Source organism: Candidatus Dormiibacter sp. (genome assembly GCF_050999135.1).
Lineage (GTDB): Bacteria > Chloroflexota > Dormibacteria > Dormibacterales > Dormibacteraceae > Dormiibacter > Dormiibacter spiritus.
This window is the reverse complement of sequence record NZ_JBPCPN010000029.1, coordinates 1-56,506: the sequence shown is the minus strand read 5'-3', so window position 1 is coordinate 56,506 and position 56,506 is coordinate 1. Positions and strand designations below refer to the sequence as shown.

The 56,506-nt window shown below is 67.4% G+C and carries 51 protein-coding genes (1 of these 51 cut by a window edge); 18 read left to right on the top strand and 33 right to left on the bottom strand.

Annotated elements, in window-relative coordinates; all coding sequences use genetic code 11:
- From ACR2MZ_RS07795 to ACR2MZ_RS07785, 3 genes are all read left to right on the top strand, one after another.
- Nucleotides 1-674: the 3' portion of a branched-chain amino acid ABC transporter permease gene (locus ACR2MZ_RS07795; RefSeq protein ID WP_434004500.1), read on the top strand. 322 nt of this gene lie to the left of the window's left edge; only the last 674 of its 996 coding nucleotides appear in the window; its start codon lies off the left edge, out of view; the stop codon is at nt 672-674.
- Complete coding sequence (locus tag ACR2MZ_RS07790) at nt 667-2,262, top strand: ATP-binding cassette domain-containing protein (protein ID WP_434004499.1); 1,596 nt, start codon at nt 667-669, stop codon at nt 2,260-2,262. Before ACR2MZ_RS07795 ends, ACR2MZ_RS07790 begins: the two co-directional genes overlap by 8 nt.
- A gap of 76 nt (nt 2,263-2,338) precedes the next feature.
- The gene (locus tag ACR2MZ_RS07785) at nt 2,339-3,604 is read left to right on the top strand and encodes an ABC transporter substrate-binding protein (RefSeq protein ID WP_434004498.1); all 1,266 of its coding nucleotides are present in this window, start codon (nt 2,339-2,341) and stop codon (nt 3,602-3,604) included.
- Nucleotides 3,605-3,663: 59 nt separating this feature from the next.
- Here ACR2MZ_RS07785 and ACR2MZ_RS07780 read toward each other — a convergent pair whose 3' ends face one another.
- Genes ACR2MZ_RS07780 through ACR2MZ_RS07765 form a run of 4 tightly spaced genes read right to left on the bottom strand, consistent with a single transcriptional unit; the run spans nt 3,664 to nt 7,970 of the window.
- The gene (locus tag ACR2MZ_RS07780; protein WP_434004497.1) at nt 3,664-4,716 is read right to left on the bottom strand and encodes an Ldh family oxidoreductase; all 1,053 of its coding nucleotides are present in this window, start codon (nt 4,714-4,716) and stop codon (nt 3,664-3,666) included.
- Between the two features lie 10 nt (nt 4,717-4,726).
- Nucleotides 4,727-5,893, bottom strand: coding sequence for an MFS transporter (locus ACR2MZ_RS07775; RefSeq protein WP_434004496.1), 1,167 nt, complete (start codon nt 5,891-5,893; stop codon nt 4,727-4,729).
- 47 nt (nt 5,894-5,940) lie between these two features.
- On the bottom strand, nt 5,941-6,738 hold the full coding sequence (locus ACR2MZ_RS07770) for an IclR family transcriptional regulator (RefSeq protein WP_434004495.1): 798 nt from the start codon (nt 6,736-6,738) through the stop codon (nt 5,941-5,943).
- Nucleotides 6,735-7,970: a CaiB/BaiF CoA transferase family protein gene (locus ACR2MZ_RS07765; RefSeq protein ID WP_434004494.1), complete on the bottom strand. Its 1,236-nt coding sequence runs from the start codon at nt 7,968-7,970 to the stop codon at nt 6,735-6,737. The genes ACR2MZ_RS07770 and ACR2MZ_RS07765 overlap by 4 nt, the downstream gene beginning before the upstream one ends.
- A gap of 144 nt (nt 7,971-8,114) precedes the next feature.
- Between ACR2MZ_RS07765 and ACR2MZ_RS07760 the strand changes: the two genes are divergently transcribed.
- The 4 genes from ACR2MZ_RS07760 to ACR2MZ_RS07745 are packed head-to-tail and all read left to right on the top strand — an operon-like array spanning nt 8,115 to nt 12,527.
- The gene (locus ACR2MZ_RS07760) at nt 8,115-9,317 is read left to right on the top strand and encodes a CaiB/BaiF CoA transferase family protein (protein WP_434004493.1); all 1,203 of its coding nucleotides are present in this window, start codon (nt 8,115-8,117) and stop codon (nt 9,315-9,317) included.
- Entirely contained in the window at nt 9,314-10,624 is a 1,311-nt protein-coding gene (locus tag ACR2MZ_RS07755; protein WP_434004492.1) for an MmgE/PrpD family protein, read from the top strand. Before ACR2MZ_RS07760 ends, ACR2MZ_RS07755 begins: the two co-directional genes overlap by 4 nt.
- Entirely contained in the window at nt 10,621-11,514 is an 894-nt protein-coding gene (locus tag ACR2MZ_RS07750; protein WP_434004491.1) for an isocitrate lyase/PEP mutase family protein, read from the top strand. Before ACR2MZ_RS07755 ends, ACR2MZ_RS07750 begins: the two co-directional genes overlap by 4 nt.
- Complete coding sequence (locus ACR2MZ_RS07745) at nt 11,511-12,527, top strand: beta/alpha barrel domain-containing protein (protein WP_434004490.1); 1,017 nt, start codon at nt 11,511-11,513, stop codon at nt 12,525-12,527. Before ACR2MZ_RS07750 ends, ACR2MZ_RS07745 begins: the two co-directional genes overlap by 4 nt.
- Here the strand turns inward: ACR2MZ_RS07745 and ACR2MZ_RS07740 are convergent.
- From ACR2MZ_RS07740 to ACR2MZ_RS07715, 6 genes are all read right to left on the bottom strand, one after another.
- A complete protein-coding gene (locus tag ACR2MZ_RS07740; RefSeq protein WP_434004489.1) occupies nt 12,484-12,996 on the bottom strand; it encodes a pyridoxamine 5'-phosphate oxidase family protein in 513 nt (170 codons plus the stop codon). The two genes, ACR2MZ_RS07745 and ACR2MZ_RS07740, sit on opposite strands and share 44 nt — an antisense overlap.
- Before the next feature lie 44 nt (nt 12,997-13,040).
- Nucleotides 13,041-13,583 carry a GNAT family N-acetyltransferase gene (locus ACR2MZ_RS07735; protein WP_434004488.1) on the bottom strand — a complete coding sequence of 181 codons (543 nt, stop codon included), beginning with the start codon at nt 13,581-13,583 and terminating at the stop codon, nt 13,041-13,043.
- Between the two features lie 27 nt (nt 13,584-13,610).
- Complete coding sequence (locus ACR2MZ_RS07730) at nt 13,611-14,216, bottom strand: hypothetical protein (protein WP_434004487.1); 606 nt, start codon at nt 14,214-14,216, stop codon at nt 13,611-13,613.
- 221 nt (nt 14,217-14,437) lie between these two features.
- Nucleotides 14,438-14,737, bottom strand: coding sequence for a DUF1905 domain-containing protein (locus tag ACR2MZ_RS07725; protein WP_434004486.1), 300 nt, complete (start codon nt 14,735-14,737; stop codon nt 14,438-14,440).
- A 174-nt stretch (nt 14,738-14,911) separates the two neighbouring features.
- A complete protein-coding gene (locus tag ACR2MZ_RS07720) occupies nt 14,912-16,300 on the bottom strand; it encodes a phytoene desaturase family protein (protein ID WP_434004485.1) in 1,389 nt (462 codons plus the stop codon).
- 225 nt (nt 16,301-16,525) lie between these two features.
- The gene (locus ACR2MZ_RS07715; protein ID WP_434004484.1) at nt 16,526-16,918 is read right to left on the bottom strand and encodes a Fur family transcriptional regulator; all 393 of its coding nucleotides are present in this window, start codon (nt 16,916-16,918) and stop codon (nt 16,526-16,528) included.
- 67 nt (nt 16,919-16,985) lie between these two features.
- Here ACR2MZ_RS07715 and ACR2MZ_RS07710 point away from each other — a divergent pair, with 67 nt between their 5' ends.
- The 4 genes from ACR2MZ_RS07710 to ACR2MZ_RS07695 all read left to right on the top strand — a co-directional run bounded on the left by ACR2MZ_RS07710 (nt 16,986) and on the right by ACR2MZ_RS07695 (nt 20,360).
- Nucleotides 16,986-17,903: a metal ABC transporter substrate-binding protein gene (locus ACR2MZ_RS07710; RefSeq protein ID WP_434004483.1), complete on the top strand. Its 918-nt coding sequence runs from the start codon at nt 16,986-16,988 to the stop codon at nt 17,901-17,903.
- Nucleotides 17,900-18,661 carry a metal ABC transporter ATP-binding protein gene (locus ACR2MZ_RS07705; RefSeq protein ID WP_434004482.1) on the top strand — a complete coding sequence of 254 codons (762 nt, stop codon included), beginning with the start codon at nt 17,900-17,902 and terminating at the stop codon, nt 18,659-18,661. Before ACR2MZ_RS07710 ends, ACR2MZ_RS07705 begins: the two co-directional genes overlap by 4 nt.
- Nucleotides 18,658-19,545: a metal ABC transporter permease gene (locus tag ACR2MZ_RS07700; protein WP_434004481.1), complete on the top strand. Its 888-nt coding sequence runs from the start codon at nt 18,658-18,660 to the stop codon at nt 19,543-19,545. The genes ACR2MZ_RS07705 and ACR2MZ_RS07700 overlap by 4 nt, the downstream gene beginning before the upstream one ends.
- A gap of 266 nt (nt 19,546-19,811) precedes the next feature.
- A complete protein-coding gene (locus ACR2MZ_RS07695) occupies nt 19,812-20,360 on the top strand; it encodes a dihydrofolate reductase family protein (RefSeq protein WP_434004480.1) in 549 nt (182 codons plus the stop codon).
- 82 nt (nt 20,361-20,442) lie between these two features.
- Here ACR2MZ_RS07695 and ACR2MZ_RS07690 read toward each other — a convergent pair whose 3' ends face one another.
- Nucleotides 20,443-21,105, bottom strand: coding sequence for a MerR family transcriptional regulator (locus ACR2MZ_RS07690; RefSeq protein ID WP_434004479.1), 663 nt, complete (start codon nt 21,103-21,105; stop codon nt 20,443-20,445).
- A 131-nt stretch (nt 21,106-21,236) separates the two neighbouring features.
- On the opposite strand from ACR2MZ_RS07690, the gene folE reads away from it, so the two are divergent.
- Nucleotides 21,237-21,821, top strand: coding sequence for a GTP cyclohydrolase I FolE (gene folE / locus ACR2MZ_RS07685; RefSeq protein WP_434004478.1), 585 nt, complete (start codon nt 21,237-21,239; stop codon nt 21,819-21,821).
- A 15-nt stretch (nt 21,822-21,836) separates the two neighbouring features.
- Here the strand turns inward: folE and ACR2MZ_RS07680 are convergent, their stop codons facing one another.
- Nucleotides 21,837-22,316: an acyl-CoA thioesterase gene (locus tag ACR2MZ_RS07680; RefSeq protein ID WP_434004477.1), complete on the bottom strand. Its 480-nt coding sequence runs from the start codon at nt 22,314-22,316 to the stop codon at nt 21,837-21,839.
- A gap of 12 nt (nt 22,317-22,328) precedes the next feature.
- On the bottom strand, nt 22,329-23,768 hold the full coding sequence (locus ACR2MZ_RS07675; protein ID WP_434004476.1) for an NRAMP family divalent metal transporter: 1,440 nt from the start codon (nt 23,766-23,768) through the stop codon (nt 22,329-22,331).
- Nucleotides 23,769-24,068: 300 nt separating this feature from the next.
- Between ACR2MZ_RS07675 and ACR2MZ_RS07670 the strand changes: the two genes are divergently transcribed.
- Nucleotides 24,069-26,681 carry an MGH1-like glycoside hydrolase domain-containing protein gene (locus tag ACR2MZ_RS07670; RefSeq protein WP_434004475.1) on the top strand — a complete coding sequence of 871 codons (2,613 nt, stop codon included), beginning with the start codon at nt 24,069-24,071 and terminating at the stop codon, nt 26,679-26,681.
- 14 nt (nt 26,682-26,695) lie between these two features.
- Here ACR2MZ_RS07670 and ACR2MZ_RS07665 read toward each other — a convergent pair whose 3' ends face one another.
- From ACR2MZ_RS07665 to ACR2MZ_RS07655, 3 genes are read right to left on the bottom strand one after another with little or no spacing between them, the layout of a single operon-like run.
- The gene (locus ACR2MZ_RS07665) at nt 26,696-27,469 is read right to left on the bottom strand and encodes an SGNH/GDSL hydrolase family protein (RefSeq protein WP_434004474.1); all 774 of its coding nucleotides are present in this window, start codon (nt 27,467-27,469) and stop codon (nt 26,696-26,698) included.
- Nucleotides 27,466-28,770, bottom strand: a complete 1,305-nt coding sequence (locus tag ACR2MZ_RS07660) for an ABC transporter permease (RefSeq protein ID WP_434004473.1) — start codon at nt 28,768-28,770, stop codon at nt 27,466-27,468. Before ACR2MZ_RS07660 ends, ACR2MZ_RS07665 begins: the two co-directional genes overlap by 4 nt.
- Nucleotides 28,767-29,477 (bottom strand): ABC transporter ATP-binding protein, encoded by a 711-nt coding sequence (locus tag ACR2MZ_RS07655; protein WP_434004472.1) that lies wholly within the window; start codon nt 29,475-29,477, stop codon nt 28,767-28,769. The genes ACR2MZ_RS07660 and ACR2MZ_RS07655 overlap by 4 nt, the downstream gene beginning before the upstream one ends.
- 106 nt (nt 29,478-29,583) lie before the next feature.
- Between ACR2MZ_RS07655 and ACR2MZ_RS07650 the strand changes: the two genes are divergently transcribed.
- Nucleotides 29,584-30,636, top strand: a complete 1,053-nt coding sequence (locus tag ACR2MZ_RS07650) for a hypothetical protein (RefSeq protein ID WP_434004471.1) — start codon at nt 29,584-29,586, stop codon at nt 30,634-30,636.
- 175 nt (nt 30,637-30,811) lie between these two features.
- On the opposite strand, the gene ACR2MZ_RS07645 is transcribed toward ACR2MZ_RS07650, so the two are convergent.
- Nucleotides 30,812-31,132, bottom strand: a complete 321-nt coding sequence (locus tag ACR2MZ_RS07645) for a DUF2853 family protein (RefSeq protein WP_434004470.1) — start codon at nt 31,130-31,132, stop codon at nt 30,812-30,814.
- Nucleotides 31,133-31,504: 372 nt separating this feature from the next.
- On the opposite strand from ACR2MZ_RS07645, the gene ACR2MZ_RS07640 reads away from it, so the two are divergent.
- A complete protein-coding gene (locus ACR2MZ_RS07640) occupies nt 31,505-33,733 on the top strand; it encodes a xanthine dehydrogenase family protein molybdopterin-binding subunit (RefSeq protein WP_434004469.1) in 2,229 nt (742 codons plus the stop codon).
- Complete coding sequence (locus tag ACR2MZ_RS07635; protein WP_434004468.1) at nt 33,730-35,301, top strand: MDR family MFS transporter; 1,572 nt, start codon at nt 33,730-33,732, stop codon at nt 35,299-35,301. The genes ACR2MZ_RS07640 and ACR2MZ_RS07635 overlap by 4 nt, the downstream gene beginning before the upstream one ends.
- Before the next feature lie 62 nt (nt 35,302-35,363).
- On the opposite strand, the gene ACR2MZ_RS07630 is transcribed toward ACR2MZ_RS07635, so the two are convergent.
- From ACR2MZ_RS07630 to ACR2MZ_RS07620, 3 genes are all read right to left on the bottom strand, one after another.
- Nucleotides 35,364-36,827 carry a phospholipase C gene (locus tag ACR2MZ_RS07630; protein WP_434004467.1) on the bottom strand — a complete coding sequence of 488 codons (1,464 nt, stop codon included), beginning with the start codon at nt 36,825-36,827 and terminating at the stop codon, nt 35,364-35,366.
- A gap of 150 nt (nt 36,828-36,977) precedes the next feature.
- The gene (locus tag ACR2MZ_RS07625; protein WP_434004466.1) at nt 36,978-37,883 is read right to left on the bottom strand and encodes an SDR family oxidoreductase; all 906 of its coding nucleotides are present in this window, start codon (nt 37,881-37,883) and stop codon (nt 36,978-36,980) included.
- On the bottom strand, nt 37,880-38,317 hold the full coding sequence (locus tag ACR2MZ_RS07620) for a nuclear transport factor 2 family protein (RefSeq protein WP_434004465.1): 438 nt from the start codon (nt 38,315-38,317) through the stop codon (nt 37,880-37,882). Before ACR2MZ_RS07620 ends, ACR2MZ_RS07625 begins: the two co-directional genes overlap by 4 nt.
- A gap of 54 nt (nt 38,318-38,371) precedes the next feature.
- On the opposite strand from ACR2MZ_RS07620, the gene ACR2MZ_RS07615 reads away from it, so the two are divergent.
- Entirely contained in the window at nt 38,372-39,034 is a 663-nt protein-coding gene (locus ACR2MZ_RS07615) for a TetR/AcrR family transcriptional regulator (protein ID WP_434004464.1), read from the top strand.
- A gap of 48 nt (nt 39,035-39,082) precedes the next feature.
- On the opposite strand, the gene ACR2MZ_RS07610 is transcribed toward ACR2MZ_RS07615, so the two are convergent.
- Entirely contained in the window at nt 39,083-39,802 is a 720-nt protein-coding gene (locus ACR2MZ_RS07610; RefSeq protein ID WP_434004463.1) for a DUF998 domain-containing protein, read from the bottom strand.
- A 163-nt stretch (nt 39,803-39,965) separates the two neighbouring features.
- A complete protein-coding gene (locus ACR2MZ_RS07605) occupies nt 39,966-42,020 on the bottom strand; it encodes a spermine/spermidine synthase domain-containing protein (RefSeq protein WP_434004462.1) in 2,055 nt (684 codons plus the stop codon).
- A gap of 338 nt (nt 42,021-42,358) precedes the next feature.
- On the opposite strand from ACR2MZ_RS07605, the gene ACR2MZ_RS07600 reads away from it, so the two are divergent.
- A complete protein-coding gene (locus ACR2MZ_RS07600) occupies nt 42,359-43,327 on the top strand; it encodes an NAD-dependent epimerase/dehydratase family protein (protein WP_434004461.1) in 969 nt (322 codons plus the stop codon).
- Between the two features lie 19 nt (nt 43,328-43,346).
- On the opposite strand, the gene ACR2MZ_RS07595 is transcribed toward ACR2MZ_RS07600, so the two are convergent.
- The 11 genes from ACR2MZ_RS07595 to ACR2MZ_RS07545 all read right to left on the bottom strand — a co-directional run bounded on the left by ACR2MZ_RS07595 (nt 43,347) and on the right by ACR2MZ_RS07545 (nt 56,278).
- The gene (locus tag ACR2MZ_RS07595; RefSeq protein WP_434004460.1) at nt 43,347-44,036 is read right to left on the bottom strand and encodes a response regulator transcription factor; all 690 of its coding nucleotides are present in this window, start codon (nt 44,034-44,036) and stop codon (nt 43,347-43,349) included.
- Nucleotides 44,033-45,418: a sensor histidine kinase gene (locus tag ACR2MZ_RS07590; protein ID WP_434004459.1), complete on the bottom strand. Its 1,386-nt coding sequence runs from the start codon at nt 45,416-45,418 to the stop codon at nt 44,033-44,035. The genes ACR2MZ_RS07595 and ACR2MZ_RS07590 overlap by 4 nt, the downstream gene beginning before the upstream one ends.
- A 107-nt stretch (nt 45,419-45,525) precedes the next feature.
- A complete protein-coding gene (locus ACR2MZ_RS07585; RefSeq protein ID WP_434004458.1) occupies nt 45,526-47,016 on the bottom strand; it encodes a UDP-glucose dehydrogenase family protein in 1,491 nt (496 codons plus the stop codon).
- Between the two features lie 49 nt (nt 47,017-47,065).
- Nucleotides 47,066-48,925, bottom strand: coding sequence for an ABC transporter ATP-binding protein (locus ACR2MZ_RS07580; RefSeq protein ID WP_434004457.1), 1,860 nt, complete (start codon nt 48,923-48,925; stop codon nt 47,066-47,068).
- 2 nt (nt 48,926-48,927) lie between these two features.
- Complete coding sequence (locus ACR2MZ_RS07575) at nt 48,928-50,151, bottom strand: glycosyltransferase family 4 protein (RefSeq protein WP_434004456.1); 1,224 nt, start codon at nt 50,149-50,151, stop codon at nt 48,928-48,930.
- A 1-nt stretch (nt 50,152) separates the two neighbouring features.
- The gene (locus ACR2MZ_RS07570; RefSeq protein ID WP_434004455.1) at nt 50,153-51,415 is read right to left on the bottom strand and encodes a glycosyltransferase; all 1,263 of its coding nucleotides are present in this window, start codon (nt 51,413-51,415) and stop codon (nt 50,153-50,155) included.
- Entirely contained in the window at nt 51,412-52,650 is a 1,239-nt protein-coding gene (locus ACR2MZ_RS07565) for a glycosyltransferase family protein (protein WP_434004454.1), read from the bottom strand. The genes ACR2MZ_RS07570 and ACR2MZ_RS07565 overlap by 4 nt, the downstream gene beginning before the upstream one ends.
- Nucleotides 52,651-53,209: 559 nt before the next feature.
- Complete coding sequence (locus tag ACR2MZ_RS07560) at nt 53,210-53,854, bottom strand: histidine phosphatase family protein (protein ID WP_434004453.1); 645 nt, start codon at nt 53,852-53,854, stop codon at nt 53,210-53,212.
- Nucleotides 53,855-54,521: 667 nt separating this feature from the next.
- Entirely contained in the window at nt 54,522-55,094 is a 573-nt protein-coding gene (locus ACR2MZ_RS07555) for an integrase catalytic region (protein ID WP_434004452.1), read from the bottom strand.
- Nucleotides 55,095-55,130: 36 nt separating this feature from the next.
- The gene (locus ACR2MZ_RS07550; protein WP_434004451.1) at nt 55,131-55,685 is read right to left on the bottom strand and encodes a class I SAM-dependent methyltransferase; all 555 of its coding nucleotides are present in this window, start codon (nt 55,683-55,685) and stop codon (nt 55,131-55,133) included.
- 314 nt (nt 55,686-55,999) lie between these two features.
- A complete protein-coding gene (locus ACR2MZ_RS07545; RefSeq protein ID WP_434004450.1) occupies nt 56,000-56,278 on the bottom strand; it encodes an NAD(P)H-binding protein in 279 nt (92 codons plus the stop codon).
- Between the last annotated feature and the right edge of the window lie 228 nt (nt 56,279-56,506).

Here is a 56,506-nt window from a genome sequence, read left to right as displayed (position 1 = left end):
TCACGGTCTCGGTGGGTGCCATCGTCTACGACTTCGTCAACGTCAACACAGGCCTTTTCAACGGCGCCGATGGCATCGCTGGCATTCCCTATCCGTTCAACGACTCGCTGAACCTTGACCCCAACACTTACACCTTCTTCTACATCGCATTGACCGGGCTCGTGACGCTGGTTCTGGGGCTCCTGGCCTTCCGGATCTACAACTCGCCGCTCGGCCGCACGCTCCGCGCCATCCGGGAGGACGCGGACGTGGCCTCGGCCTTCGGCAAGGACAGCTACCGCTTCAGGATGATCGCGATGGTGGTCGGCTGCGTGTACGCCGGCATCGCGGGCGGCCTCTTGGTGGGCTTCATCAGCGCCTTGAACCCCGGCGGCTGGGTGGCGGGTGAGACCTTCCTCCTCTACGCCGCGCTGCTGCTCGGCGGCAGGGGGAACAACTGGGGAGCGCTCCTGGGCGCCTTCTTGGTCCCCGTCCTCTTTCAGGAGGCCACGCGCTACCTGCCCCAGATCCCTGGCCACGCCGAGCTGATCCCGGCGCTCCGCAACATGATAGTCGGCGGTCTGCTGATCGCCGTCCTCTGGTTCCGGCCCGAGGGCATCCTGCCGGAGCGGAAGGCGAAGTTCCCAGGCGTCGAATACCTCAAAAAGCGAAAGGCGGCCCTCGAAGTTGGCTGACGGCACGGCTCCGGGACCAATCCTCGAGGTTCAGAACCTCGTCTACTCGTTCGGCGGCTTGAGAGCCGTCAACGGAAGCACCTTCAGCATCAACACCGGCGGCATCAACGCGCTCATCGGCCCCAATGGGGCCGGCAAGACCACGCTCATCAATGTGGTGGCCGGAGCGCTCAAGGCAGAGTCCGGGACTGTCCGCTTCAACGGCACGGACATCACCGGCTGGCAGAGCCACCGCGTGGCGCTGCAGGGCTTGATCCGCACCTTTCAGATCTCTCGCGAGCTGGGCGGCATGACCGTCTTGGAGAACATGCTGATACCCCCGCCCCAGCAGTCCGGCGAGAACATCTTCAACGCGATGTTCCGGCCCGCCCTGGGCCACCGGCAGGACAAGATTCTGGTCGAGAAAGCGCTCGCGCGACTTGACGACTTCGGTCTCTACGACTCCCGCGACCAGTACGCGCGCAATCTGAGCGGAGGCCAGAAGCGACTTCTGGAGCTGGCTCGTGGCGTCATGGCCGAGCCCAAGCTGATGGTTTTGGACGAGCCCTTCGCCGGCGTCAACCCGGCGCTCATCGAGCTGCTCGAAGGCCACCTGTTGAAGCTGCGCGACTCGGGCATCACCTTCGTGATGGTCGAGCACAACCTGAACGTGGTCGAGCGCGTCTGCGAACACGTCGTCGTCATGGCCGAGGGCCGCACGCTGGCCACCGGCAAGCTCTCCGAGCTGCGCAAGAACGAGGAGGTCATCACCGCTTATTTGGGCGGCGCGCTGACAGCGCATCCGAAGGCCGCCGCAGTCGACGCCCACGTGGTGGGGCACGCCGAGCGCGCCGAGCCAATCCTCCGGGCCAGTGGGCTCACCGCCGGCTACAGCAAGGTGCCTGTCATCCAGGAGGTCGACGTCCAGGCCGAGCCGGGCAAGGTGGTCGCAATCGTTGGACCCAACGGGGCTGGCAAGTCAACGATGTTGAAGTCCCTCTTCGGGCTGCTTCGGAACTCCTCGGGCGAGGTCACCCTGGCCGGCACCGAGATCGGCGGCTGGCCCGCCTTTCGCATCGCCCGCAACGGGATGGCCTACGTGCCACAGGTCATCAACGTCTTTCCCAATCTCAGCGTTTTCGAGAACCTGGAGATGGGCGGCTACACGCTGAAGTCAGGCCGTCAGGAGCGGGTCGCCGAGGTACTCGACATCTTTCCCGACTTGAAGACCGCGAGAGCCAAGAAGGGCGGCAACCTGAGCGGAGGCCAGCGCAACATGCTGGGCATGGCGCGCGCGCTGATGCTCAATCCCAAGGTGGTGCTGGTCGACGAGCCGACGGCCGGCCTTTCGCCTGCTTACACAAGCATCGTGTGGGAGCAGATCCTCCGCGTCGCCGGTCTCGGGACCGCTGTGGTCGTGGTCGAACAGAACGTCGACCTGGCTGTGAACCACGCCGATTGGGTCTACGTTCTGGTGGCCGGTCGGAACCGATTGGAGGGTCCCGCGAGCGAGGTCGGCCGGGAGGACCTGCCCAGTATCTTTTTGGGCGGGGAGTCGCCCGCCAATCTCGCAGCGGAACCGACAGTTCGGTCAGGGAGTTCCACCTGAGCGCCTCAACCGCGTTTTGCTTTCCACACAGTTGGGAATCCGTCCACTTCAAACCGTAAGTAGGAGAAACAAGTAGATGTTCGGTAGGAATCGATTGAGGGTCCTGACAGCGGTCCTCATGACCTTTGGGGTGGTTGCCTGCGGCGGCGGCACCTCGGGCTCAAGCAGCAGCAGCAGCGGCCAGCCGGTGACCATGGCTGAGCTCTTTCCCATGTCCGGCCGCGAAGCCTTCGTCGGGCAGTGGTTTCTGCACGGCGCGAAGGCTGGCGTCTACGACGTCAACAAGAACGGCGGAGTCATGGGCGGCCAGATCAAGGAGGTGCTCGCGGACACCGGCGGTGACCCGGTCGACGCCGTGCCTGCCTGGCGCAAGTTGGCTACGCAGAATCCCACCTTCGAGGTGGGACCTTCCTCGCTCGAGATCCAGGGAGTGATCAAGAACTACGACCCGGCGCATCTGGTTGACTTCATGCAGGGCGGCACTTCGCAGGTCGACCACATGCAGTACAAGTACGTGTTCCGGACCACCCCCTCGGACACGACCATCACGGCCGCGATGGCCTACTTCGCAGTCCAGAAGGGCTGGAAGAAGGCAGTCACGCTGTTCGAGACCACCTCGGACGCGACTGACGAGCTGAACCACGTGACCACCTACTTCAAAAACAACGGTGGCACCATCCAGGACAGCGAGCAGCTCGCGCTCCATCAGAGCTCCTACCGCTCAGAGATCACCAAGGCGTTCGCCAACGGCACTCCTGACGTCGTCTTCGTGAAGAGCGACGCTCAGACCGGCGCCACGCTGTTCGCGAACATGAAGGAGCTGGGCCATCTGAACGTCCCGCTCGTCTCGGACGATACTGGCAACACAGTCGAGTATGCAAAGGCGGTAGGCCTGGCCGACGCCAGCAAGTACCTCTACGGCGTGGCCGGCGCCCCTGGCACCGGTGAGGCCTGGAAGCACTACCTCCAGGACTACCAGGCGGTCTGGAACTCCGACAAGCCTGTCGAGCTGTCGCAGAACACCTACGACGCAACCATCATCGCCTCCCTCGCCATGACCGAGGCGAAAACGACAGACGGCAAGGTGTGGGTCGACCACATCAAGAAGGTCAGCAATCCGCCCGGCACCAAGTGCTACACGTACGCGTCCTGCGTGCAGTTGCTGAAGGATGGCAAGAAGATCGACTTCGAGGGCGCCTCGGGTCCCCAGGACTTCAACCAGTACAACAACACCTTCGGCGACTGGGACATCGTCCAGTTCAACGCTGACGCGTCCGCGACCACCACGGTCCTCCACGTCGGCGCCGACGCGGTGGCGAAGGTCTCGGCAGCCGGCGGTTAGAGCCAGAGGTCTGATACCTCGGGAGGGCTTCCGGTGGCCGCGCCGCCGGGAGCCTTCTTCTAATTGCGCTGGGCCAACAGCCTGCCGGCAAAGCCGAGCCTGGCGGCCAGCCCGTCCAGCCGCTCTGCCAGCTCGTCCGAGACGGGTACACCGGCCGCCGTCCGTTGCTCGCGCGTCCTCTGTTCGACCTCGCCGGGGAGGAGGACCTGGGCCTCCTGAGCGGTGGGCGCCGCTCGGAGCTGAGCGACCAGCTCCTCGACGCTCTCCAGGAAGCGCTCGCGGGCCACGAACAGGTCGGGCCTGACAGCTATCAGGAGGTGGCCGACCCCGCCTTCCAAGTGACTGTGGGCATGGGCGTCAAGCCCGAAGCGGGAGCCTGTGAGGACGCCTGTCAGAATCTCCAGCATCACCGAGAGGACGTAGCCCTTATGGCCGCCCATCGGCGCCAGCAAGCTTGCCGCCAATGCCTCGGTCGAATCCACCGTGGGCCTGCCCTGCCGATCGTGGGCCCAGCCAGGTGGGATCGGGCGGCCCTCGGCGGCGGCCAGCCTGATGCGGCCGAAGGCAGTGCCGCTCAGCGCCATGTCGAGGACCAACGGCGGTGCCGGCGGGCGGCGCGGCACGGCGATCGCCAGCGGGTTGTTCCCCACCAGGGGAGCGGTGACCCCGGCCGGCGCCATCACCGGCCCGGTATTGGTGGTCACGATCCCTATCTGCCCGGCGGCCGGCGCGCGTTCGGCGTAGATCGCCGTCATCCCGAAGTGGTGGCTGTTGCGGACACCGACGAGTCCGGCGCCCGAGGTGGTGGCCAGCTCGACTGCCAGATCCATCGCGATCTGGGCCGGCCGGAAGCCATAGCCACCGCCGGCGTCGACCAGCGCCGCCGAAGGCTGAACACGCTCGACCCGCACGACCGGGCGGGGATTGACCTCCCTGCGCTCCACAGCGTCCGCATATTGGAGTAGGCGGAGCAGCCCGTGGCTGTCGACGCCACGCAGGTTCGCCTCGACCAGGCAGCCGGCCACGAGCCTCGCTTCATCGTCGATGAGACCCATGGCGGTGAGGACGCCCTCCGCAAACTGGCCGAGACGCGTTGCGGCGAAGGTTGGCATCTCCTTGGCCTTAGGCGAGTTCGGCCTCGGCCGTCGGGATCGACTCCCGAGAGGCTGACACGATCACCATGGCTGTGGCAAGGAAGGCGGCGAGCAGGACCCAGGCCAGCCTGAACGACCCTGTGAGGTCGGCCACGAGGCCGAAGACGAAGGGCCCGGCGAGGATGCCAGGCTGCTGGATCATCAGCCCGATGCCCACGTTCCGGCCCTCCGTGCCCGGCTGAGCGAGCTCGGAGAGGTAGGAGATCTGGACCCCGTTCCAGCCGACCGCTCCGGCAGCCGCGACCAGGATGGCAGGGAGCAGCACCGCGAACGGCGCGCCGGCGGGCAGAGCGGCCAGGAGCAGGCTGCCGACCGCCCCGGTGGCCGCGGCGAGGAGGAGGGCCGTCCGGCGGCTGCCGCCCAGCAGCCTGTCGCTGACCACCCCCCAGAGCACGCGTGCCCCGGCGCCGCCGAGCTGAGCTATGGCCAGGAAGCCGGCTGCTGTCGTGAGGCTGAGTCGGCGGTCGTGGACCAGGTAGGAGACGAGGTAGGTCAGGAGACTCATCTGCGCCGCCACCAGGAAGACTCCGCCGGCGGATGCGATGGCGCTGTCTCGATTGAAGACGCTGACCAGGCCGCGCTTTGACCCCTCCACGCGCTCGACCGCTCCCGCCGAGCGATACACCGCCAGGGCGATGAGCGCTACAACTATCGAGATCAGGCCAGCCACCACCATCGCGGGCCGCCAGCCGCGGCCGATGGCGATGCTGGGCAGGATCAGCGCGGCGAAGAAGGACCCGAAGGGGATGCCCGTCTGGCGGATGCTCATGACCATGCCCCGGACCCTGAGCGGAAAGGCGCGCCGCACAGCCACGCTGCCGGCCGGTGTCGGCGTCGCCACGCCCACACCCATCACCACCAGCACCAGCAGCAGCACCCAGAAGTTGGGGGAAACCGCTGCCGCGATGGCCGCCGCGCCGGCGAGGAGGCCTCCCAGCACCAGCACAAAGCGGTCGCCCAGCGCGTCCACCACCAGCCCCGCCAGTGCGATGGTGAGAAAGCCGCCGACGAATGAGAAGTTGACCACTACCCCCGCCTCCGCGTACGTGAGGCGAAACTCGTCCTTGACGAAGGGGAGCAGCACAGCCAACGCCGCCGCCACTATCGAGATCGCCGTTTGGACAGCGAGTGCCACGGCCAGGACCGTCCAACGGGGTGATGCTCTCCGCTTGGTCCTCATAGTCAGGGCTCGGCTCCGTCGACGGCCGGAGCTGGAGAGATGCCGTCGGCGGAGCCGGTCAGAGCGGCAGCCATCTGCTGCACCGCCTCCTTCAGGACGGCTGCGAACTCGGCGACCCGGTCATCGCTGAAGCGAGATGTCGGCCCTGAGACCGCCAGCGCAGCTGTCACGCCACCCCGCCCGTCCGAGATCGGGGCGGCCACTGAAGAGGCGCCGCGCTCGCGCTCGTCGCGGCTGACCGCATAGCCCTGGGCTCGAATCTGCCTCAGCTCGACCGCGAGGCCGGCGCTGAAGTCCTCCTCGCGGCCCGCCGCGCTCAGCACAGACTCGAAGAAGTCTCGGTCCCGATGGGCGAGAAGAAGCTTGCCGGACGCGCCCGCCCAGAGCGGCAATCTGACGCCTATCGGGATCACGAACCGGATGTGCTGAGGCCCTTGCTTCTGGGCGACGCAGACTCTTGTCAGCCCCTCCAGGACGTAGAGGTTGACTGTCTCGCGGGTTCGGGCGCGGACGGCTTCCATGGTCGCATCGGCTGCCACCGGAAGCCGCCAGGCGACCGACACCGCGCGGGAAAGCCTGATCAGAACTGGTCCCAGACAGAACCTGCCGTCACCGCGGCGAAAGAGGAAGCCGTTGCGGGCGAGGGTCTGAATGAGGCGAAGCGCTGTGGTCTTGGGCAGATCAGCCCGAAGAAGCAGCTCGGTCAGACTGCAGATCGCGTGTTCCTCGTCGAACGCAGCCAGGATCTGGAGAGCTCGGCTGACGCTGCGCACCGATTCGCCGGCCGCGGGCTGGATCATGGAGCGGGCGCGCCTGCTCGGTCCAGTCCGATCACCCCAGAAGCGCTGAGGCGGTCGAGCTCCTCCTCGGACAGGCTGAGCTCTGAGCCGAGCACGGCCGCCGTGTGCTCGCCGACCCGGGGCCCGTGCCAGCGCAGTCGGCTCGGAGCCTCCAAGTAGCGTGGGACGAAGCCGGGCATCAGAATCTGCCCCACCGACTTCGGACCGTCCGTCTCGACGATCATCTCGCGGGCGCGGAACTGAGGGTCCTGGACGATGTCGGCGATGCTGTAGACAGGGGAGGCCGGGACCTCCGCCCGATTCAGCAGCTCCCAGATCTTCTCCACCGAGTGCTGGATCGTCCAGCCGGTGATGATCGCGTCGAGTGCTTCCGAGTTGGCCCGCCGCGCCTGGTTGTTGTCGAACCTCGGATCGCTTGTGAGGTAAGGCATGCCGATGGCGGCGGCGAAGCGGACGAAGATCGACTCGCCGTTGGCGCCGATTGTGATGAACCTGCCATCGGCCGTCGGGTAGCTGTTGGAGGGGGCCGCGCCGGGCAGCGCGTTTCCCATCCGCTCGCGGACCACCCCGCTGTAGCCGTACTCGGGGAGGGTGCCCTCGAGAAGGCTGAAAACCGCCTCGTAGAGCGCGACGTCGACGACCTCGCCCCGGCCCGTCGCGTCGCGCCGGCGCAGCGCGGCAAGCGTTCCGATGGTCGCATAGAGGGCGGCGATCGCGTCACCAATGCTGACGCCCATCTTGAGCGGGGGTCGGTCGGGGAAGCCGGTGACGTAGCGCAGGCCGCCCATCGACTCGCCCGTGCTGCCGTAGCCGGGGCGGTCTCGGTAGGGCCCGTCCTGGCCGAAGCCGGAGATCCGCACCAGCACCAGTCGCGGGTTTGCCTGCCGGAGGACGTCGGGGCCGAGACCCCACGATTCGAGGCGGCCGGCGCGGAAGTTCTCAACCACGACGTCGACCCTCTCGGTCAGCCGCCGCACCAGCTCTTGCCCGATGGGCGAGCGCAGGTCAATGGCTATCGACTCCTTGTTGCGGGACTGGACGAACGACCAAAGTGACCCCTCGTCGCTGAGAACGCTCCAGTTGCGAAGAGGGTCGCCGGTGCCCGGAGGCTCGATCTTCAATACGCGTGCGCCCATGTCGGCCAGCTGCCGGGTGCAGAAGGGACCTGCGATGAGCGAGCCGAGCTCCAGGACGCGAAGGCCCGCGAGCTGCCCGGAGGACCCTTCGCTCATCGGATCACCGTACCACCACGCGGTCCTGGTCTTCCATTTTCGGATCCCGTAGGATACAAGCCCACTTCCCTTCGCGCCACGTGGAGACTCATTCTTCGACCATCTGGTCCACTGCGTGGACTACAAATCGCGAGGTCAGAAACCATGCCGGAAACCGCTCGACTGCCCCTCGAAGGCGTCAGGGTGGTCGACGCCGCGACCCTCATGGCCGCACCCTGGTCGGCTTCCTATCTCGGCGAGTTCGGGGCCGACGTGATCAAGGTCGAGCAGCCGGTAATCGGCGACCACCAGCGTGCTTGGGGCAGCCGGCGGCAGGGCATTCCGCTCATGTGGAAGTCGCTTTCGCGCAACAAGCGCTCCCTCACCTTGGATCTCCGCCAGCCCCAGGGCGCCGCCGTGTTCCGCCGGCTGATCGCCACCGCTGATGTGCTGATCGAGAACTTCCGACCTGGGACGCTGGAGCGCTGGGGCATAGGCCCTGACCAGCTGCTGGCGCTCAATCCGCGGCTGGTGATCCTTCGGGTCACCGGGTACGGACAAACAGGCCCCTACAGCGCCCAGCCTGGGTTCGGCACCTTAGCCGAGGGCTTCTCAGGCTTTTCCCACGTGGTGGGGGAAGCTGATGGGCCGCCGACGCTGGCGAACCTGCCGCTCGGTGACGGGATCGCAGGGATCACTGGCGCCTACGCCATCATGGTCGCCCTCTTCGGACGCAGCAACAACAACGGCCGCGGCCAGGTCATCGACCTCTCGCTTTACGAGCCTCTCTTCCGGCTCCTGGAGCCGGCGCTGCTCGACTTCGACCAGCTCGGGGTGGCGTCGAACCGGATCGGCAACCGCAGCAGCCACGTGGCTCCCCGCAACACGTACTGCTGCGGGGACGGCCAGTGGGTGTCGCTCTCGGCGAGCACTCAGAGGATCTGGGAACGCCTCTGTGAGGCGATGGGCAGGCCTGATTTGGCGAGGGATCAGCGCTTTGCAAGCAACGAGCTGCGGATCGAGAACGTCGAGGCGCTGGACGCCGAGATCGCCGCCTGGATGGCCGCGCATGCGCGCCCCGAGGTGATCCGCGTGATGAACGCGGCCCAAGTAGCTGTCGGACCGATCTATGACATCCCGACCATCTTCGAGGACCCCCACTTCGAGGCTCGGGAGGACCTGGCCGAAGTGCAAGATAGCGATCTGGGGACCATGCGGTTGGCCAACGTAGTACCGCGCTTCAGCGCCACGCCGGGTCGGATCAGGAGCACGGGCCCCGCGCTGGGAGCTCACACCGACGAGGTTCTCGGCGAGCTGGGCCTCAGCGCCCAGGAGATCACAAGCCTGCGCGAGGCAGGGATCGTATGACGATGGTCCAGGAGCTGGCGCGGTTCGCCGGCCGGGCGCGCTGGGAGGACGTTTCACGCGCCTCGCAGGAAGCACTGAAGAAGCGTGTGCTGGACGCGCTGGGCTGCGCGTACGGCGCGCTCGAGGCGCCCCCGATCCGGGCGATCCGGGAGCACACCCTCGACTTCGGCGGCAGTCCGCTCTCGACGCTGATCGGCGGCGGCCGCACCAGCCCTGACCGGGCAGCGTTCCAGAACGGGGCGGCGGTCCGCTATCTCGACTTCAACGACACCTTCTTGGGCCGCGGCGAGGCCTGCCACCCGAGCGACAACCTGGCCCCTGTGCTGGCGGCTGCCGAGTACATCGGCGCCTCCGGCAAGGAGATGCTCGCGGGACTGGCCGTCGCCTATCAGGTCCAGCTCCGTCTGAGCCAGGTCGCTCCGGTCAGGGCCCACGGCTTCGACCATTCAACTCAGGGCGCTTACGCCGCCTCGGCCGGGGTCGCCCGGGCCCTTGGACTCGACGCGGATAAAACCGCTAACGCGATAGCCATCTGCGGCACTGCCTTCAACGCCCTGCGCGTAACCCGCACCGGCTCGCTCTCCAACTGGAAGGCCCTCGCCTACCCCAACGTCGCCCTCGGCGCCATCCACGCCGGCTTCCTGGCCCGCCGCGGCGTCACCGGGCCGATGGAGGTCTTGGAGGGCAGCAAGGGTTTCATGGAAGCGATCGCCGGCCGGTTCGAGCTGGACTGGTCCCGGGAGGACCTGGAGGCTGTCCAGCTGACGATCATCAAGCGGTACAACGCCGAGGGTCACGCCCAGTCCACCATCGACGCAGTGTTGGAGCTCCGGCGAGACGGCCTGAGAGCCGAGGAGGTCGAGCGGATCGATCTGCAGGTCTTCGACGTCAGCTACGAGATCATCGGCCCGGGCGCCGGCGACAAGAAGACGGTGAGGACCAAGGAGGAGGCTGACCATTCGCTGCCCTACCTGGTGGCCTCGGCGCTGCTTGACGGCGAGATGACGCCCGCCCAGTATGCCGAGGACCGAGTCAACCGAGAGGACGTCCAAGCGCTGCTACAAAAGGTGGACGTGCACGAGGCGCCGGAGCTCTCGAAGGCCTTTCCCGAACACCAGGGGGTGAGGATCGAGATTCGCAGGCACGATGGGCGCACCAGTTCGCTGGCGCTTCCCGATTACCAGGGTCCTTGTTCCTGGCAGGAGCTGGAGGCTAAGTTCACAGCCCTCGGTGGGCCGCCGCAGCTGGTCGATTTGATCCAGCGCCTCGACGAGCTGCCAGTGTCTGCGCTGGCCGAAGAGCTGTGAGCGGCGCCGCCCGACTGCGAGCTCGCCTCGAGGAGGGCCGCATCCTCGTGGTCCCTGGCGTCTACGACGGCCTCTCGGCGCGGATCGCGACGGCTGCCGGGTTCGAGGCGATCTACTGCAGCGGAGGCGCCGTCGCCCGCAGCACAGGCGTGCCCGACTTGGGCCTGCTGAGCATGAGCGAGGTCCTCGGGCGCCTCCGGGAGGTGGTCGACGCGACGGAGCTGCCGGTCATCGCCGACGCCGACACCGGCTACGGCAACGCCCTGAACGTGATCAGGACTGTGCGGGAGTTCGAGCGAATGGGCGCCGCGGCCATCCACCTGGAGGACCAGGTGGCCCCGAAGAAGTGCGGCCACTACTCGGGCCAGCAGTTGATCCGCGCCGAGGAGATGGTCCAGAAGCTGCGGGCGGCTGTCGACACCCGGCGGGAGATGCTGATCATCGCCCGCACCGACGCGCGCGGCCAAGCCGGCTTCGCCGAGGCGATCCGGCGCGGTCGGCTGTACGCCGACGCGGGCGCCGATGTGATCTTCATCGAGGCACCCACCAGCCGGGAGGAGATCGAGACCATCGCCGGCTCCTTCAGCGAGCCTCTCCTGATCAACATGTTCGCGGGCGGCCGCACCCCATTGATCCCGGCTGCCGAGTTGGAGCAGATGGGCTATCGGCTCGTGATAGTTCCCTCGGACCTGCAGCGGGCGGCCATCCGCGCCATGCAGCTCACGGCTGAGGCGCTCTTCCGCGACGGCTCATCGAAAGCCGTGCGAGACCGGCTGGCGCCCTTCGCAGCGCGCGACGCCATCGTCGACCTCGCCGGCTGGACCGAACTCGACAGCCGGTACGCGGAGGCGGATCCGCCTCGCGCCAACCACCGGGAGGCTGGTCAATGACAACTTCAGACCGAGAGGCACCCAAGGTTCGAATCGCTGAGGTGTTCCCCCGCGACGGCTTGCAGACCTTGCTCTACGAGCCCGGACTTCGTCAGCCGAGCACCGATGAGAAAGTTGCCTTCATCGAGGCTGTCGCCGCGACAGGCGTGCCCGAGATCGAGATCGCCGGGTTCGTCCACCCGCGTGTCATTCCCCAGCTGGCCGACGCCGAGGCGATCGCAGAGCGGCTGGTCGGACGTGACCTGGGCGGTGTCAGGCTGCGCGCGCTGGTGCCGAACTTCCGAGGTGCGCAGCGGGCCATTGCCGCCGGGGTGCCGAAGATCTCCTGCCTGGTGGCCGCCAGCCCCACCTATCAGCGGCTCAACTCCAACATGTCGATCGACGAGAACCTGGAGGACATCGAGCGGTCCGTCGAGCTGGCCGCCCGCTCTGGCACCGAGGTGGCGCTGGGCATGGCGATCTCCTTCGTCTGCCCTTATGACGGCCTGGTTCCCCTGGACTCAGTGCTCCGCATAGCAGAGCGCGGTTACCAGCTTGGCATCCGTGACATCCATCTCTCCGACAGCATCGGCCTGGCCTGGCCGGCGCTGGTCCGGGAGCGGGTGTCAGCGGTGCTCCACAGCTGGCCCGAGTTCCAACTCGGCCTGCACCTGCACACGCTGGCGGGCACCGCGCTCGGCAACGCCTTCGCCGGCTACGAGGCAGGGGCCAGGGGCTTCGACGGTTCGGCCGGCGGGATCGGCGGAGGTATAGCCATGCCTATTCACACCACCGAGATGGGGAACGTGGCCACCGAGGACCTGGTCTACCTCTTCGAGTCCTCGGGGGTGACCACAGGCATCGACCTCACCGCTTGCGCGGCCAACGGGCGGAGGGCTATGGAGCTGGTTGGCACGGGCGGCGGCCACGTCACAGGTTTTGGAACCATGGAGCGGTTCCTCGAGATCAATCGGGAACACCTGGCCGAGATCACCTCGGCGCCGCCTGGCCAGTCTGGGCGGCCCTCGGGCTGAGCTTGCGGTGGTCCCAAGTCAGCGCTCGTGTGATGGTGAAGCGGAGGCCCACCCGCTTTGGCGCCTGGGCCAGAACGCGGGCCCGGGCGTCTCCCCCAAGGTCAACGGTGCCGGAACTCTGGCGGCCAGAGTGCGTCACTACCTGCCAGCCCATCTGAGCCACGACATCGAGGTCGCGGACGATCTCGACGTCCGCCTCCAGCATCGCTCCCCGCAGCTCCCCGTACTCTTGGCCCGCCTCCACCTGGAGGGTGGCTCGAGGATCGCGCTCCAGGTTCCGGGTCTTCTGCGATTTGGCGTAGGTCCAAGTCGCCGGGCGGCCGTCCCGCTCCAAGTAGTAGTGGACGGGCATCAGATGCGGCCGGCCCTGCGGGCCGATGGTGGCGATAGTCATCGTGCTCTCAGAGGCGAGAAACGCCTCCAGTTCGGCAGCGTTCATCCTGATCAGTTCCCTCTCCCGAGCCGGCATCTACTGAATCATCGCTGACCAGGGACGCTCAGTGCGCCACAGGGTCAGATCTCGAAGGAGATCTCGTAGAGGCCGCCTCTGAAGATCGCGCGATGGATCCAGCCGAGCTTGCGCAGCAGTGCCAGCATGCTCTGATTCTCGGGCAGGACGATGAGCGTGAAGGTCCTGAGGCCGTGCTCCCGCGCCACCTGCGCCAAAAGGCTCAACAGCTGCGAGCCCAAACCTTGCCGCTGCACCTCATCAACGACGGCTACAGCCACCTCGGCGGCATCTGTGCCCGGGGCGCGATCGTAGCGGGCCACCCCCACTATCCTCTCTTCGCCGCGCTCCCGGCAGTACGCGACCAGGGCGAAGCGATCCTCATAGTCGACCCGGGCCAGCTTGCGGGCCATGGCCTCCGGTAGGCGCTTCAGGGGTGAGAAGAAGCGGAAGTACACACTCCGCTCCGACATGTGAGCCACAGCGTCCTGCAGCAGCGGCTCGTCCTCCGGCCGGATGGGCCGGACGTGAACGCGAGTCCCGTCCCGCAGCCCCACCTCGCGCTCGTACGGACTGCTGCTGGCTACTGAAAAGGCAGATCGCGGCATCGAACTTCTGTCCGAGATCGAAGTCGGCTAGCTCTTCGGGGCGAGGCGGAGCGGCTGGCGGCCGAGGCCGACCCCGTCGACATGCTCAACGCCAACGCGGGCGTGCCGGTGAGCAGCTTGCTGAACGACCCCGAGCTGGAGCAGATCGACCCTGGTATGGAGGTCAACCTGCGCGCGCCGATCGCTCAGCTGCCTGCTCCTGCCAGAAATGCTCGCACGGCCCTCGGGCCACATAGTGCTCATGCCTTCTCTGGCCGGCTTGAAGCGCAGGGCGGTCCAGTGGTCGTCGATGGAAACCTGCGCCAACGGTAGGTATCCGGTCACACCGGTGATCTCGTCGAGCACGTCACCGCGGTGCCACCACGGGGTGGCGGGGAGATCAGTGGCACCTCGCGTCTTGCCACTCTTTGGATAGGTGATCCAGAGCAGGCCGCTAGTCTTTACCGACCCGATCGTGCCCGGTCCCAGGCGGCGCAGCTCGTCCTTGTCCTTAACGAACAGCTGGATGAAGTCGAGGTCAGGCCCATGGCTGGGCGCCGAGATACCGAGCCGGTCGAGGTACCCGGGCGGAGCGTTCACGATCGACACGCGGCCGCCCTCCGGCAGTCTCAGCTTCTGAGCCAGGCTGCTCATGCGCATAGGTTATCGCCGTGGCTGCCGGGCGCACGAACCAACTACCTGAAGAACCTCGTGCGCCAGGGGTGCTGGTGGGTGGTGCCAGCGCGCCCGCCGCCAAACCGACGTAGGAGCCCGGAACGACAGGGGCGAGCCCGACGAGCAGGTCGGCTACCGCCGCGGCCCGCTGGTTCCTGAGGCGGATTGTCGCCAGGCTGGTGCCGGATCTGCGTAGTTGACTACTTCAGTCGTTGGTCGAGATGGACTGTGACGGTGTTGCCGACGTGCTTGCCGAGGTGGCGGCGGATGGTGGCGTTGACCGGAAGTTTGTGGGTGCCGTCGCCGAGCGCCATGAATGAGCTGGTGAAGGGCTGGTCATCGATGATCCCGCTGACCTTGACCAGTCCGCGGGTGGCGAAGAAGTCGGCGGAGCCGTCCATGACGACGTAGGTCCATCCGCCTTTGGCGGGGCTCTGTGTGAGTGTCGCGGTAAACGTGTGATCGAGCGGCCCGGTGGTCGATGCTGACGTGCTGTTCATCGATCATCCTCCTATCGGTTTCGGTGGCGGTTGTGGTCGTGGTCTGTCGGGTCGCGGTCAGTGGAGCAGGCCTACGATGACGGCGATCAGCAGGAGCTTGAGCAACCAGTCGCCGGCGTGCATCGCTGCCGTGGCAGGGTGTACTTTCTCCCGGGTTCTACCCGAGCGGTCTGCTCAACGGAGCGTGCGGCGCAGAGCAGCCCGGGCGGCGTTGTAACCGCACATGCCATGCACACCTCCGCCGGGCGGCGTTGCCTGGCCGCAGAGGTAGAGGCGCGGATCTGGCGTCGTGTAGGGGCTCCAGCGCGGCAGCGGCCGAGTAAAGAGCTGGCGCAGGTCCTGCCGGCCCCCATTCAGATCTCCGCCCACCAGGTTCGGGTTGTGCTGCTCCAGCGCAGCCGGGCTCATCGCTGAGCGCGCCAGTACCAGGTCGCGGAAGCCGGGCGCGAACCGCTCCACCTGCCGCTCGATGGCTTCGGTCATGTCCACTGCCGAACCGTTCGGCACATGACAGTACGCGTAGGCGCTGTGCCGACCGGCGGGAGCCCGGCTGGGATCGAACAGGCTTGCCTGGACGAAGATCACGAAAGGCCGCAGGGCATGCCGGCCCTGGTTCACGTCCCGCTCCGCCGCCGCTATCTCGGCCAACGTTCCACCCAGGTGGACTGTGGCGGCTCGGCGGCACGCAAGGTCCCGCCAGGGCACGGGTCCGCTCAGGGCCCAGTCCAGCTTGAACGCGCCAGGACCATACCTGTAACGCTCGAGCCCACGCCTGTAGCGGACGCCCAGTCGGCTACCGATCAGACGCAGCACCTGGCGCGGCGTCAGATCAAGCAGAACAGCGCGGCCGGGCAGCTGCTCGACGTCAGCCACGCGTTCGCCGCAGCGGATCTCGCCGCCCAGCTGGAGCAGGCGCTGGACCAGAGAGGCGGCGACTGACTGCGAGCCACCCCTGGCCAGCGGCCAGCCGCCAGCATGTGCGGTCGCCTGCAGGACCAGGCCGAAGGCAGCGCTCACGGGCTCCGTCAGGGCCACGCCACCATGGGCCGAGCAGCCGGCCAGGAGCGCGCGAGCCCGGTCGCCTTGGAACGCGTGGCGCGCCAGAACCACAGCGGGAAGGAGAGGCGTGACGCCGAAGCGGGTTCCCGTCAGCGCCAGCTGCGGCAGCCGAGGGCCTGCGAGCAGGTCGGCGAACGCCGCCTCGGCGCCGCGGACCAAGCCACCCAGCCGGCGACCGTAGGCGGCGCGATCGGGCGGGTCAAGGCCGGCGGCCGTCTCCTCCACCGAGCGCTCCAGGATCACAGCTGCGTCGCCCTCCAGCGGATGGGCCAGCGGAGCAGGCGGCGTCAGCAGGCGCAGGCTCTGCCGTCGCAGGAAAGGCGAAACCGGGGCGAACGCCATGACCGATGCGCACACGTCGTGGCGGAAGCCCGGCTCGGTCAGCTGCTCGCTGCGCAGGCCACCGCCCGGCTGCTCGGCGGCCTCCAGGACCAGGACCGAGCGGCCGGCTTCCAGCAGCGTGATGCCGGCCGCCAGCCCGTTCGGACCTGAGCCGACGACCACGGCGTCGGGCGCGCTAGTGGACCGTAACAGCCGAATATGGAGCATCCGACGCCCCAGACGGGCGGGCTCGCTTCGCTCGCCGATGCCGGCGTCTCGGGGCCCGGCGCGCGTCGTCACCCATCTTGAGATGGGCTCCTCCTTGCGCCACCCGATCCTTGGCACCACCCGCCTGGAACGCCGGTCTCCGAGCCTGCGGCCTGCTCCACATCCGACAGTTACAGTCCACTAGCCGTCGTTCTTGCGCTGGCAGATCGGGCAAACGCCGGAGAAGAGCAGGCTGTGCCCGTCCACCTGGAAGCCCGTCGCCCCCGCGATCTCTGACTCCGCCGCCAGCAGTACGCAGCCCGGCACCTGAGCGACCTGGCCACAATCGCGGCAGCGGATGTGCTCGTGGTGCTCCTGGTTGGGTTCGTAACGGGCCTTGCCGTCGCCCACCTCCACCCGGTTCACCTCGCCCGAGCGCTCAAGCATGGTGACAGCCCGAAAGACTGTTGAGTAGTCGGCGCCAGGGACATGGGTGCGAACGGAATCCAGCAGCTCGTCGAGCGCCCAGGCGTGCCGCTGGCCCGCATCGATGACGCCGCGAACTGCATCGCTGACAGGACTGGGCCGGGGCATGCAGCCATTAAAGCATGAAGCAAGCCGGTTGCGCAAATCATTTGCGCAAATGCTATGCTGCTTCACCATGAGAGTGACCCAAGCCGTGGCTCTGGCCGGCTTGTTGGTTTTGCTGAGCCTGGCTTGTGGCGCTGGGCAGGCCGGTCAATCCAAACCGGGCGCGCTGCGGGTGACGAGCACGCTGACCCAGGTCAGCGCTCTCATCAGGGCTGTCGGTGGCGAACGGGTCCAGCTGACGCCACTGTTGGGGCCGAACACCGATCCCCACCAGTACGAGCTGAAGCCTGAGCAGGTGACCCAGCTGGCGCGCTCGGCCGCCGTCTTCGAGAGCGGGGCCGGAGCCGACAAGTGGCTCGACCGGGGCCTGGCGGCAGCTGGCGAAACCGTGCACGCTGTCGACCTGGCGAAGCACGTGCATCTTCGCTCAGGCAATGCCGGCGAAGGCGGCCAGGACCCGCACTGGTGGTACGACGTGGACAACGCCAAGCTGGCGGCAGCGGCCATCTCAGATGAGCTGACGCGACTGGACCCGGCCGGCCGCGCGACCTATCAGCGCAACGCAGCTGCGCTCAGCGATCGCCTTGACGCGGCCGACCGCCAGATTCACACCAAGCTCGATCCCGTCCCCGCCCCGCGCCGCCTGTTCGTCGCCAACCACGACGCGTTCAACTACTTTCTGCCCCGCTACGGGATCACCCTGGTCGGCGACATAGTCCCGGCCACCGATTCGATAGCTGCTGTAAGACCGGCTGACGTTGCCCGTCTGGTCGCTGCCATAAGGCAGGACCACGTCTGCGCCATCTTCACCGAAACCACCATCGACCCCAATCTGGCAGCTCAGATCGCTCGGGAATCCGGAGCCAGAGTCTTCGCCGGCAAGCTGTACGGTGACGCGTTGGGAGAGCCGGGCAGCCCGGGCGGGACGCTGGAGGGCGCACTCAGCCACAACGGCGCCGTGATGGCTGAGGGGTTCAGCAGCTGTTGACCGAGCCGCCCGCCGTCTATCTGGAGAGGGTGAGCGCCCGCTACGGCAGCCTGCTGGCGCTTCAGGATGCAACCGCCAGCGCACCCGCCGGCAGCTTCGTCTGCCTGGTCGGGCTGAATGGAGCCGGCAAGAGCACTCTCTTGAAGGCAGTCGTGGGCATCGTGACCGTCAGCGGCCGCGTCGCCGTGGCCGGGCTCGAGGGCTCGGGCCGCCGGCGACTGCTGGCCTATGTGCCCCAGCGGGAGGACATCAACTGGACCTTCCCCGCCAGCGTGCTCGACGTGGTGCTGATGGGGCGCCAGGCTTCGCTGCGCCGCATTGGCTGGACGGCAGCCACTGACCGTGAGGCGGCGCTCGGTGGGCTTGAGCAGGTGGGCCTGGCCGAGCTGCGGGAGCGTTCGATCGGTGAGCTCAGCGGGGGCCAGCAGCAGCGGGTGATGCTGGCCCGGGCGCTCTTCTCGCAGGCGCCGGTGCTGCTGCTGGACGAGCCGCTCTCCGGGGTCGATCCAGCCAGCCAGGACGGCGTCCTCCGCTTGCTCCACGCGTTCTGCAGCCGGGGCGGGACCGTTCTGATGGCGACTCACGACGTGGTCGGCTCGGCGCGCATGGCGGACAGGGTCTGGGGTGTGAACGGCACGGTGGTGGCAGACCTACCGGCCGACCGCCTGCTGCGGCGCGACACGCTCGAGCTCATCTACGGTGAACACCTGCTGGTGCTGCCTGACGGCGGCCTGGCGCTGGGGGACCAGGCGCGGTGACGCTGGAGTGGCTCAGTGATCCGTTCCTGCTGGAGGTGCAGCGTCGGGCGCTGGTCCAGGTTCTGCTCAGCGGCGGGCTGGGTGGCGCACTCGGCTGTTATGTGATCTTCCGCCGCCTGGGGTTCATGACTGACGCCCTCTCCCACGCCGTCCTGCCCGGTGTGGTGATCGCCTTTCTGCTCTCGGGCGCCACCGCGATCCTGTACGGCGCCCTCGCAGCGGGCGCGGTCGCGGCGGTCTCGATCGGGCTCATCACCCGCGATCAGCGGATTCAGGAGGACGCGGCCATTGGCGTGGTCCTGACAGGGGCTTTTGCTCTCGGCATCGTGCTCATCTCAACAGTGCACAGCTACGCGACGGCGCTGGAGGACTTCCTCTTCGGCAACGTTCTGCTCGTCAGCCCGGAGGACCTGTGGTTGACGCTCGGGCTCTCCACCGTGGTGGCTTCGGTGCTGCTGATCTTCCACCGCCGCTTCGTGCTCCGCGCGTTCGATCCCGGCTTGGCGGAGGCGATGGGCCTCAGGGGGCTGCTTTTAGACCTGCTGCTCCTGCTGCTCCTGGCGGCGACGGTGGTGGTCTCGCTGCGCGCGATCGGCAACATCCTCGTGGTGGCCTTCCTGATCACCCCCGCCGCCACCGCGCGCCTGCTCACCGTGCGCGTGCCGCGAATGCTGCTGCTGAGCGCCTGCCTTGGCGCGTTCAGTGGTGTGGCAGGCCTCGTCATCGCCTACTACCTGAACGTCTCCAGCGGCAGCCTTATCGTCTGCCTGAGCACTCTGCTGTTTCTGGTAGTGCTGATCTGCGAACCCCGCCGCGGTGCGCTGGCGCGCCGGCTCCGCCCGACCAGGCCGGCCGGCGACCAGCCTCGCTTCCACCACGGCTGACGTTCTTGAGGAGTACGCCACTAACTGGCTCACCGACGCGCTGTCGAGGAGACCTGGTCGGCGATGCGCCTCCGTCCCGCCGACATGGTGGGTAGGTGACAGTCGCCCACTCAGCGCCGAGGCGAAGGTTTGGCTCATCTGATTGCTCGAACCTGTCGTTCTGCCGATAACTTGATCGACGTATTCAGTAGTGCCTGACGATCCGACGCCAGAGCCGGGCTCAAGCCGGCCGTCGCTGTCAATATCGAGATTCAGCGGAGGAAAACATGAGGCTGGTGGCAACTGAGTACCTATCGCTCGATGGCGTTTTCGAGGAGCCGGGCCGCTGGTCGGGGCCATTCTTCGACGACGAAGCTGCACAGTTCAAATGGCAGGAATTGCAGGCGAGCGACGCCCTGCTCCTGGGGCGCAAGACCTACGACGGTTTCGCGGCCGCCTGGCCTGCCATGAAGGACGAGGCCGGTTTCGCGGACAGGATGAACAGCATGCCCAAGTACGTGGTCTCGGCGACCGCTGAGAAGCTTGAATGGCAAGGCTCGCAGCTGCTCAGGGGACATCTCGCGGAGGAGGTGCGCAAGTTGAAGGCGGAGCCAGGGCAGGACATCCTTCTGTCCGGCAGTGCGCAGCTGTTCAATGCTCTTGGACAAGAGAATCTGATCGACCTCTACCGCTTGATGCTGCACCCAATTGTGCTGGGTGAGGGCCAGCGGCTGTTCGCGGCCGATGTTGACCGGAGAGCCTTAGAGCTGACGCACACCCGGACCTTCAGATCCGGCATCGTCATCCTTGAGTACCGGCCGGCCAGCCGATCCTAGGTCAGGCTGCTCTGACAGACGCCGGTGGCCGACGTGTCCACCGAGGCCCCAGCAATCCGCTACTCACCTTCGGCGGCGGCAGCTACGCCTCCTGCCAGCCCGCCATGAAGGACAGCAGCAGTTTGTCGAAGGCCGCTTCGGCGTCGATCAGCAGGCCTGTTGCTTCAGCCGTGTCCAGGCGGCGGCGCCGGGCGATGACTGCGAGCTCCTCCAGGAATGGTGCCCGGTAGCGGAGGAACATCTCGATCCCTTCACCCAACGAGGCGCCCAGCCCGGCCGCGATGACTCCGTACTCGACCGCATGGGCTGCCGCCTCGTGCAGACTGGCCAAGGCCACCGGCGGGGAGTCCGCGTCCAGGTGGTTCAGCAGCAGCTCCACCATCCGCCGGCCGCGTTCGCGGAAGCGCTCTCGCTCGGACTCGGGCAGCAGCGCCAGAATCGGCAGCGGGCTTCCTTCGGCGTCCAGCCGGCGCCTGTAAGCATCGGCCATGCGATCGAGGGAACTGCCGAGATCCGCAAGCTGCGGGCGCCGAAGCCGCGGCGCGGGCAGCAGCTCCGTCAGCACTGACCGCTGGAAACGGCGGTGTCCGCCGGGAGTGACAAAGCTCTTGACTTGGCCTCTGTCGGCCCACCGCCGCAGCGTCTGCTGACTGATACCCAGCTGCCGGGCCGCCTCGCCCAAGCTGACCCAGCTGTCCGCCGATTGTGCGTCGAGGTCGTCGTCAGGCGCGGGCGGCTCGCTCACGTCTCGTCAGCATAGAAGGCCATGGCCAGTTCTCCGCTAGGTTCTCGGGCCTTTTCCGCGCTGCGTTACACCGCCCCAGATCCGGCCCCTGCAATCTGGAGCGGGGGTTGACCAGTTGGCAGAATGGTGCCGTGAGCGCGCATCATTCCCAGCCTCACAGCTCGGCCGAGGCGCTACAACAACTAGTCCGAGCCCTCATCGAGCAGCTCGGCGAGGACGTCGGACGCGAGGGGCTGCGGGGAACGCCTGAGCGGGCGGCCGACTCGCTCACCTACCTGACCGGTGGCTATGGCGCTGACCTGGAGGACCTGCTCGGAGACGCGCTGTTCGAGCAGCAGTACGACGAGATGGTCCTGGTCAAGAATGTGCAGTTCTACAGCCTCTGTGAGCATCATCTGCTGCCTTTCTTTGGAGCCGCGCATGTCGCCTACCTGCCGCGCGGCAAAGTGCTGGGCCTGAGCAAGGTTCCTCGCGTGGTCGACGTCTTCGCTCGCCGCCTGCAGCTGCAGGAGCGGATGACGCGGGAGATCGCCGAAGCGCTGCTGCAGCTCACCGAGGCCAAGGGCGTCGGGGTGGTGATTGAGGCTCGCCACCTCTGCATGGAGATGCGCGGGGTGGAGAAGGTCGGCGGTCAGACGGTGACCTCCTGCATGCTTGGCGTCTTCCGCTCTGACGCTCGCACCCGGGGCGAGTTTCTGAACCTCATCAGCCGCTAAGTGGAAGCAGGGGCACTACCGGCCGGGCGTTCGGCGCAGAGCCTGCAGAAAGCCTGGATCGCGCGCCAGCGTGGCCTCGGTGGCTGAGCGTCCCAGTTCCTGCAGCTCACGTGGCAGCCGTGCCGGCCGACCGTCGCTTTCGCGCACCCACACCCACTCGGTCAGCACCTCAGCCAGGGCCTCACCATCGGCCACCCGACGGATCTCCGTCTGGCGCACACCGCGGCTGCCGCGCAGATAGATCACCCGAACAGTCAGCTCGACCACATCGCCGAACTGGGCAGGTCGGTGGTGAGTGATCAGGCTGCGATGAACCAGCCACCAGCCGCCCTGCGCCCGGCTCCAGGCACGGCCGTAGCCGGCGAGTTCGGCATGCTCCATCGCCATCTGCTCGGCCCAGTTGAGGTAGACGGCGTTGTTGACGTGGCCGTTGCTGTCGAGCTCATAGTTTCGCACCGGCCAGCGCGTGGTGTAGCAGGCGAAGTCAGCGCTCACGGCGGCTCCAGGTTAGCCGCCGGGCAGCTTCGCTCCCGGGATCAGCGTGACGATGAGGGCGATGGCTGCCGCGCCCATGGCGGCGGTGGCGGCCCAGCACAGCGCCTGGCTCAGCCGACCGCTGACGTGCTGCTTCATGTATTTGCGGTCTGCTCCCAGCAGTGTGATCAGCACCAGCAGCGGCGGCGCTACCAAACCGTTGAGCACGGCTGTGTAGAAGAGGGCCTTGATCGGATCGATGTGCAGGAAGTTCATGAACGCTCCGGTCACAACTGCGGCGACCATGATGCCGTAGAAGGTGGGCCGGTAGCGCGGCTTCACCGCCAGCGAACCCCGCCAGCCCATGAACTCCTTCAGGGCATACGCGGCGGAGCCGCTGAGGATGGGAATGGCGAGCAGCCCGGTGCCGATCATGCCCAGGGCAAAGGCGACAAAGGCAAAGGAGCCGAGAAAGGGCTCGAGCGCGGAGGCCGCCTGATCGGCGGACTGGATGTCAGTCTTGCCGTGCGCGTGAAGCACGGCGCCTGAGGTCAGGATGATGAAGTACATGACGATCTGCGAAAAGGCCATGCCGATGAAGATGTCGGTCCGGGCGGCCCGCAGTTCGCTGGCCTTGAGCCGGCTGCGCCGCACCTCAGTGGTCGGTTCCGCCGCACTCATCTCATCCACTTCCGCCGAGGCCTGCCAGAAGAACAGATAGGGCGAAATGGTGGTGCCAAGAACCGCCACGACGCCCATCACGAAGTTCTGCGAGAACTCCAGATGTGGGATCACCGTCGCCTTGACAACCTGCAGAAGGTCGGGGTGCGCAACGAAGCCGGTGACTATGTAGGCGAAAAGCGAAAGCGTCAGCCACTTGAACACGCGGAATATCCATTGAAAGCTGACGAACAGCTGGAGTACTGCGACCAAGGCTGCCACCGGCACCACGAACAGAATCGCAGGAACTCGCTGCCTCGTCAGCTGGGAGGCACCGCTCGCCACAGCACCCAGGTCGGCGCCCACGTTGATGGTGTTCGCTATCAGCAGCGCCGCGATGCAGACGCCCACCAGCGCGGTGGGAAACTTCTTGCGCAACGAAGTGGCAAGCCCCACGCCTGTCTGCAGAGCGATCCGGCCGCAGACCTCCTGCACAGCCGCCATCATCGGAAAGGTGAAGGGCGCCAGCCAGAGCATCCCGAAGCCGAACTGGCTGCCAACCTGCGAGTAGGTGCCGATGCCGCTGGGATCGTCGTCACTGGCGCCGGTGATGAGGCCGGGGCCCAACAGCTGGAGGACGCCCAGCGGACCGCGCTTCCTTGCTTCCTCGAAGGTGCTGCGCCCTGCCGGGGGCGCGCCTGTGCTCGGCGCCTCCGGATCGATTCCGCCCTTGAGCACCTCCAGCGGCGCAGGCTCGACGTCGGCTCCTATTGGGAGCCATTCGAGCACTGGGTCTTGGATCGGTTCCGCCATTTCCTACATGTTATATGCAAGAAACGTGAGTGTCAAACAGTAGGTTTTCTACATCGGAGCGGATCAGCTGTAGCACAGGAAGGCCGGAATGCAAGCGTCACGCCGCAACCCCTGATGGTAGCGGCGACTGGCGGACCGCTGATGGGACGGGCGGCTCAGCCAGAATGCATGAGTGGCAACCGGACCCGGTGGCGCGCTGCAGCTGCGCGGCGATGCAGACGCACCGAGAATGCGGATCGCGAGCGGTGTTCAGGGCCACGGTCGCTCGCTGGCGGCTCTCTGCCGGTCCGCCACCGCGCGGTGAGCGTCCAATCGGGCCGTGAGCTGGGGGCCGAAGCTCGGCGTCTCGCCGAAGTGCCCAGCGGCCGGGCGCCCTGGCGCCACTGGGGGCCCTATCTCAGCGAGAGGGGTTGGGGCACCGTGCGCGAGGACTACAGCCCTGATGGCGATGCCTGGAACTTCTTTCCCCACGACCATGCCCGTTCCCGCAGCTACCGCTGGAATGAAGACGGCCTGGCGGGTATCTGCGACGACCGCCAGACACTCTGCTTGGCTTTCGCCTTCTGGAACGGACGCGATCCGATCCTGAAGGAGCGCCTCTTCGGCCTCACCGGACCCGAAGGCAACCACGGCGAGGACGTCAAGGAGTACTGGTGGTTCCTGGATTCGACCCCCACCCATTCCTGGCTGCGCTGGCGCTACATGTACCCGCAGGCCGAGTTCCCCTACTCCCAGCTTGTCAGCGAGAACGCCCGGCGCAGCAAGCAGGAGCCGGAGTTGGAACTGCTCGACACCGGCGCCTTCGAGGCTGACAACTACTGGGAGATCACCGTCGACTACGCCAAGGCGGCGCCGGAGGAGATCTACGTGCGGCTCACCGCACGCAACCACGGGCCCGCGGCGGCGGAACTGCAGGTGCTGCCCTCGCTTTGGTTTCGCAACACCTGGTCCTGGTCACCGGGGGCGATCAGGCCCCAGCTGCGGGCTGATGGGAGTTGTGTGCTGGCCCAACATCCGGAGCTGGGCCTGCGCCGGCTGATTGGCGAGGGCGACCACGATCTGCTGTTCTGTGAGAACGAGACGAACTTGAAGCGTCTGTGGGGAGCAGCGCCAACCACGCCCTACCCGAAGGACGGCATCAACGATTTCGTCGTTCGCGGCTCGGCGACAGTGAACCCTGGGCTGACCGGGACCAAGGCGGCCTTGCGCTACCGGCTAAATGTCGCCGCCGGCGGCACCGCCACGCTGCGCCTACGGCTTTCGGAGGGCGAGGCTGACTTCGCGGACTTTGAAGCGGTGATGACGCAGCGGGAGGCGGAGGCTGACGAGTTCTACGCTGCGCTCACGCCCCTGCACGCCTCCGCCGACGAGGCCCGCGTCATGCGTCAGGGCTTTGCCGGCCTGCTCTGGTCCAAGCAGTTCTATCACTATGACGTTCGAACCTGGCTCCAGGGGGATCCCAGCCAGCAGCCGCCTCCGGCCAGCCGGCAGAACGGCCGCAATTCGGATTGGCGGCATCTCTTCAACCAGGACGTCATCTCAATGCCTGACCCGTGGGAGTACCCCTGGTACGCCGCCTGGGACCTGGGGTTCCACTGCGTCACTCTGGCCCATGTCGATGCCGAGTTCGCCAAGAGCCAGCTCATCCTGCTCTGCCGCGAGTGGTTCATGCATCCCAACGGCCAGCTCCCTGCCTACGAGTGGTCGTTCAGCGACGTGAACCCGCCTGTCCATGCCTGGGCCGCGTTGCGCGTCTTCGAGATCAGTGGCGGCGACGACTACGACTTTCTGGAACGCATCTTTCACAAGCTGCTCCTGAACTTCACCTGGTGGGTCAACCGAAAGGACAGCGAAGGCAACAACATCTTCGAGGGAGGTTTCCTGGGACTGGACAACATAGGCCCCTTCGACCGCAGTTCGCTGCCGGTGTCAGGCCATCTCGAACAATCGGACGGCACTGCCTGGATGGCCATGTACTGCCTGCACCTCTGGGAGATAGCGCTTCGGCTGGCCGAGCGGGATCGGACGTACGAGGACATGGCCATCAAGTTCTTCGAGCACTTCGTGCTGATCGCCGTCACTCTGAACGACAAGGGTCTCTGGGACGAGGTCGACGGCTTCTACTACGACGTGCTGCGCCGTCCGGACGGCTCGTCGGTGCCGCTGCGCGCGCATTCCATGGTTGGTTTGATCCCGCTTTACGCAGTGACCACACTCGGGCCTGACACGCTGAACCGGCTGCCCAGCTTCGCCCGCGCAATGGATTGGTTCCTTTCTCACCGTCCGGAGGCGGCCGGCGTGGTGGAGCACATGGACGACCCCAACCACGCCGGCTACCGCCTGCTGGCGATAGTCGGGCCCCAGAGCCTGCGCCGCATCCTCGCGCGTGTGCTGGACCCGGCCGAGTTCCTCTCCGACCATGGCGTCCGGGCGCTCTCTCGCTGGCATCGCGAGCATCCCCTCCAGATGGCCGTCGACGGCTTCCAGGCGCAGCTCGACTACGAGCCTGCCGAGTCGACCAGCGGGCTGTTCGGTGGCAACTCCAACTGGCGCGGGCCGGTCTGGTTCCCCGTCAACTACCTACTGATCGAAGCGCTCAAGCGGTATCACCGGTTCCTGGGCTCGGAGTTCAAGGTGGAGTGCCCGACCGGCTCAGGTCGCTGGCTGGCCCTTGACCAGGTGGCTGACGAGCTTGCGGCGCGTCTCGTCGGGCTCTTCCTCAGCGGTCCGGATGGGCGCCGGCCGGTGTTCGGGGGTTATGAGCGGCTGCAGCGAGATCCCGCCTGGCAGAATCTGCTCCTCTTCCACGAGTACTTCGACGGCGACTCCGGCGCGGGCCTGGGGGCGTCCCACCAGACTGGCTGGACCGGCCTCGTCGCCAACCTGATCGCAGATCGACGGCAGCTGGACTGAGACCGGCCGCTCTGTCAGGCGCTGCGGGGACACGGCGAGCGACCAGCAAAGGCGCCGGCTATGGCGGCGTAGCCCCGAGTGTTCGGGTGAAAGCCGTCGGCGCTGAGCCAGTCGGGGTGCTGGGTGGCCATGTCGCCCTGACAGTGGAGATCGATCAGCGCCGCACCGTGCCGAGCTGCGACCCGGGCTATCGCCGCGTTGTAGCCGGCCACGGCGGCCCTGATGGCTTCCGGGTCGGGCGGCGGACCGTTATGGAGCAGGCACCGAGGCCCCTGCTGCGAGCCTAGGCAGTCCCGGTAGGCTGGCAGCCCGTCAAGGACCGGTGTGTTGGCCAGGAGTACTCGGGTGCGGCCGCCCTGGCGGAGGGCGCCGACCAGCTGGTCGAGCTGCTGTTCGTAGGTGTTCGCCGGCACGCCGTGCAGGAGGTCGTTGGTGTTGAGCCACACGGTCGCCAGATCTGGATGCACCGCGAGCGCGTCGGAGAGCTCGGTGCTCAACGCCTGCTCAGTGGTTGCCCCGGCTGAGCCGAAGTTGTAGAAGATGGCCGATTCCGGCAGGTAGTTGCTGTAGAAGACCTGCGGCCAGGCGTCTCGCTCCGGCTGATCAGCGCCCACGCCGACGGTCTCACTGGCGCCCAGCGCGGCGTAGACGTGCGCGTTGAACGAGACCTTCGGTGATGGTGAGTTGGGCGTGGCCGAGCTGCTCTGCAGCCCGCAGGCACAGAGCAGCAGCCCGGCAGCGAAAGCCGGCCAGCGCCCGGCAACTGATCTGAGTGAGACGCTCGTCACAGCTCAGCCATGGCCTCACTCGCAGGCATCTTGGCGGCTCGTAGAGCAGGCACAGCTGCTGCGAGAAGGGCCAGCAGCCAGCTGCCGCCCACCCCGAGCAGGACCACCGCATAAGGCAGGTCCTGGAGTCTCAGCGCCTCGATCGGGATGCCCTGCTGGGTCAGGTATTCACTGACCTTGAGAGCCAGCGCTTGGGCCAGCAAGAGCCCTGCCAAGGTGCCCGCCACACCGCCCAAGAATCCCAGCAAGGTCGCCTCCAGCAGAAACCACCGCACAACGTCGCGGTCTCTGGCTCCGATTGCCTTCAGGACGCCGATCTCGCGGCGCCGCTCCCTCACTGCTGTCAGCAAGGCGTTGGCGATGTTGAGGCCCGCCAGAAGAACTGCTATGGCGCCGATCCCGACCAGCACGATGTCCACGACGTGCAGGTAGCGAAGGACGGCCGCCAGCACATGCTCGGGGGCGCTGGTCGCGAAGCCGATTTGGTCGATTCCCACCCTGACGCCGTGCATGGTGTCGATGCTGTCGGCGATCACAATCAGGGCCGAATAGGGGGAGCGGATGCTGCCCTCGCCGCGCAGACCGGGCGGTGCGGCAGCGCCCGACAGCTCCCACTCGCGCGCTGCAGTTGTCTGCTGCAGCGGGACCAGGAGATCTGCGCCGGCTACGTCCTGAGACACGACGCCGACCACCTTGGCCCGGAACCAGCGAGGCCGGAAAGGAACTTCCGAGCCAGGCGCTTCAACCCGCGGCTCAGCGACCTGGATCGCCTCTCCCACGGCCGCCCCTGGCGGCCTGCCGGGGTGGGTGTGGTCAAGGTATGACTGCGTCACCGCAACCTCAGTCAGCGAGGCGGCCGCCGGGAGCCTGCCGGCCAGCACTGAGACAGGCGAATCGGCGCCCAAACCGAGGTCGGTGCCGGCCATGGTGGCGCCGAACGAATCGCCCGAGGGCGGCACCACCAGCACCGGCGCCGCCTGGATGGGCACGACAGCTCGCACGTTCGGGAGCCGGCGGATCTGGCGGATGGCATCCTGGTTGAGATCCTTGTGGCCGGCCAGCTGGAAGTCGTCGGTCTGCAGCTGCCAGGAGGCCGGCGCATCGTCAGCTACCTTGATCGCGCCCACCGGCAGTCCTTTGCCGAAGTGCTCGACAGCGCGGCTCTCGGCCACCGAAGCGATGCTGCCGAGGGCCACCAGGAGGGCGCTGCCGACGGCGACACCAAGGACTGTCAGGCCGCTTCGCGCTGGACGCCTGAGCAGACTGCTCAGCGCCAGCCTGAATGTCGCCCCCCAGCTCATGCTGCCTCTAACCTCCCCTCTTTGAGGCGCAGAGTGGTGGCGGCCCGAGAGGCGAGCGAGCTGTCGTGCGTCACCACCAACAGGGTGGCGCCGTACTCATGGCGGAGTTGCTCGATGAGATCCATCACCCGCTGAGCGTTCCGCTCATCGAGGTTGCCGGTCGGCTCATCGGCCAGAATGAGTGCCGGGCGGTTGACCATGGCCCGAGCCACAGCCACGCGCTGCCGCTCTCCGCCGCTCAGCCGGCCGGGCAGGTGGCCGGCCCTTTCCAGAAGTCCCACCTGCGCTAGGAGGGCTCGGGCTCGAGCCACCGCTTCGGGCCGCGAGACTCCGTTGATGAGCGCCGCCAGGGCGGCGTTCTCCAAGGCCGTCAAGCTCTCGACAAGACAGTGATGCTGGAACACGAAGCCTATCGTCCGGCTGCGAAACCGCGCCATCTGTTGGGAAGGTAGTCGCCGCAGGTCCTGGCCGGCGACCACCAGCTCGCCACCCTGAGCTCGCTGCAGCCCACCCAGCAGGGCCAGCAGAGTGCTCTTGCCTTCACCAGAATCACCTGTCAGCGCGACGTAGCTGCCTGCCCTGACTTGAAGTTGCACCTCGCTCAGCACCAGGAGAGTGCGTCCGGAGCTCGCGTAGGCATGGCTCAGGCCGCTGACGCTTATCACTTCCCTCTCTTCAGTCGTCGCGCCGGCTGGCCCGCTCGCCATGCTGGGCATGTTAGGAGCGGCCGGCGGGTCGCCTTGCTCAGGAAGTGACAAGGCCATGGCCGACCGGGCCGCCGGTTGATCCGGGTGGCAGGATAGAAGCGCACCCATGGCCCTGATCAGCAAAGCCCGACCGGTCGCTCGCCCTCGCATCACACGCGCCGGCTCACCAGCCGCGAGTTCCGCTTTCGAGTGGGGAGCTGTCGCCGCGGGCGGCTGGCTGATGACAGGCCTGTACCTGGACGGCTGGGCGCATCAGCACTTCCGGGTCGAGACCTTCTTCACACCCTGGCACGCAGTGCTCTATTCAGGCATGGCGGCGGCTGCGGCTCTCTTTGGGCTGACGGCGCTCAGCAACCATTTCAGTGGTTACGCCTGGCGTCGCTCGCTCCCGCCGGGCTACGGCCTCTCCCTGCTGGCTGTGCTCGGATTTGCTCTGGCGGGTGCGCTGGATCTGGCCTGGCACGCGACGTTTGGCTTCGAACGCAGCTTTGCGGCCCTGATCAGCCCTCCTCATCTCCTCCTGGCCGGCTGCGGCCTGGTCGCCGCCGGGGGGCCGCTGCGATCAGCCTGGAATCGGGGCAGGTCGGTGGCCGGCTGGCCGGCGATCTTTGCCGCGACCTACCTCCTCTCCGTGATCAGCTTCTTCAGCCAATTCGTCCACCCCTTCAACGATCCCTACGCGCTGGAGGTTGGTCCGGCTGGAACTGTCTACGCCGCGCAGGCGCTGGGGGAGATCTCCATAGTCTTCCAGTCGGCGGTCCTACTGTCGGCGGTGTTCCTGCTCCTTCGCCGGCTTCAGCTGCCGCCGGGCAGTCTGCTGTTGCTGCTGACTGTAAACAGCTTCGCGATGAGCGCCATGAAGGATCACTTTCGGTTCGCCCTGGTGGGGCTGCTGGCAGGCGTGGTGGGCGAGGTCCTCCTCTTCAGCCTTCGGCCGTGCGCCTCGCGGCCGGGTTCGCTGCGGGTCTTCGGATTCGCCTGGCCGGTGGCGCTCTACGGGCTCTACTTCGGAGCTGTCGACACGCTCGGTGGCACCTGGTGGAGCGTGCCTCTCTGGACCGGCTCGATCTTTTTGGCAGGTGTGGCCGGCCTCCTGGTTTCCTACTGCTTCTTCTCACCGGGCCTGCGCGAGAACGCGCCAGACCCCCAGCGACCGTAGAAAGCTCAAGACGAAACAATTGCGCGAATAGGGGCTCGAACCCTATGTTCGCGCGGACAACGGGCCTAACACCCGCGACCGCTCGGTCTGTTTAGGCGGTCTTCGCGATCAGCGAATTGCTCACCAGCTGCCCCCGGGTGCGGGCCCGGTCGCGGGTTCAGATAACTCTGGCTGTCTAGGCGAAGGTATCCAGCTTCTTGTACTTCTCAGCGAGCAGGTAGTAGAAGGTCACCCGTGACTTATCGCGGTCGCCGGCCATCTTCTGGCAGACCTCCATGACAGCTGCATCAAGCTCGGCGTCGCTCTGAGTGAGCGCGAGCTTCTTCTTTAGAAAGCTGTCGCGCACTCGGTCTCGCTCCGACTTGTCCCCACAGGACACGAGGGAAGCATCACGGCTCTGCAGTGCAATGCCGAGATGCTTCACTATGCCATCGACTGCTGACTGGTTCGCTTGGGGAGCATGCTTTTTGACCTCCGCCAAATGATCGTGCGCCATATTCGACTCCTCCGCTTTGCTGATCTGCTGGTCGTGACGCGAAGTTGCGCCACGGCGAAAGCATACACGCGCGAGCTCAATTCAGACAAGCCCCGCGACAGTCGTCGGTGGCATCACGCCGCTGGTGTTCGTATACACCGCTGAGGGCTCGCACCACCAGAACTGAGTCGAGGACGAAGCCGGAGTCGGAAAGCGACACCTGGACATCACACGGTCGGTCGCCGACGCGGTGACGTACCAGGCGGTCTTTCAAGTGATCGCCAAAGCCTGGCGACCCAGCCGCGACAGCAAACCCGAGATGCGAGCCAAAATCGGCGGACTGAAACGGAGCCCGCCACACTCCGCGGAACCGGCCGTCGCTACTCTGGTGGAGTGCCGGCGATCGGAGTCTCCCACCGACGCCTGGAAGGGGGCGCCAAGGTCACGGGCGGGATGCGATTCACCGCCGACCTGAGGCCTGCCGGCCTGGCCTACGCCCGGCTCCTGCTCTCTCCTCACGCCGCGGCCCGCCTGGCAACAGTGGATCTCTCTGCTGCCGCTGCCGCGCCAGGCGTTCTGACAGCGGTCTCGGGGCGCGATTTGCCGGCCGGGGCGGCGACCGGTCCGGAGGCGCCACTCGCCGTCGACCGCGTGCACTACGCAGGCCAGCCGGTGGTGGCGGTCGTGGCCGAGACCGAAGCCCAGGCGGCCGATGCGATAGCGCTGGTGGAGGTCGAATACGAGCCGCTGCCGGCGGTCATCGACCCTCTCGAGGCGATGGGCGATGGCGCCCCCACGGTTCTGGAGGGGGCGCGCGGCGGTCTGGACGACGGAGGCGCGCATGGGCTGGCAGGCATCGAAGGGCCAGCGGCTGACCGGCCGCCCAACGTGACCGCTCAGGTCCACTTACAAAGAGGCGACGCCGAGGGGGCTTTCACGGCGGCAGAGGTCGTCGTCGAGGGGCGCTACCACATACCTGCGGTACACCAGGGCTTCATCGAGCCGCACCTCGCGGTGGCGGCCCCCGAGCCGGACGGCGGCCTCACGATCCACGCGCCGACCCAGGGCAGTTTCTTCACGCGCCAGTCGGTGGCCAGCGCGCTGGAGGCACCCGTGAGCTCGATTCGGGTCGTGCCGGTCCAAGTCGGCGGGGGCTTCGGCGGCAAGATCGCGCTGCTGGAGCCATTGGTCGCCCTGCTGGCCCGCCGCACCGGAAGGCCTGTGCGTCTGGAGCTGACCCGCACGGAGGAGTTCCTGATGGGCCGGGGCGCCCCGGGCGCGATCGTCGACTTGAAGCTTGGCGCCGACCTCGACGGCACGCTGCGAGCGCTCCGGGCGCGAGTTGTATTCGACAACGGCGCCGGTCAAGGCGGCCTCGGCGGTCTCGCCGGTCTGCTGCTGGGCGGCACTTACCGAATCCCTGCCTTCGACATGGAGGGTCTCGAAGTGGCCACCAACAAGTGCCCCGTCGCCGCTTACCGGGCGCCAGGGGCCCCGCAGGCGTACTTCGCTCTCGAGTCAGCGATGGACGAGCTGGCTCAGCGGCTGGGCCAGGATCCGATCGAGCTGCGACTGCGCAACGCGAGTCGCGAAGGCGACCCCCGGCCGGACGGCGCGACCTGGCCGAGGATCGGGCTCGTCGAGTGCCTGGAGGCGGCGATCCGGCATCCCATCTACACGGCACCAGCGGCTGAGGACGAAGGGGTTGGGTTGGCGGTCGGCGGCTGGGGTGGGGGCCTGGAGCCGGCGGCTGCGGCCTGCCGCGTCGAGACCGACGGCTCCTTGAACCTCCAGCTCGGTTCGTCCGACATCAGCGGCACCGACACAACGCTGGCGATGATCGCGGCCGAGACCTTCGGCGTCGGCTTGGACCGCGTCCATGTCCACACCGGCGACACTGCGGTGGCGCCGTACGCCGGCGTGGCGGGAGGCAGCAAGATAGTTTTCACCGTCGGACCGGCCGTCCAGCAAGCAGCGGCCGAGGCGCGCCGCCAGGTGCTGGAGATCGCCTCCGAGGAGTTGGAGGCGTCGATCGACGACCTCGAGATCAGCGACGGCGAGGTCCACGTCCGCGGCGTGCCTGGCCGGGCGGTGGCAATTGGCCACCTCGCCGGCCTGTCGATGCAGTTCGGCGGCCGCTACGAGCCGGTGCTGGGCCGCGGGCGGTCGGCAATCACCCAGCAGTCGCCAATGTTCACTGTGCACCTGGCCCGGGTCCGGGTCGACCGGGAGACTGGCGAGTGGCGGCTGACTGGCTACGCCGCCATCCAGGACGTCGGCCATGCGCTGAACCCGGCGGAGGTGGTCGGCCAGGTCCACGGCGGCAGCCTCCAGTCCGTCGGCCGGGCGCTGGGCGAGGAGCTGCGCTGGGACGCCCAAGGCCAGCTGATGACTGCAAGCCTGATCGACTATGGGCTTCCGAGCATCGACCAGGCGCCGCTGACCGAGGTCGAGCTGGTCCAAGTGCCGTCGCCGATCGGCCCCTTCGGGGCCAAGGGTGTTGGCGAGCCGCCGGCCGTGCCCGGTCCGGCCGCCGTTGCGAACGCGATCCGTGCGGCCTGCGGCGTACGGCCAAGCCGCGTGCCGGTCGAATGGCAGGAGCTGGCGCTCGGTCAGAGATGAGCGCAGCCCCGGCTGTCAGGGCAGACAGCCACCACGGTCCCGAGCCGATGCCCAGCCAGAACCGGCGCTCAGTGATGGCGGTTTTCGCGGGCTTGCTGCTGGGGATGTTCGTTTCGACGCTGAACCTGACGCTTATCGCGCCGGCGATGCCGGTGATCGTGGCTCAGCTCGGCGGTATCGAGCACTACAGCTGGATTGCTATCTCGAGCATCGTGGCCTCGGCTGTCGCCGTGCCGATCGCTGGCAAGCTCTCCGACCTGTTCGGGCGCAAGCCGTTCTACATGGGCGGGATTCTGGTCTTCATGGCCGGCTCGGTGCTGTCCGGGCTGGCGCCGAGCTTCTGGTTCCTGATCGCGGCGCGGGCAGTGCAAGGGCTTGGCATTGGCACTATGCAGCCACTGTCCCAGGCCATCATCGGGGACATCATCAGCCCCCGGGAACGGGGCAAGTACCAGGGAGTGATCGGTGCCACCTTCGGGCTTTCCTCGCTCTTGGGGCCGCCGCTGGGTGGCTTCATCACGGACCATCTGAGCTGGCGCTGGCTCTTCTTCGTAAACCTGCCAGTCGGAGTGGTGGCGCTCATCGTGATCCTACTGTTCATGCACGTACCGACGCAGCAGCGCAAGCACGCCATCGACGTGTGGGGCATCGTGACTCTGACCGTGGGGCTGGTCAGCGGCCTCACGGCGACAGTGTGGGGCGGCCAGCAGTATGCCTGGCTCTCCCTTCAAATCGTGGGTCTCTACTCAATCGCCGCGGTGGCCGTGATGCTCTTCGTGCTCATAGAGCTGCGGGCGACGGAACCGGTGTTACCACTCCGGCTCTGGCGCAACTCGATCTTCACGTTCTCCTGCATCGCCACTACGGGGGTGGCGATGGCGATGTTCGGCGCCATCTACTTCATCCCCGTCTTCGTCCAGGGCGTGATTGGGAGCAACGCCGCGGGCTCTGGCTCGGTGCTCCTGCCAATGCTGCTGGCGATGGTCGTCACCTCGATCGTCAACGGGCAGGTGATCTCGCGAACTGGACGCTACAAGGTGGCGATACTGACGGGCCTGGTGGCCATGGCGATCGGCTACTTGCTTCTCGCGCAGATGGACATGCGGACTTCGAACGCAGAAATCGTGCGCAACATGATCCTGATCGGCCTCGGACTGGGCGCTGCCATGCAGACGTTTACGCTCGCCGTGCAGAACGCGGTCGATCCCTCCGATATGGGCGTCGCGACGTCGGCCACGCAGCTCTTCCGCTCCATCGGCTCAGCGATCGGAGTGGCCGTCATGGGCTCGTTGCTGACGTCCGGACTGGCCACCGACATCCCCCGGCACCTGCCGCCATCGGCTGTCGCGGCGTTCCGGCGCTCGGGGGGTTCCGCCGTGCTCAGTGCGGGTTCGGCGCTCGACCCGGCAACATTCGCTCATCTCCCACCGGTGCTCCTGCTGGGGATCCGGGCCGGGATGGCGGACGCCCTGCACCCGGTGTTCGTCGTCGGCGTGCCCTTTGTCGGGGTGGCACTGTTGGCCTCGCTGTTCATACGCGAGCTCCCGCTGCGGCAGCACCCGCGCTGACGCCGGGGAGGGCCGGGGAACCATGGGCACCCCGGCCCCATACAAACGGAGGAGGGTGCTACTCAGTCGCCTTCCTGTGCGTCGAACCGGAAGGCTCCGACCAGGGATCCGGCCTTGACATCACGGTTGCCCCAGACACCGAGGGCGGGCAGGTGATGGTTCCACTCGACCCACTTGGCGAGCGAGGCAGTGTTGAGCAGATCGGGATCGACATATCCGCGCTTGGCAAAGCGCGAGATCACCAGCATCGGCATCCTCGGCCCGAGGCCCGCCTCGCCACAGGGAAGGCCGTCACCCGGGTACTGGCAGCCGCTGAGGTTGGGCTGGCCGTTGACCCAGGTCGCGAACCGGCCGCCGAGGTCAGGCGGAGCCACATGGTCCCACCAGCCACCGCTCTCGTCGAAGGCAACCATCAGGGCCGAGTCCTTCCAGTAGCGGCTGCCCTTGAGGCGCTTGGCCACGTCCCCCACGAACTGGTCATCGGCCACCGGACTGGAGTAGCCGGGATGGGCATCGCTGGTGGTCGGCGCCTTCACCCAGGAGATCGCCGGCAAGTCGGGAACCTTCCCGTTGACGGACGAGCCGGATAGCGCGGCATAGAAGAGGTCCAGGTCGCGCTGATGTCGATCCGCCTGTGGGTAGTTCAGCTTGGGATCCCACGCCCACCGATGGCTGAGATCCGCCGTGGAGGTGAAGTACTGGAAGGGATCGTGGTGGGCGCTGTAGCCGTTGGTGGTGCCCCCCACGCACTTCCCGAAGCCACCCTGGAACCACGCCCAGCTCACGCCTTTGGCTGAGGCCTCAGCGCCCAGGTTCGGGATGTTCTGCGGCGAAATGGACGGGGCGTAGTCGTTGCAGACGTCGCCGATCGGGTTGGGATCGTGCACTGTGTTGTTGGTTGCCGCCACCAGCCACTGCGCTCCTGGCGTCGAAGGCCCGTACACGCCCTGGAAGAAGTTGTCAGCCAGCGTGTACCGGCGGGCCAAGCTCCAGTAGTTCTGCAGCGGCGACGAGGGATCGCCAGGCCTGCCTTCGTAGTAGCCGAGAGCCAGAGCTTGACCGTTCGGGTTGGTCTCGAAGCTGGGACAGTTGGTAGACGTGCTGGGGTTGGGCACAGTCTTGTTGTTGCCGTACTGCAGGTACATGTCCATCCGACCGTGGTTGGCCATCTGGATCATGTCTGTGTAGGCGTGGTCGACGTCGCAGGTGGAGGCCTGGGTCTGGCCGTTGAGCTTCGAGGGCGAGTACGGACCGTAAGTCGTCGTGCCGTTGGTATGGGTCAGCTTGGTGCCCGTGGGAATTCCGTTTGTGCCGCGGCCATAGGTACCGAAGTAGTGATCGAAGGAGATGTTCTCCTGGTAGACGATGATCGTGTGCTTGATCGGGCTGTTGGCCCGTTGGTTCTCTCCCGTCTGATCCCCGCCAGACTGGTCGCCGCCCGTCGAGTCGTCAGCGCTGGCCGGGATCGGCACCAACAGCGCCGCCAGCACGCCGACGAATACGGCTCGCGAGAGCAGTCGTTTCATTGGTCTCCGTTTCCCCCTTGACAGTGGTTCGGACGGCCGGGTCGATGAACCAAGCGTAGAACGGTCGTGGTTAACCCGTGGCAAAGCCTGAGCCGCGACTCAGCCTCTTGCCTTCCCGCCTCTTCAGTGTTGAGACGTCGGCTGAGCGGCTCAGCTCAGGGGCTGAGTGGTTGAGAGTGTCGATGCGTGGGTCGCCAGCACCTCGGAGAGACTCTGCGTCGGGGGCTGAGGCTCGGCCGCCACGACCCGATCGGCGCCCGCTGTCATGTCGGCGGTGTCCATCATGAGCGCCATCTGCGCGAGCCGGGCCATCGCCGGTCTAAAGGGCTTCATCCCGACCGCCATCACCCGAAGCATTGGTCGCGGCACGTGCCGTGGCCGCCCGGCCCGGCCGGCCGCCTTCTGTACGGCTTCGGCCAGCTGATTCAGGGTCAGGCATTCGGGCCCTCTGATTTCGAGCACGCTGCCTCGGCCCGAGCGGTCGGTCACTGTGTGCTCGACCAGCGCGGCGACGTCGTCCGCGGAGACGAAGTTGATTGGATTGTCGCCGCGCCCGAACACCAGCGGCCGGCCCCAACGGCCTGCTGTCTCCTCGAACAGCCGGATGTAGGTCTCGAGATACGCGGGGGCCCGGACGACGGTCCATGCCGTCCCGCTGCCGCGCAGGTGTTCCTCCGCCGCGTACTTCATTCGCGACAGCTCCAGCGGGCTGTCCGGCGAGGCGCCCTCAACCGACACGAGGACAACCGACGCACCGCCGGCAGCGGCCGCGTCAATCAGGTTCGCATTGCCGTCCCGGTCGACGGAGGCCGGCGAGGAGCCCCCAGTGCCGACCAAGCCGTGCACCGCCGAGACCACGGTCTGCACCCCCTTCATCGCGCGCGCCACGGCGGCGCGGTCGCGCACGTCGCCCTCAACCACGTCGAGCGTGTCGCGTCGGGGGTCGGCGACCCGCCCGGCATCCCGAGTCAAGACCCGGACCGAGAGCCCGCGATCCAACAGGCGGCGGACGAGCCGCGATCCGAGGGTGCCGGTACCGCCGGCAACCAGGATCATCGCGGACCTCCCGCCGTGCCGACCGCCCGGAGGACCGCCGCATCGACCCCATCGCGGCCTGAGTCGACAGGTTCCAGGTAGAAGCGGGCCCAGGTCGCCTCTTCGCCTTCCACGCAGAAGATCACCACCCCTCGCATGAGGTGGGGTTGCCCGTCCCGGCGGGTGCCGCGCATCTCCCACTCGGACCAGGCGGTGTGACCGTCCTCGACCCAACTCACGTGGGCGGTCAGGTCAGGAACGGCAGCGAAGATCTGCTCCCAGTTCTTGTGCACTTGAGCTCGGCCGCTGAAGCCCCGCGCCGGATGGGCCGGCGTCTCGTTGCGGTAGTCGGCTGCGAAGCAGCGGGTCAGCTCCTCGAGGTCGTGATCGTTGGTGGCTCGACAAAGACGCTCCACCCACGTTCCGGGTCTGGGGTCCGGGGCAGTTCCGTTCATGGTTGCCTCCTTGTTGGCACTTCTGATACAGTTATTTGTAACTGATACAGCACTATGGACCCAATTAGCGGAGTTGTCAAGACCGGGCGCCGCTACGACGCTAGCCGACGCCAGCGGCAGGCGCTCCGCAATCGAGAGACTATCCTCGACGCGGCCAGGCACCTCTTCCTTGCCGATGGCTACGGGCCGACCACGATTGCCGCGATCGCAGCGGCAGCGGACGTATCGGTCGAAACTGTCTACAAGGGCTTCGGCGGCAAGGCCGGCCTCGTCCGGGCGATCTGGAGCCGGGGACTCGCCGGCACCGGTCCGATTCCAGCGTGGGAGCGCTCCGACGAGATGCAGTCGCTGGAAACCGACGCTCGACAGGTGATCCTCAACTGGGGACGCTTCACGGCCGAGGTGGCTCCCGCCGTGGCGCCGGTGCTGCTCCTGATCCGGACCGCGGCGGCCGCCGATGCCGAGATGGCGGCCCTGCTGGAGGAGGTGGACCGCGCCCGGCTGGTCCGGATGGAGGAGAACGCGCGCCGGCTCCACGAGCGCGGCGACCTGCGCCACGGCATCGAACTGGAGCAAACGAGGGATGTGCTCTGGACCTACAGCTCACCCGAGCTGTACGAGCTGCTCGTGCTCCGCCGGAGTTGGTCGCTGGAGCGCTACGGGCGGTTCGTCGCCGAGGCCATGATCGCGGTGCTGCTCACTCCCTCGTTGACGTAGGCGATGAAAGGATTGTTCAGCTTCCAAAGACCTCCCGATCTGTGGTCGTCACCGCTTCGATTGTCCCCCGGGGTGGGCCACTGCCTGATCTGCCCCTGTGGTACTGGCCCGGCGCGCCAGGACGATCGAGCCGATGGCGATCGTCCAGACGTAGGTGGGGTAGGCCGCGAGGCGCTCGGTGGCGCCCACCCCCAACAGCCCTGGCGCCGCGATCATGAGCGCCAAGCCCACGATCCCGGCCAGGCCCAGCGTCACCGAGAGAACGACGACCATGCGGTCGACCGGCCCCACGCTCGCCGCCAGCAGCAGGATCGCGATCGGCGGCAGCGGGATGCCGAACAGCGCGCCGAGGACGTGAAGCCCGCCGTTAACGTCCTCGGGCGAGAGGCCGGCCAGCACCTGGCCGGCGCCCGCGAGTGCCAGCAGCACTATCCCCACCGTCGTCAGGCGCCGCTGGGGCCAAGCCCGCCGGAGGGCGACGGCGCCGACCACGAGGAGGAGGCCGACCACGACGAACGTGCCGTTCATCACGGTGTGCAGTGGTGAGCACACCTCGGTGTGATAGGTGCCGAGGCTGAACGGCCCGCAGGTGGCGCGGCCCAGGTCGCTGATGTCGTTGGCCACCAGGCTGAAGCGCGTCGTGACCGCGGCCTGCGCGGTCGCCTGGCCGACGAAGAACAGGACCGTCAGCACCCAGCAGGTCGACCCGAGGACGATCTGATGGCCGGCCGACGTGGGGAGGGCAGCGGCTGGCGGCGGTTGGGACATGCGACCTCCTTGGTTTGCGCCAGCTTAAAGTGCTGTTGCCTTGGTGGGGTGCACAACGACGACGGGCAATGGGGAGCAAACCGCGAGGCGGGCCGCCCGAGAGGGGCTCGTAACTCATGAGTCGCCCCCACCCCGACCGCCCCAGCCGTGGGGAAGGAGTCCGTTACGCCGTCGAGGACCGGACCAGCTTGGTTCGGGAGAGCAGCAGGGCCAGCGCGTACAGCAGGGCGACGACCACCAGGAGGGCGCGGTAGCCAGTCAGTAGCGCGGCGTACTCGAGCACGCCGCCGATCATGGCGCCGACAAGATTGGCGCCGAACGCCAACGAGGAGGAGGCGACGCTGCGGAATCGCTGGGAGAAGATCAGGTTGGCCAAAAAGATGGGGACGAAGGCGAGCAGCGTGGCCGCCAGGAAGCGGGGCACCGCCGGAAGCTGCAGCAAGGCGCCGGGCGGCACCAGCCAGGCCACCGCAAGCGCGCCGAGCAGGAGGGCGTAGAGGATCCCCAGCCGTCGCAGCTCGATCCTCCGTGACACCTCGACCGCGGCGAGGACCGCCAGCAGGATGCCAGTGAAGACCAGTGCGTTCACGAACCAGGTGGTCCCGAACAGCAGAGCGAACTGGACCACGTTCTTCGTCTCCAGGAGCAGGAACGCTGCCCCCATGAAGAAGAGGTCGGCGTAACCGCCCATCCGCGACAGCGAACCCCCGGCGACCCCGACCGCGAGTAGCGCTGTGACCAGGACCAGCCCCAGGGTGATCACGTACAGGCTCGGCAACCCCCTGCTCTGGAGATAGAGGAATGGGTAGTCGTCGGCCGCCGGTGCGGGCACGGGGGTGGTGGCCGAGCGCCAGGTGAGGGGACAGTTCAGCGACGCCGGGTCGAGGCTCGCCGTGAGCAAGGCGAGCCGGCCGAGCTGCCCGGTCGAATCGATGCATGGCGGGCGGCGGTAGGTGTCCTCGAGCATGCCAGCGAGGCGGTCGACCAGCCACTGCTCGCGGTAGTAGTTGTACTCGGCGAAGACGCCACCAGGCTTCAGGTGCGCCGCCGCCGCCCGCATCGCCTCGACTGTGAAGAGATAGCTCTCCAGACGGAGCGAGGACTGTCCGGCGACCAGGGTGAGCGAGTCGGGGAGGGCGAAGAGGATCAGGTCGTAGCGCACCGTGGTGTGCTCCAGGTAAGCTCGGCCGTCGTCCACGATACTCGCCACGCGCGGGTCCTGGTATGGGTGATCCGGATGCAGCTGGGCGCCCAGGTCGCGCAGCCGGGGATCGATCTCGACTGCATCGACGTGCTCCGCTCCTTCGGCCAGGGCGATGGCGACGTCGGTCCCCGTGCCTGCCCCGACGATCAGAACCGAGCGCGGCTTGACGCGGGTGCGCTCGTAGGGAAGGAAGTAGAGCGGCACGGTCTGCCGGCGTTGGGCGGCGGACTCGATCGTCTGGTGGGGGATGCCATTGACCATTACCGAGGTCGTTCCGTTTGACTCCGGCTGAAGGGTGACGCGGTAGTAGGGCGACCAGCTTTCCAGGGGGGTGAGCGACTCGACTCCGAGCATGGCCACGAGGGCTGCGGCGGCGGCGAACTGGAACCAGCGAACCCGCGGGCGGTAGAGCACAACGAGCGTGACCGCGGCGACAAGCCCCCACGCCACCGGCGGCGCGCCCAGGAACGAGAGCAGCGAGAAGAAGACGATGCCCGCGATGCTGCCGAGGACGTCGAGCCGGTAGGCATCGAGCGAGTCGAAGGAGACGAACGTCCGGGCCACGCCCTCCCCGATGGTGGCCATCACCGCGGCCACGGCCAGGAAGATGAGCGGCAACGTCAGCCAGATCGGAAGGCCGCTGCGGCTCTCGTTCAGAGCGCCGAAGTAGAGGAGGTCGCCACCCGTCCGGTCGATCTGCACCGGGAAGGCCAGCACGAAGGCGACCAGCATCGCCAGGCCGACGGGGGCGAACGGGAACAGTTGAAGGCGCGACCGGGCGCGCAGGAAGCCGATGCCGATGCCGAGAAAGCTGGCCAGCAGCACGAAGTTGGAGAAGTAGGAGAGGTAGAGCACGTTGGCCCCCGCCCAGCGGATGAGCGCCAACTCCACGAACAGCATGAGGAAGCTGAGAAGCACGAGCCGCACGCGCGACGGACGCCGCGGCTCCGCGGCTACCCGGGAGCGTGGTGCGTATCTGCGGAGCCGCGCGGCCAGGGAGAGCGGGAGGGACACGGGGGAGCCATGCTACGACCCCGCCTACTCAGCAAGGCAGCCGGCTGCGCCCGATCGGGAGGTTCCCAGCTTGATCCTCCCCACGCCGCGGCGTTGACTCGGGGAGGCCCTCCCGACCACGCCGCTGGAGGCTCAGACTGCTCCCACAGTTCACCTGTCTAGAACATTGGCAGTCATGGCCGGGTTGAGGCGGGGAAGTGACGGACTGAGGAAGAAGAGCGACCCGAGTTTCACATGCTGTGTATAGACCTGGCTCTCACTAGCCAGTACTGGCGACATGAGGAGACTCTCATTTGCCTCTAATGGTCGGCTTAGTGGACGGATCCATGATCAAAACCATGGAGTCAAGACTCGCCCGGAATCGTGCGGTATTGGTCACTGGAGCAGCCGGCTTCATCGGCGCCCGGCTGACTCAGCGCCTGCTCGACGAGGGGAACGCTGTAATCGGAATCGACGCCTACACGCCCACCTATGAAGTCGGCGAGAAGCTGGCGCGCTCGGCACTGCTGCGCCAGCACCCGCGCTATCGGCATGTCACCGGCGACCTGGTGGAGCAGACGCTCGCGCCGCTACTGGAGGGCGTCGACGTCGTGTTTCACTTGGCTGGACGGCCTGGCGTCCGCCCAAGCTTCGAGCTCCGCGATCTCTACTGGCGGGACAACGTCCTGGCGACGGCTCGGCTGGTCGAGGCCTGCGCGGCGGCGCCGTCGGTGAGGCGCCTCGTCTACGCCTCCTCTTCATCGGTCTACGGCGACGCCGCCCTTCCCCTGCGGGAGGACGGCACCCCGGCACCAGTCTCACCCTATGGAGAGACCAAGCTCGAGGGGGAGCGCATCTGCCTGGCAGCCAACGGCCGCCAGCTGGAGGCGACGGCACTGCGCTACTTCACCGTCTACGGCCCCGGTCAGCGCCCGGACCTAGGCCTGCGGCGCTTTGCCGAGGCCGCACTGACCGGCGGCCCGATCGAGCTGCTGGGCGACGGCACCCAGAGTCGGGATTTCACCTACGTCGACGACGTGGTGGAGGCGACCCAACTTGCTGCGCGAGCTCCGGTGGTAGGGCTGGCGGTCAACGTCGCAGGGGGCTCACGGATAAGCCTGCTCGAAGTGTTCTCGCTCCTGGAGAAGCTGGTCCGCCACGACCTCGAGATCAGGCCCAGCCCCTTTGCCCGCGGTGATGTGCGCCACACGGAAGCCGACACCGCGCGGGCTCGCCTGCTCCTCGGCTTCGAGCCAAAGGTGAGTTTTGCCGACGGCTATCGGCGCGAAGTCGACTGGCTGCGGAGAGGAGCCCGCTCCGCCGCCTGATCCCAATGCGCCCTCAGCATCAAGCTGGGGGCCCTGGGGCGAGGAGCCGGTAGCCGGCGCCGCGGACAGCCTGGAGCATTGGTTGCAGGTCTCGCCTGTTGAGCTTGCGCCGGAGGTAGCCGACATAGACGTCGACCACATTGCTGCCCGGCTCGAAGTTCAGGTCCCAGACGTGGTTCAGGATCTGCGCCCGTGACAGGATCTGCTGGGGATGGCGCATGAAGAACTCCAGCAGCGACCATTCCCTGACGGACAGCTCGATCCGCCGCCCAGCCCGCCAGGCCACCTTTGTGAGCAGATCGAGTCTGAGGTCCTCCACCACCAGCAGCTGGGCGCTGGCCTGATCGACGTTGCGCAAGGCGGCCCTCATCCGCGCCAACAGCTCCTCGAAGGCGAAGGGCTTGGTGACGTAGTCGGCGGCGCCCGCGTCGAGTCCCCGGATCTTGCTCTCGAGATCATCGCGAGCGGTGAGGATGATGACCGGAACCGTGGGACGCTTGCGTCGTAGCGCCTCCAGCACCCGGCGCCCGTCGGTGCCAGGCAGGCCGATGTCGAGCAGCACGAGGTCGAAGTCTGCCCCGGCGAGCTCGACCATCTCATTGGCGACGTCGCCGTCGTAAGCCACGCTCGTCGAGTAGCCCTCCGCCTTGAGTCCCTTGACCAGGAAGGAGGTGATGCGAACGTCGTCCTCGACGACCAGGACGTTCATCTTCGAATCGGGTCCGGCTGCGCCTGATCGACCAGGATCCTACTGGCGGGGAGCACGATGCGTACCCTGCAGCCGGCGCCAGGAGCGCTCTCGATGCCGACGTGGCCACCGTGTGCCTCCGTCACCGCCTTCACGATTGCGAGGCCGAGACCTGAGCCCCGCTGGTCGGCCTGGCCGCCCCGCTCGAAGCGCTCGAAGATCCGCTGCTGGAGCTGATGAGGGATGCCCCTCCCCGTATCCACGACGGTGATGGCGAGGGCCGGACTCAGCTCCACTTCGAGGCGGATAGTGTCCTGCTGATTGGTGAACTTGATGGCGTTGTCGATAAGGTTCAGCAGCGCACCTCGCAGCTTGTCGCGGTCGAGCAGGACCACCACGTCGGGTACCGCTCCCAGCTCCCAGCGTCGGGGCGCCAAGGTCTGAGCCGCCGTGTGGACATCGGCCAAGAACGAGCGCAGGTCCACCGGCTCCGGCTGGATGAAGTCGGGCTCCAGGGCACGACCCAGGAAGAGCATGCGATCGACGAGCGCGGTTGTGTGCTCGAGCTCGTCGAGCACGAGGTCGACGGTTTGGCGCGTCTCGATGGGATCGGAGAAGCCGCCGCGGCGGGCCACCTCGAGGTGGCCGCGGATGACGGTCAACGGCGTCCGCATCTGATGGGAGACGTCGGAGAGCAGGCGCCGCTGGGTCTGGAAAGCGGCCTCCAGCCGGGCCAGCATCTCGTTGAAGGTTCGCACCAGCTGGCCGATCTCGTCCTCCGTCGCTCGCTCCTGCAAGCGGCGGCCATGGCCCTCGCGAATGATGTGGCCGGCGGTATCGGTCACTTTGCCCACGACGCCGAGCACGCGGTGCAGAAGCACATAGGTGCTCACCATCGCGACCAGCAGGGCGGCGCCGGCCTCGCCGGCGGTGAGAAGGAGCACGTTTCTGGACTGGTCCATCAACCGTGAGAGGTCCTTGGCTGCGATCAGGACGCCGACTGGCCGCTGGTTGACAGTGATCGGGCTTACCAGCATCCGGTACGTGGTCGATCCCACCCCGACCTGGGTCAAGGTGACCTGCGTTGGCGGATTCGTGAGCCAGCGATCGATCTGTGGGTTCTCCTCCAAAATCTGCGATCCTTCGCTCCCAACTGCGCCGTGGCCTGTAAGTTGGACCACCAAGAAGTTGCCCAACTCGAGCGGCTGCCGGCGGAGGTATTCGCTGGCGAAGGTGTCGAGGCTCTGGCTGGCTGTCCGGTCGCTGGCCGCACTGCTGAACTCGCGGGTGTCGTCCACCAGCTCGGTGTCGACCTGATGCAGCGACCTGCTCTGGAAGGCCTGCCCGACCACCGTTAGGACCACCCCCATCGCCAGCAGCAGGACCAGACCCTGGACAAGCACGAGCCGGACGGCCAGGCTTCTATCCGACCAGACTCGCGGGAGTCGCCGCCGCCACACCATCGGAATCCCCTCCGCCCGAGCCTAGCACGGGCGCGAAACCGCCTGACTCAGGCTGCGCTGAGGCCCCCGGCCGCGGGTAGGGCCCAGGTGATCGGCGGCCAGACCACGGGATGCAAGCTGCTGGGCAGACCCCAGCCGACGCCATAGAGGCTGAAGCCGGCTTCCCTCCAGCCCTGACCGCGGAGGACACCGGCCGCGTCCACCAAGACTGTCCCCGCCATCTCAGCTCGCAGACGCACCGGATCGAGCTGGGCGAACTCCGGCCAGCCGGTGGCGACGACCAGGCCCTCCGCCCCTCGTGCCGCCCGGTAGGGATCAGAGAACACGTCGGCCGGCAGCTCCCGGCAGCGGCCGAGGGGGTCGCAGGTACTGAGCACTCCGCCGCGGGCGGCGAGGCTCCGCACCAGGGCCACGGCTGGGGAGTCCCGCGTATCGTCGGTGCCGGGCTTGAAGGCCAGGCCCAGGACCGCCAGCCGCCGTCCGCGCACGCCGTCGAGGGCGAGCTCCAGCTTCGCCAGCACCGCCTCCTGCGCGCTGCCGTTGACGGCCCGCGCGGCCGCGGCCAATGGTGCCTCGTAGCCAACGGAGGCGGCGGTCGCCAGGAAGCCGGACAGGTCCTTCGGAAGGCAGGAGCCGCCAAACCCGAGCCCGGGGCCCAAAAAGGCAGCTCCGATCCTGGCGTCCAGGCCAACGCCCTCGAGCACCCTGCCGGCATCGGCGCCCAGCCGCTCACACAGCCCGGCGACCTCGTTGGCGAAGGAGATCTTGACCGCCAGAAACGTGTTGGCGGCGTACTTCACCAGCTCAGCGCTGCGGCGGTCGCAGACGAGGATGGGGCAGCCCGCCGGGTAGAGCGCGGCCACGTCGCGGCCCAGCTCAGGGTCGTCGGCTCCGACCACGATCCGGTCGGGAGCGAAGAAGTCGGCCACGGCCCGGCTCTCCCGCAGGAACTCCGGGTTGGACACGACGGGGACCCGCACGTCGGGCCCGGCGGCGTCCGCGGCCAGGATCTCCAGCGCTTCGCAGCTGCCGGGAGGCACCGTGCTCTTGACGATCAGGACCAGGTCGGAGCGCGCGGCAGCCGCTAGCTGCCTCGCGGTGTCGCCAATCTGCCTCAGGTCCGGCTTACCATCGATTCCGGGCGGGGTGCCGACACAGAGCAGCGCGTAGCCAGTTCCCTCGATCGCCTCCTCCACCTCATCTGTGAAGCGCAACCCGCCAGCTTGCCGAGACCGCGCCACCATCTCCGCCAGCCCAGGTTCGACGATCGGAATCCGACCCGCCTTCAGCAGCGCCAGCCGTCCCGGGTCGGCCTCAAGGCAGGTCACGGTGTGGCCGGCCTCAGCCAGGCAGGCCGCCGCGGTGAGGCCGACATAGCCGGCTCCGACCACGCAGAGTCGGGTCGGTCTCGCTGCCCTCGGTCTGGGCGAGGCGAACATCGAGGCAGCAGTTCCTGGGAGAAACTGCTGGTGGCCGAGCTGGGCATCCGGGTGGATCTTCATGACCACCAGTGTGGCGGCCGCTGCTGAGATGGCCATGAGGCCTCGATGAGAACCGTCTCACGCCATTGCCCGCGGACCGAAACGGTCATCCATGTGCTTCCGCAACGCCGACGTTTGGCATCGGGAGTCCCCTCGCAGCCAGTTGGCCAGCCTGGATCGAGTGCAGGTTCGAGTAGCCGGCGCCATCTCCCAGAAGCTCGCGGTGGGTGCCCCGCTCGGCCACCTTTCCCTGGTCCAGCACCACGATCTGGTCGGCGTCGCGCACAGCGGCGAGCTGGTGGCTGACGACGATCGTTGTCCGGCCCTCGGCCAGCCGCTCCAGCGCCGCCAGCAGCAACGCCTCGGCTCCGGCGTCGAGGCCGGTGGTGGGCTCGTCGAGGATCAGCACACTGGGGTTCCGAGCCATGGCGCGGGCCACCGAGACGCACTGGCGCTGGCCGCCGGAGAGCGTCGAGCCTCGCTCCGCCACCAGGGTGTCGTAGCCGTCGCGCAGCCCCTTGAGAACCTCGTCGACGCCCGCCGCCCGAGCCGCGGCAATGGCGGCCTCCCTGGACAGTCTCGCACCCACGGCGCCGTAGGCGATGTTCTCCCAGACCGTGGCTCGGAAGATGTAGGGCTCCTGTGTCACCAATGCCACCTGCCGGCGGAGGCCGGCGAGGGCAAGCTTCCGCAGGTCGACGCCGTCCAGCCGCACGGTCCCGGCGCTGGGATCGAAGAAGCGCGGGATGAGACGGACCAGGGTGCTCTTGCCTGAGCCGGTGGCGCCAACCAGGGCCAGGCGGCTTCCGGCCGTCACCTCCAGGTCGACGTTGGACAGGGCCGGGTGACCGTCGGCGTAGAGGAAGCTCACACCTTCGAAGACCAGCTCCCCACCGCCTGGAGCGGGGGGCTGAGCCCGTGGGTGCTCAGGCACCTCTTCGGCGGTGTCCAGGACCTCGGCGATCCGCTCCGCTGCGGCGGTGCCCTGGCTCCACACGATCGCCAGCTTGGCCATCTGCCTGATCGGGGTGTAGGTGGCTCGCAGGTAAGCCATGAAGACCAGAAGCTCGCCGGCGGTGAGCTGCCCGTGGAGGATAGCGAGCGCTCCCAGCCAGACCACCGGCACCACGGCCAGAGCGGTGACCGCGCTGGCCGTGGTGGTGAGCGCTGACTGCAGCGCGATCGCGCGCCGGCTGGCGGAGAGCCCCTCGCCTGTGGCACTGGCGAAGCGCTCGGCCTCCTCCGCCTCGCGGCCGAAGACCTGGACCGCGACGATGGCGGCCAGCACCTCTTGGGCCACTGAAGCCGCGACCCCCTCTTGTCTTCGCGCCTGACGGACGGAGGTCTTGATGCCGGCCATTAGGCGGCTGGCGCTGAGATGGAGCACTGGCACCAGAGCCAGCGTGATCAGGGCGAAGTGCCAGTCCACCCAGACCATGATCACGATGATTCCGAGCAGGGTGAGAAGGTTGCTGAGCAGCGTCGGTACGGCGTTGACCATCAGCCCCTGGAGGGCCTGAACGTCACCGCTGAGCCGGCTCATGATGTCGCCCAGCGGCCGCCGCTGGTGGAATCCGAGGGACTGGGCCTCGAGGTGCGTGAAGAGGGCCAGCCGGACGTCGTAGACGAGGCGCTGGCCGGCCTGCGAGACCCAGAGCATCGAGACATAGCTGAAGCCACCCAGCCCGACTGCGATCAAGGCCATGGCCACCGCCAAGATCGCCAGCCGCTGGTCGGGTGCCCCGGGCAGGAAGCGCAGCCAGGCCGGCAGCGGCAGGTGGTTGAGGACGCTGTCGAAGATGAGCTTCAGCGGCCAAGGCGCGATCCACTGGAAGGCGGCCTGGAGCGCGCTGGCGAGCAGCCCAAGGGCGAGCATGCCCCGCACCGGGCGCAGGAAGCGCAGGAAGCGACGCAGCGGGCGCCGGTTTGCGGGGCTGGGGGTGACGGCGGGGTCGTTGGGTGCCACCGTCAGCGACTCGTTTTCGCGCCCATCGGTCGTTCCGCGGCGGTGCGGCCAGCTGGGCTTCCGCCCTTCGCCGCCGTCAGGATATGGGCCGCCACAGCGCTCCAGCTGTAGAAGCGGATCGCCCGCGCCCGGGCAGCGGCGCCGAGGGCGCGGGCGCGCTCGGGGTGATCGAGCAGCTCTTCCAGACTCGTCGCCAGCCCTTCAGAGGAGGCAGGCGCGACCAACCGGCCAGTTCCACCGAGTAGCTCCTTGATGGACGGGAAGCATGACGCCACCACTGGTCGCGCCGCTGCCATCGCCTCCAGAACCTTTAGGGGTGAGAAGTAGAAGCCGACAGCGAGTCCTGGATGCAGGTAGGGAGCGGTGGCAACGTCGACGGCGGCCAGGTATGCCGGCACTGCGGTGCTGGGCACCGGGCCGGTCAGCTGACAGCGACCGGCCAGTGGGCCCCTGGCTGCCTGGGCCTCGAGAGTTGCCCGCCCGGGTCCGTCACCCACTACCAGGAGCTGGACAAGGGGTCGGCGCGAGGCCAGCTGGGCGGTCGCCTCCAGCAGCACCTCGACACCATGCCAGGGCTTGAGGCTGCCGACGAAGCCGATCAGCTCCGATCCCTCCAGTCCCAACCGTCGGCGCAATGCCTCGCCGGCCACCGCGTTGCGCTCCGGAGCAAAGCGCTCGGCGTCCACTCCGTTCGGCACGATCAGAACCGTGGCGGCTCCCCGCGAACGGCTCCAGGCCGCCACCGGCTCGGAGATGGCGATCACAGCGGCGCCCGCCAGCGCCGCGCGCTCGGCGCTCTCCGCCAGCTCCACGTGGCCCAGGCCGAAGTGGCGGCCCCGCTCGGCGGCGACCGGCGCGTTGACCTCGACCAGGCGGGGTACACCGAGCCGAGCCGCCAGCGTCCCGCCGCTCCCGGCAAAAAGGGAGAGGCGCTCATAGATCACGCCGGCGCCAAAGGCGGCAATTCTCGGCCCGGCCCAGGCGAAAAAGTCCTTGACCGCCCGCTCCCGTGCCAGTTCTCCCTCGGCTCCCGACGGAAGCTTGCCGCTGCCGAACACGGCCAATTCCACCCCCGGCGGTGAATCACCGACCGCGCGCATGGCCAGCAGCAGCACCTCGGCTCCCGCCTGCGACAGCGCCCGGCAGACCTCGGCCACGTGGACCGAGGCGCCTTTGACGCCACCGACAGGGATGCCCGGATCGGGGAGCAGGTAGACGATCCGCATTTCAGCTCACCTTCGCAAGCGACGGCTGGCCGAAGAGCGGCGCGATAGCCCTGATCATGGTGACCCGATCGAAGTGCTCGACCACCCTCGCCCGGGCACCCCGGCCCAGCCGCTGGCGCGTCACCCGATCGGCCGCCAGACAGATGAGCAGACGGGCCAGCGCCTCCGGTTTGCCGGGCATGGCCAAGAGCCCACTCTCTCCGTCGACCACCACCTCGGGGATGCCGCCCACGTTGGTGGCGACCACCGGTAAGCCGCTGGCCATCGCCTCCAGCAGTGAGTTCGGGATCCCGTCCCGATCACCGTTCGGCAGCACCACGCTGGCCTGCACGAAGACATCCGCCTCCAGGTAGGCGGCGGCCACCTCCTGGTGGGTGCGGGCACCCAGGAAGCGGACCCTGCCGGCGAGGCCCAGCTCTTCGGCGCGCACCTTGAGCACCCGCAGTAGGGGCCCAGCTCCGATCACAGTCAGGTCCATCGCGTGCCCAGCCGCCCGGGCCAGCACCAGCGCTTCCAGGAGATCGGGGTAGCCCTTCTTCTCGACCAGCCTGCCCACGGCCAGCAGGCGCAGCGGTTCCGAGCCGGCGGAGGCGGGCCCAGCCGTGCCCCACCCTCCAGCCGACGGCCGAAAGCGGGTTGTGTCCACCCCGTGGGGTGCCAGCCGGATCTTGCCAGCGTGGGCACCGGCGATCCGGCCCAAGTCGTGAGCCGCCGCGGCCGTGCAGACGAGCACGAACTCGGCATCCGCCACCTTCCGCTCCAGCAGGTCTGGCGGCGAGAGGTAGAGGTCCTTGGCATGGGCAGCGAAGCTGAAGGAAAGCCCGGTCAGCAGGTGGACGAAGTGCGCCACCGCAGCCGGGCCGTGGGCGAAGGCGGCATGAATGTGTCTGGCTCCCTCCTGCTCGAGCATGTAAGCCAGGTACCCAGCCTCCCAGAAATGGCGCAAGGAAGTGACGTGCCGACGGCGCCGGAGGATGTAGCCGAAGACTGCCCGGTATCGGTGGGGGTCGCGGGCCAGAAGCCCCTGATGAGCTCGTGCGGTGGCGACCCACGTGCGCCAGGCGTTGCGCCAACCGCCACTGCCGTGCAGGTAGGCGACAGCGCTCTTGACTCGGCCGCTGTCCGGTTGCACCACGGCCTCCCTCGGGTGTGCGATGGCGTAGAGCCGGAGCGGGACCCCACACGCCTCCAACCCCAGGATCTCATCGAGGATGAAGGTCTCGGAGAGCCGGGGAAAGCGCTTGGTCAAGTATCCGACGATCATGCCGACTCTCGCTCACGCAGCTGTCTAGGAACTACGATGCGGCGGGTCCACGGACGCGCCACCTCGTCCAGCAAGGCCTCTCGCACCTTTTGCGTCCCGCACAGGTCGATCGGGGTCCCGCGGCTGCCGCCCTGGGCCATCGCCGCTCGCAGCGGAAGAACCAGCCGCTCCGCCAGCTCATCGCCCGGGTTCACCACACGTACCAGGCCACGCTCAGCAAAGAGACCAGCCCGGATCGCCTGCTCGCGGCGCGGCCAGGTCCGCGGCACCACGACCGTCGGCACCCCGCTCGCGACTGCCTCGCAGAGCGTGTTGTAGCCACCCATGGTGACGATCGCCGCCGCGCATGCCATCACCCGCTGCAGATCGGTCACGAACTCCACCACCCGCGCGCGACCACTCGCAGCCGCCTCCGCCGCCAGCTCGTCTCGGATCTCCTTGTGCATCAGCGGGCCGGTTACCAGCAGACTCTCGGCACCGAGCGCCTGGGCAGCTCGCAGCGTTGCCCGAAGCACGGCCACCCCGTCCTCGCCACCGCCCGCGGTGCCGAGCACAAAGGGGCCCTCGGGTAGCTTCCCACGGTCGCGAACAGCCCGATCCTCGGCGGGTTTAGATGAGCGGGAGACGTAGCCGCAGTAGCTGATCCGGGATCTCAGCCTCGCTGGGATACCGTAGGCTGCGGCGACGTCGAGTATCTCCTGGCAGCCGTAGACCAGTATCCGGTGGTAGACCTGCTCCAGCGTCTCCAGGACACCCTGCGCGTGCCAGGAGCACCGCACCGTGGCGGGATCGTCGAGCACGTCACGCAGCCCAAGCACGATGCGGGTTTCGGGAAGGCATTGCCTCAACAGTTCGAAGGTCGGCAGCAGCTCGCCCTTCATGCCCTGCGGCGCGTGGTCGACCAGCAGCGCATCAGGTTGAAAGCGCAAGGCGACGTCGGCCATGATCGCGGCCCGGGCCCGACTCACGATTCCGAAGCCGACCCGGCCCTCGCGAGCAGCGTACTCTTCGGCTGCGACCTTGACCACGGAGGGCAGGCTGACCAGTGAGAGCCCCCGCGGCATCGGGAACCTGGGGGCAACCGGCGACCCGCTCATCAGGACCACCTGCAGCTGCTTGGTCGTGCGAAGCATCTCGGAGGCGATGGCGAGGTTCCGGCGCAGGTGGCCTAGGCCGTAGGTATCGTGGGAGTAGAGCAGCAGGCGCCGAAGGCGCCCCCCTGGGGAGATGCTCATTGAGTATGCCTCCAAACCGAGGAAACCGGCGATTGATGAATCTGCTCGGTGAGCTCAGCCATCGCCAGGATCCTTGGAGTCCGCCGGCTCCGACGCTGGAGCCGCTTGCTCCGACGCCGCCGGTGCCGGCCCCAGCACCACTACCGGCCGTTCGGGTGCGATCACTGCCAGCGCGGGCGATGAGCCGGACGGCGGCGACGCGGGCGGCTGACTCTGTGCTGAAGCTGGCGGCGACGCGGGCGGCTGACTCTGCACTGAAGCTGGCGGAGCCGCGTGAGCCGCCTGCGTGCCTTCAGCTGGTGGCGTCGCCGTCGACACCGCCACGCTGGCCGGTACTCCGACGGCTGGTGGGGAACCCAGGGCGACTAACCCGAACAGGCCTCCACCGAGGATGATCACCGCCGCTGCCGCGGCAGCGATCGGGCCTTTGGGCGGACCGATTCCGGATCCGTTCATACCGATAGGCTGACCGACCGTGCTGAAGGGCATGTGAGCCGGCCATGAGAGTTCTCTCATTCCCAGCTCCGGCCGGACCACGGCCGGGACAGCGACGCCGGCACTAGGTAGCGCCGGACTCCCGTGGCCGGCCCTGACCGACGAACTCTCTCCAGCGGTGCAGCACGGCCGGGGTCAGGCGGATGGAGCGCAAGCAGCCGTGGGGCACACGCAGGTGTCGGGCGCTCCCCGGCTCCAAGCCTCGGGAGCTGCCCAGCAGTGCCCGGATGGGGCCGTTGTGGCTGACGACCAGCGCCCTCCCACCCCCGTCGCCGAGCCGATCGGCGATCTCCAGGGCCGCCTCAATTGTGCGCCGCCACATCTGCAATGGATGCTCGCCCGCAGGCGGCGCGCCGCCGCGCCGCCATGCCAATGCGGCCTCTCGGTTGCTGGCCTTGATCTGCTCCCATGTGAGTCCTGTGAAAGTGCCCAGGTCGAGTTCGCGTAGCCGCCCATCGACGACGAGACCTGCGTGGGGCACTGCCAGCGTGGCGGTCTCCAGAGCCCGTCGCAGCGGCGAGGTGACTACCACCTCGAGCCCAGCACCATCGAGCGATGCGCGCGCTCGTAGTGCCTGCTCGGTCCCGCGATTACTCAGCGGCGGATCCGCGCGGCAGCCGAGATAGACGTCGCGCGGAGCCGGTGTCGCGCCGTGGCGCAACATGAGCAGTCGCGGCCACGCACCCTCCCCCGACCTATGGATCAGCATGCTCCGGGTTGAGGCGTCAGCATTTTCCTGCTACGAGCTTTCTTGGGTTTGCCGCCCGGGCGTGTCTAGTAGCCTGCAGCCTGCGCCAGGCAGGGCGGCCATGGCGAAGGGACCGTGAGTCGGTCCAACATCCCAATCATGAGGCGCAGACTCGCTGGAGGTGATGTACTTCCCGGCGGTTCGGGAGGCCCAGTGCCTACCGGAGCGAGCACGGGGCCGCGCTGAAACCGGCCTGCCATTGCCATGGAGCCATCTGCGCTTCTTCTCAGCACGCGGCATCGCTCAGGAGCAAGCGCGGACGACCGCTACGCAAGCGACTATTGCGGAGTGGAGGGCGGGAGTGGTTTTCTGCGCTGGAGCCTGAGAACAATCCCGGAGTCCGTGCAACCTCACTCGAAGCCTGTGGGGGTTTCAAAATGATAGCCGCGCCGTCGTCCAGTTCGTTCGGTGGATGAAATCGGACTGAGAGACGTACTGAAGCTCCAAGCTTGGTGCCAGCCTCGGCGGCCGCTTTGCACCCACCGCTCGGCGTACGCGTTCGCCCGCGGGGCACCCGGAGGGATCTTGACCACCATGACGCCCTCGGACCGAAGTACCTCGTCGAATGCCGCCGGGAACTTGGAATCCCGGTCGCGGACCAGAATCTTGGGTGACTGGGGTCGATCGCCTAGATGCCAAGATAGGTTGCGCGCCTGCTGTGTGACCCAGGCCCCTCCGGGTGGGCAGTGCAGCAGGCGAAGAAGACCCGTCGGGTGGAGATCTCGATGAAGAAGAAGACGTAGAGGCGACGGAGCAGGACAGTGTCGACGGTGAAGAAGTCGCAGGCCAGGACAGCTCCAGAATGAGCGCGGAGGAAATCGCCCCAACCGATTCCGTTCCGTCGCGGAGCGGGCGGAATCCGGCGGTGATGGAGAACGCGGCGAACTGTGGCGCCAGACAAGTGGTTGCCGAGCTTGCGCACCTCACCCTTGATGCGCAGATATCCCCAAGTTGGATTGTCCGTGGCCAGCCTGACGATGAGACCTCGCGTGATCGGCGACACAGGTAGCCGACCGAGGCGCCCGCGACGTCCGAACGCTGCCCATTTCCGGTGTACCAGCTGCCGGTGCCAGCGGACCACGGTGTCGGGGCTGACCACCAGCGACCGCCAGGCCGAACGCGACAACCGCTGAGCCATGGCCGCGAGGACGATGCAGTCGCCCATCTGCAGGCGAGGTCGGCCGACCGTGCGTTGGAGCACGCTGTGCTGGTGCCCTTCCCGGCGCCTCCGGGATTGTCACCCGGCGACGGCGGCGGTGACCAACCGCTGAACGTCGGGCACGCCCACGTCCTTGCCGCCGAAGTAGCGGCTCACCGCCTCCTCCGCACCGAAGTGCACGACGCTGTCGAACCCGTGCTCGACGAGCAGTTGCTCTATCTGATCTCGTCGGAAGAGGCTGATGAACGGCTCTCCGTATTTCGCCGCAGTCCCGCTGACTTCGGCGAGGAGACCGCGACCGTTCTCGTCGAGCACGTTGGGGGGCTGGTCATGGCTGAGACGGCGAGTGTCCCCGGTGCGCAGCGCGCGATGACTGATACCGGCGACGACGGCGCTCTCGACGAAGTCTTCGACGAACCTGGAGCGCACCGCACTCCACGCTTGAAAGGCGTGCATGCGATCGGCTGGGGCGTTCGCCAGCATGCTGGCGAGGATCGCACGGCCCTCTTCCCCGGCGAGATCGGCCGCCATCCAGTCGTCGAGGACATGAGGCGGTGGACCGTCGCGATGAAGCGCGCGCCCCATCGCGGCCATCAGCGCCGTGCGGCTCGGACCACGAAGGCCAGCATCCATTGGCGCGCATGGTATCGCGCGTCGACGATGAGTCGTTCGCCTTTGTGCCTGAGCTGGTGGTCCAGACGTCCCCGCTCGCCTTCGCGGATCACACGGATGCTGCGTCGTGGCTTCCCTAAAACGAACCGCGGAGGTCTCACCACGATCCATTCGAGTCGCTGGCGCGCACCGCTTGCTCCTACGCCTCCTTGTCGGGAAGGATTGGTGCCAGCACCCGCAAGGTCGCCTCGCGGTAGAAGAAGGAGGCGTTCGCTCGACTGGATCCGGTGCCCAGCAAAGTGACGCAGACCAGCCGCCGGACGCGCCCTTCTGGCTCATCGTGGCCACGAGGTTCCGGGTCCCACGCTCAACAGCGTGCTCGAGCGGCGCGGGCTAGGGGTGCCGAGCGCACAAATCACCGCCTCGCGCCCGACGACCGCCGGTGTGAGCGAGGAGAGATCGAGGACGTCGCCCCGGACGATTTCAACCGCTTCCGAAAACGTGACACGCGCCGGGTCGCGCAGGAGGGCGGCAGTCTCGTGGCTGCGAGCGACCGCGTCGGCGACGAAGTCCTGACCGAGCCCGCCCCTGGCGCCGCCGACGAGGATCCTCATTTGCCCGCTCCTATCGTTCAATGGCGATGCTGGCGGGGCGCTGTCATCTTGGATCTCGACCGCCCAGGGACCCAGGGTCGGCCCCTCTCCGCGTCGTGCCAGTGCCTACCCCAACGCGAACCCGACGCTCGTGAACACGAACCCGATCAGCAGCAGCCACGACCGCAGGCCCTGGAACACCTCCCAACGGTTGCGAGTCTGCTTTCCAGTCTGCCAGTGGGTTGCTGG

Coding starts and splice junctions, on each gene's coding strand:
- ACR2MZ_RS07600 (WP_434004461.1), top strand. CDS start 42,359: ATGGAGTCAAGACTCGCCCGGAATCGTGCGGTATTGGTCACTGGAGCA.
- ACR2MZ_RS07745 (WP_434004490.1), top strand. CDS start 11,511: ATGACAACTTCAGACCGAGAGGCACCCAAGGTTCGAATCGCTGAGGTG.
- ACR2MZ_RS07630 (WP_434004467.1), bottom strand. CDS start 36,827: ATGAAACGACTGCTCTCGCGAGCCGTATTCGTCGGCGTGCTGGCGGCG.
- ACR2MZ_RS07545 (WP_434004450.1), bottom strand. CDS start 56,278: ATGAGGATCCTCGTCGGCGGCGCCAGGGGCGGGCTCGGTCAGGACTTC.
- ACR2MZ_RS07715 (WP_434004484.1), bottom strand. CDS start 16,918: ATGCCCCGGCCCAGTCCTGTCAGCGATGCAGTTCGCGGCGTCATCGAT.
- ACR2MZ_RS07675 (WP_434004476.1), bottom strand. CDS start 23,768: ATGGCGGAACCGATCCAAGACCCAGTGCTCGAATGGCTCCCAATAGGA.
- ACR2MZ_RS07550 (WP_434004451.1), bottom strand. CDS start 55,685: ATGGATGCTGGCCTTCGTGGTCCGAGCCGCACGGCGCTGATGGCCGCG.
- ACR2MZ_RS07710 (WP_434004483.1), top strand. CDS start 16,986: ATGAGAGTGACCCAAGCCGTGGCTCTGGCCGGCTTGTTGGTTTTGCTG.
- ACR2MZ_RS07695 (WP_434004480.1), top strand. CDS start 19,812: ATGAGGCTGGTGGCAACTGAGTACCTATCGCTCGATGGCGTTTTCGAG.
- ACR2MZ_RS07575 (WP_434004456.1), bottom strand. CDS start 50,151: ATGCGGATCGTCTACCTGCTCCCCGATCCGGGCATCCCTGTCGGTGGC.
- ACR2MZ_RS07725 (WP_434004486.1), bottom strand. CDS start 14,737: ATGAACAGCACGTCAGCATCGACCACCGGGCCGCTCGATCACACGTTT.
- ACR2MZ_RS07765 (WP_434004494.1), bottom strand. CDS start 7,970: ATGAGCGAAGGGTCCTCCGGGCAGCTCGCGGGCCTTCGCGTCCTGGAG.
- ACR2MZ_RS07740 (WP_434004489.1), bottom strand. CDS start 12,996: ATGCCGGCTCGGGAGAGGGAACTGATCAGGATGAACGCTGCCGAACTG.
- ACR2MZ_RS07560 (WP_434004453.1), bottom strand. CDS start 53,854: ATGCTGATCCATAGGTCGGGGGAGGGTGCGTGGCCGCGACTGCTCATG.
- ACR2MZ_RS07655 (WP_434004472.1), bottom strand. CDS start 29,477: ATGGCGAGCGGGCCAGCCGGCGCGACGACTGAAGAGAGGGAAGTGATA.
- ACR2MZ_RS07620 (WP_434004465.1), bottom strand. CDS start 38,317: ATGAACGGAACTGCCCCGGACCCCAGACCCGGAACGTGGGTGGAGCGT.
- ACR2MZ_RS07565 (WP_434004454.1), bottom strand. CDS start 52,650: ATGAGCATCTCCCCAGGGGGGCGCCTTCGGCGCCTGCTGCTCTACTCC.
- ACR2MZ_RS07610 (WP_434004463.1), bottom strand. CDS start 39,802: ATGTCCCAACCGCCGCCAGCCGCTGCCCTCCCCACGTCGGCCGGCCAT.
- ACR2MZ_RS07635 (WP_434004468.1), top strand. CDS start 33,730: ATGAGCGCAGCCCCGGCTGTCAGGGCAGACAGCCACCACGGTCCCGAG.
- ACR2MZ_RS07615 (WP_434004464.1), top strand. CDS start 38,372: ATGGACCCAATTAGCGGAGTTGTCAAGACCGGGCGCCGCTACGACGCT.
- ACR2MZ_RS07645 (WP_434004470.1), bottom strand. CDS start 31,132: ATGGCGCACGATCATTTGGCGGAGGTCAAAAAGCATGCTCCCCAAGCG.
- ACR2MZ_RS07625 (WP_434004466.1), bottom strand. CDS start 37,883: ATGATCCTGGTTGCCGGCGGTACCGGCACCCTCGGATCGCGGCTCGTC.
- ACR2MZ_RS07755 (WP_434004492.1), top strand. CDS start 9,314: ATGACGATGGTCCAGGAGCTGGCGCGGTTCGCCGGCCGGGCGCGCTGG.
- ACR2MZ_RS07730 (WP_434004487.1), bottom strand. CDS start 14,216: ATGAGCAGCCTGGCTCAGAAGCTGAGACTGCCGGAGGGCGGCCGCGTG.
- ACR2MZ_RS07785 (WP_434004498.1), top strand. CDS start 2,339: ATGTTCGGTAGGAATCGATTGAGGGTCCTGACAGCGGTCCTCATGACC.
- ACR2MZ_RS07660 (WP_434004473.1), bottom strand. CDS start 28,770: ATGAGCTGGGGGGCGACATTCAGGCTGGCGCTGAGCAGTCTGCTCAGG.
- ACR2MZ_RS07570 (WP_434004455.1), bottom strand. CDS start 51,415: ATGATCGTCGGATACTTGACCAAGCGCTTTCCCCGGCTCTCCGAGACC.
- ACR2MZ_RS07770 (WP_434004495.1), bottom strand. CDS start 6,738: ATGATCCAGCCCGCGGCCGGCGAATCGGTGCGCAGCGTCAGCCGAGCT.
- ACR2MZ_RS07650 (WP_434004471.1), top strand. CDS start 29,584: ATGGCCCTGATCAGCAAAGCCCGACCGGTCGCTCGCCCTCGCATCACA.
- ACR2MZ_RS07780 (WP_434004497.1), bottom strand. CDS start 4,716: ATGCCAACCTTCGCCGCAACGCGTCTCGGCCAGTTTGCGGAGGGCGTC.
- ACR2MZ_RS07585 (WP_434004458.1), bottom strand. CDS start 47,016: ATGGCCATCTCAGCAGCGGCCGCCACACTGGTGGTCATGAAGATCCAC.
- ACR2MZ_RS07735 (WP_434004488.1), bottom strand. CDS start 13,583: ATGCCGCGATCTGCCTTTTCAGTAGCCAGCAGCAGTCCGTACGAGCGC.
- ACR2MZ_RS07595 (WP_434004460.1), bottom strand. CDS start 44,036: ATGAACGTCCTGGTCGTCGAGGACGACGTTCGCATCACCTCCTTCCTG.
- ACR2MZ_RS07760 (WP_434004493.1), top strand. CDS start 8,115: ATGCCGGAAACCGCTCGACTGCCCCTCGAAGGCGTCAGGGTGGTCGAC.